Source organism: Micromonospora siamensis (genome assembly GCF_900090305.1).
GTDB lineage: Bacteria > Actinomycetota > Actinomycetes > Mycobacteriales > Micromonosporaceae > Micromonospora > Micromonospora siamensis.
Window position 1 is genome coordinate 2,149,702 of the sequence record NZ_LT607751.1, and the last position, 56,607, is coordinate 2,206,308.

Below are 56,607 nucleotides of genomic sequence, written 5' to 3' on the forward strand. Positions count from 1 at the left end.
ACCGGGGACAAGCAGCCCGAGGCGATCGCGCTCTACACCTCGGCCGGGTACGAGCCGATCCCGAACTTCGGCTACTACAAGGACGAACCGGGCTGTCTCTCCTACGGCCGCATCCTCTGACCACGCCACGCATCCCGGGGTGACGCCCCGGGATGCGGGCACGACGACAGCCGGCGGGCCCGAGGGACCCGCCGGCTGTGACGATGATCAGGCTGTGGCGCTACCGCGTCAGGCGCGGGTGACCTTGCCGGCCTTGATGCACGAGGTGCAGACCTGCATCTTCTTGGTGTTGCCGCCACCGGCCGGGGTACGCACCGACTGGATGTTCGGGTTCCAGCGGCGGTTGGTCCGCCGGTGCGAGTGGGACACGTTGTGGCCGAAGCCCGGTCCCTTGCCACAGACGTCGCACACGCTAGCCACGGGATACTCCTGGGATTGATACGTTCATGAGGTCGCCGGCAGGCGCTGCCCGGGCAACCTGGTCAGGTTACCCGATGACCCCCGCGCCCGGCCAACCGGCCTGGTGGAGGCCGGTGCTGTGGGCGCGGTCACGCGCCCGTCCGGTCACCTTGGCGACCGGTGTCCCGTCCCTGCACAGAGGTCGTACGAAGGGACGCAGACCATGAGGATAGTGCTCGCCGGAGCCTCCGGCACGATCGGGACCCCGCTGGTCCGCCGGCTCGTCGCCGCCGGCCACCAGGTGGTCGGCATCACCCGTACCGAGAGCAACGCCGCCCGGCTGGCGGGTGCCGGCGTGCGGCCGGTGGTCGCCGACGTGCTCGACCGGGACCGGCTGCTCGCCGCGGTCGACGGCCTCGGCGCCGACGCTGTGGTGCACGAGCTGACGGCGCTGCGCCGACCGCCGGTCCGACACGCCGACATGACCGCCACGAACACCCTGCGCACCACCGGCACGGCGAACCTGCTCGCGGTGGCCCGGGCGGTCGGCGCGCGGCGGTTCGTCGTCCAGTCGATGGTCTTCGGCTACGGCTACCGCGACCACGGGGACCGGACGCTGACCGAGGACGACCCGTTCGGGGCGCCGGAACCGGGCGCCGCCGGGCGGCACATGGCCGCCATGCGCTCCGCCGAGGAGCAGGTGCGCGGCGCCACCGACCTGGCCGGGATCGCACTGCGCTACGGCCTGTTCTACGGCGCCGACCCGAGCACCCGGGCGACGGCCGGCATGCTGCGCCGGCGCCGCTTCCCGGTGCCCCGCTCGGGTGGCGGACTGGTCAACCTGGTCCTGGTCGACGACGCGGCGGCGGCCACCGTGGCGGCGCTGGAACGGGGGCGGCCCGGCGCGGCGTACAACGTGGTGGACGGGGCGCCGGTGCGCTGGGGCGACTGGCTGGACGAGATGGCCGCCGTCCTCGGCGCGCCCCGGCCGCCCCGGGTGCCGGGCGGGCTGCTGCGCGTCGTCCCGTACGCCCACCGGATCCTCACCACCTCGATGCGGGTCGACAACACCCGGGCCCGGGAGGAGCTGGGGTGGCGGCCGGCGGCGCCGGACCACCGGGCCGGCCTGCGCGGGTTGGCCGGGGCGCTGAGCTGAGCGGCGGTCGGGGTCGCCCGACGGGCCGGCGGCCAGCGACCGGTCGGTGACACGCCGGTGCCGTTCCGGGCGACCCCGGCGGCTGTCGGTGCGCGCCAGTAGGCTTCTCGCCGTGCTGGAGACCCTCGACGCCGCCGCGGTGCGCCGCTGGTGCGCGAGCGGGCTGGCCGCGTTGCGCCGCCACCAGGGCGAGATCGACGACCTGAACGTCTACCCGGTGCCCGACGGGGACACCGGCACCAACCTGGTGCTCACCCTGAACTCCGCCCAGCAGGCCCTGTCGATGGACCTGGAGACGCTGCCCGACGGCGCGGCCACCCCGCACGGGCACGCGCTGCGGCTGATGGCCCGGGGCGCGTTGCTCGGCGCCCGGGGCAACTCCGGGGTGATCCTGTCGCAGATCCTGCGCGGCTTCGCCGACGTGCTCGCCGTCGCCCCGGCCGTCCGGGGCCGGCAGCTGGCCGCCGCGCTGCGCGCCGCCACCACCGCGGCCTACGCGGCGGTCGCCCGGCCGGTCGAGGGCACCCTGCTCAGCGTGGTGGCGGCCGCGGCGGGGGCCGCCGAGCAGACCGACAGCGACGACCTGCGTGCGGTCGCCCGGGCGGCGGCCGGGGGCGCGGCGACCGCGTTGGCGCGTACCCCGGAGCAGCTGCCGGCGCTGGCCCGGGCCGGGGTGGTCGACGCCGGTGGGCGGGGCCTGTGCCTGCTGCTGGACGCGCTGGTCGAGGTGGTCACGGGTGAGCTCCCCGAGCGGCCGGAGCCCGCGCCGCGCCGGGTCCGTCCGCCCGCCACGGCCGTCCGGGAGACCGGCTCTGACGCGTACGCCTACGAGGTGCAGTTCCTGCTCGACGCGGAGGCGGCGGCGGTGGACCGGCTGCGGGCCGAGCTGGCCGAGCTGGGCGACTCGCTGGTGGTGGTCGGCGACGGCGCGACCGACGCCGGCACCAACACCTGGAACGTGCACGTGCACGTCAACGACGTGGGCGCGGCGGTCGAGGCCGGGGTGGTCGCCGGCCGGCCGTACCGGATCTCGGTGACCCGGTTCGCCGACCAGGTGGCGGCCCGGCCCGCGCCCGGTGCCCGGCCGGACGGCCGGGGTGCGGTGGTGGTCGCGCCCGGCACCGGCATCGCCGAGATCTTCGCCGGCGAGGGCGCGACCGTCGTCCCGGCGAACCCGTCCACCGGTGAGCTGCTGGACGCGATCCGGGCCACCGGGGCGGCCCGGGTGGTGGTGCTGCCCAACGACCCGAACACCCAGGCCGTGGCGAACGCCGCCGCTCGCGAGGCGCACGCGCTCGGGGTCAAGGTGAGCGTGGTGCCCACCCGCTCCCCGGTGCAGGCCCTGGCGGCCCTCGCCGTCCGTGACCCGGAGCGCCGCTTCGAGGACGACGTGATCGCGATGGCCGAGGCCGCCGGTGCCTGCCGGTACGCGGAGGTCTGCCAGGCCTCGAAGGAGGCGCTGACGGTGGCCGGCCCGTGCCGGCCCGGGGACGTGCTGGCCCTGGTCGAGGGGGAGGTGCACCTGATCGGCGCCGATCTCGTCGACACCTGCGCCGCCCTGCTGGACCGGATGCTCGGTGGTGGCGGCGAGCTGGTCACCCTGCTCTGCGGCGCCGACGCCCCGCAGGGGCTGGCCGACGCGGTACGCGGGCACGTGCAGCGGCGCTGGCCGTTCGTCGAGGTGCAGGCGTACGAGGGTGGGCAGCCGCACTACCCGTTGCTGGTGGGGGTGGAATGACGTCCAAGCCGTCCACGGTGGACACGCCGCTGAAGAAGCTGGTGGGGGAGAAGACCGCCAAGGCACTGGCGAGTCATCTCGACCTGCACACTGCCGGTGACCTGATCTACCACTTCCCCCGCCGGTACGACGAGCGCGGCGAGCACACCGACATCCGTTCGCTGGACGTCGGCGAGCAGGTGACGGTGCTGGCCCAGGTGCAGCGCACCGCGGTCCGACCGATGCGCCAGCGGCGCGGCAACCTGCTGGAGGTGACGGTCGGCGACGGGTCCGGCGGGATGCTGACGCTGACCTTCTTCGGCAACCAGGCGTGGCGGGAGCGGGAGCTGCGGCCGGGCCGGTGGGGCCTGTTCGCCGGCAAGGTCACCGAGTTCCGTGGCAAGCGCCAGCTCAACGGCCCGGAGTACGTCCTGCTCGGCGAGGGCGGCGAGGGCGGCGAGGGCGAGGCGGCGGCCAACGAGGAGGTCGAGGAGTTCGCCGGCGCGCTGATCCCGGTCTATCCGGCCGCCGCGGCCGTGCCGACCTGGGTGATCGCCCGCTGCGTACGGGTGGTGCTGGACACCTTCACCCCGCCGGAGGATCCGCTGCCGGCGACCGTGCGGGCCAGCCGGAACCTGGTCGGCATCGGTGCCGCGCTGCGCGAGATCCACCGGCCGTCCAGCAAGGAGGAGCTGTACCGGGCCCGCCGCCGGCTCAAGTGGGACGAGGCGTTCGCCGTCCAGCTGACCCTGGTGCAGCGCAAGCGCCGGGCCGCCTCCTGGCCGGCGAAGGCCCGCCCGCCCAAGCCCGGTGGCCTGCTCGACGCGTTCGACGCCCGGCTGCCGTACGAGCTGACCGCCGGCCAGCGGGACGTCGCCGTGGAGATCGCCGCCGACCTGGCCGAGCCGCACCCGATGCATCGGCTGCTCCAGGGCGAGGTGGGTAGCGGCAAGACGGTGGTGGCGTTGCGGGCCATGCTCCAGGTGGTCGACGCCGGCGGGCAGGCGGCGCTGCTCGCCCCGACCGAGGTGCTGGCCGGCCAGCACTACCGGGGCGTGCTGGAGCTGCTCGGTCCGCTCGGCCGCGCCGGCGAGCTGGGCGCGGCCGACGACGCGACCAGGGTGGAGCTGGTTACCGGTTCACTGGGCGCGGCGGCCCGCCGTCGGGCGCTCGCCGAGGTCGCCGAGGGGCGGGCCGGCATCGTGCTGGGCACCCACGCGCTGCTCTACGAGGGCGTGGACTTCGCCGACCTCGGGTTGGTGGTCGTCGACGAGCAGCACCGCTTCGGCGTGGAGCAGCGGGACGCGCTGCGCGCCAAGGCCGATCAGCCGCCGCACGTGCTGGTGATGACCGCGACGCCGATCCCGCGCACGGTGGCCATGACGGTCTACGGCGACCTGGAGACCTCCGTGCTGTCCCAGCTGCCGCAGGGGCGCTCACCGATCGCCTCGCACGTGGTCCCGGCCGCCGAGAAGCCGGCCTTTCTGGACCGGGCCTGGCGCCGGCTGCGCGAGGAGGTGGCCGCCGGGCACCAGGCGTACGTGGTCTGTCCGCGGATCGGGGAGGGCCCGCAGAGCGACGAGGAGCCGCCCCGGGAGGACGACAACGGCCGGCGTCCGCCGCTGGCGGTGACCGAGGTGGCGCCGCTGCTGGCCGAGGGGCCGCTGCACGGGCTGCGGATCGGGGTGCTGCACGGCCGGTTGCCGGCCGACGAGAAGGACGCGGTGATGCGCTCCTTCGCGGACGGCGAGATCGACGTGCTGGTGGCGACCACCGTGGTCGAGGTCGGGGTGAACGTGCCCAACGCCACCGTGATGATCGTGCTGGACGCCGACCGGTTCGGGGTCTCCCAGCTGCACCAGCTCCGCGGCCGGGTCGGCCGGGGCAGCGCGGCGGCCCTCTGCCTGCTGGTCAGCGAGGCGGCCGAGGGTTCGTCGGCGCGGGTACGACTGGACGCGGTGGCGTCCACCACGGACGGCTTCAAGCTGGCCGAGCTCGACCTGGAGCAGCGGCGCGAGGGTGACGTGCTGGGCGCGACCCAGTCCGGTCGCCGCTCCCACCTGCGGCTGCTGTCGCTGCTGCGGGACACCGACCTCATCCGGGACGCCCGAGCCGAGGCGGTCGTGCTGGTCGAGGAGGATCCCGACCTGTCCCGTCATCCGGCGCTGGCCGCCTCGGTGGCCGCCCTGGTCGACGAGGAACGCGCCGAATACCTGGAGAAGGGCTGACCGGCTCGGACCCGACGGCCACGGTCGTGGCACCCTGCGCCGGCAACCCCGCCGCCGGCCCCCCGCCGCCGGCCCCCCGCCACCGGCCGCCCGCCGCCCCGCCGCGTCCGGCCGCCCGCCGCCCCGCCGCGTCCGGCCGCGCGACGTCCCGGCCGTCTGACGACGCGTCTACCCGGCCGTCTGACGACGTGTCTACCAGGCCGTCCGACGATCCGGTCGCCTAGCGACCCAGCCGACGGGCACGGGCGCGTCGGGCATCCGTCCCCGCCCTCGACTCGCAGCCGGTGGGTCGGGCGGACAGGCGCCGTGGACCGGCGCGCTGGTGGGCATGACTTTTTCGAGCGTGATGACTCTGAGGAATATTTATACCTGAGAGTCATCACGCTCCTCACCGAATCACCGGTCCGCCGAGGACACACCCAGGCGAAACCCGGGCGCACGCCCGGGTTGAACGTCGGCGACTCTCATCCGCGCTGGCAGGCGCACGGGCAGCGGCGTCCTCGGTGCAAGGCGAGTGGGGCTGTCCGAGGGCGAGTAGGGGTGCCCTCCAGGGCGGGGGTGTCGGCGCGATCTGCCGTAGGTCGGGCTGGCCGCGTCATGGTGTCGGGCAGTGCGCAAACGGCGCGGGCACGGCCGGCGCGAGCATGGACGGCGAGGGCGCTGACGGCGCGGCCACGGACGGCGAGGGCGCTGACGGTGAGGGCGCGAACGGCGCGGCCACGGACGGCGAGGGCGCGAACGGCGAGGGCGCGAACGGCGAGGGCGCGAACGGCGAGGGCGCGCCGACCAGCCGGTCGGCGCGCCCTCGGGCGTCGTGCGGTGGATCAGGCGGTGAAGCGGACCTTGCGGCGGCGGGCCACCACGAAGAGCGCCACGCCGGCGGCGAGCAGCACCGCGGCGCCCGCCACGATGCCGCCGGTCGCGGCACCGGTCAGCGGCAGGGTCGGGCCGTCCCCCTTGCCGCCGCCCGCGCCGGGGGCGCAGTCGGCCGGCTTCTCCCACGCCACGGCGTCGGCCGGGTCCGGCTTCTCACCGGGGAAGCTCGGGGTGATGGTCAGGCCCTCGTACGCCTCGAAGACGACCTCGGTCTTCTTGCCCGGCACCAGCTTGAGCTCCTTGGTGGCGCCCTTGTCGGTGGTGAAGACGATGGTGGCGGTCACCCCGTCGGCCGGGTTGTCGGCGGTGACGGCCAGCGCGTCACAGGCGAAGATGATCTCGAAGACCGGGGCGTTCGGCTCCTCCGGCACCAGCGGGCCGGTCGGCTCGCTCGGCTGCGGGGTGGGGGCCGGCGAGGTCGGGACCGGGGTGGTCGGCGCCGGGGTGCTCGGGGCGGGGCTGCTGGGCTCCTCGCTCGGCGAGGTGCTCGGCTCCGGGCTGGTGGTCTCCTCCGGGGTGCTCGGGCTCGGGGTGGCCTCGGGGCTCTGCGACGGCTCCGGGCTCTCCGACGGCTCGGGGCTGGTCGGCTCCGGGGTGGGGGTGCTGGTCGGCGCGCAGTCTCCGGAGAGGACGGCGACGCCCCGGGCGGTGTTGGTGATGTGCCGCTCGCCGCGCCACCATTCCGCGCTGATCTTCAGCACGGGCTTCTTGCCGGCCTTGACGACCTGCTGGCCCTTCAGCTCACCATCGGTGGACTTCGGCAGCTCCGCGCCGGCGGCGATACCGACGATCTCGGTAGCGGACGGGGTCCAGACCTCGGTGATCTTGCCGGCGAGGTCGCTCTCGCTGTTCTTGACGGTCCACTCGACGGAGAGGTCGCCGGACTCCAGCTTGCAGGCGGTGCCCGAGACGATCGAGTGGTGCGCGCTGGCGGGGGCGGCGAAGGCGGTCGCGGCGGCCACGCCGACCAGGGTCGCGCCGATGAGGGCGAGCGGTCGCCGCGGCGACAGCTTCGGACGGATCACGGGTACTCCTGGGGTGAAGGGCTTCGAGTGGCGTGGGCTGAGGCCGACGGTCGCCTGCGGGGAGTGTTGCGGCCCGCGGCGGCGCCTCGCCGACGCCGTGTGCCGGCGGACCTCCCCACCGACACCCGGGAGACCCTAGCGAGAACGCCCCTCGCGTCACAGCGCTCAGTGGCCACTAAGGATGATGTTGTCAATTCGTGATCATTGATAGGCGTAGCGTCACCGAAACCTCGCCGCAGGCACACGCCCCGTGTTCGTCGACCCGGACGGAACGTCGCGTAGCGTCACGGGGGTGAGTGAGCACCTCGACCGGGCCGGCCGAACGGCCCAGACGGTCCCGGCCGGCGGGAGGAGCGCGTGACCCGCATCGTGGCCGGTACGCACGGCGGCCGACGGATCGCCGCGCCCCCGGGCGCCGGCACCCGTCCCACCTCCGATCGGGTCCGGGAGGCGTTGTTCAGCGCCGTGCAGACCGAGGTCGACCTGGTGGGCGCCCGCTTCGCCGACCTGTACGCCGGCTCCGGCGCGGTCGGCCTGGAGGCGCTCTCCCGGGGTGCCGAGCACGTCCTGCTGGTGGAGTCCGACGCGCGGGCGGCCCGGGTGATCCGGGAGAACGTGGCCGCCCTGCGGGCCGCGCCGGCCGCCCGGCTGGTCACCGGAAAGGTGGCCACCGTGCTGGCCGCCGGCCCGGGCGCCGAGCCGTACGACGTGGTCTTCGCCGACCCCCCGTACGCGGTCTCCGACGACGAGATCACCGCGGTGCTGACCGCGCTGGTCGAGCGGGACTGGCTGGCCCCGGACGCCCTGGTCGTGGTGGAGCGGTCCAGCCGGACCGGGCCGGTCGACTGGGTGCAGGGGCTCACTGCCGAGCGCAGCCGACGCTACGGCGAGACCACCCTTTGGTACGGTCGCCGATCATGAGACGTGCGGTGTGCCCCGGCTCCTTCGACCCGGTCACCAACGGACACCTCGACATCATCGGGCGGGCCAGCCGGCTGTTCGACGAGGTGATCGTGGGCGTGCTGGTCAACCAGTCGAAGAGCGGCCTGTTCACGGTCGAGGAGCGGATCGAGATGCTCCGCGAGGTGACCGCGTCGTACGACAACGTCCGGGTGGAGTCGTTCCGCGGGCTGCTGGTCGACTTCTGCCGGGCCCAGCACGCCAGCGTGCTGATCAAGGGCCTGCGCGCGGTCAGCGACTTCGACTACGAGTTGCAGATGGCCCAGATGAACATCGGCCTGGCCGGCGTGGAGACGCTCTTCATGCCGACCAACCCGCTCTACTCGTTCCTCTCCTCCAGCCTGGTCAAGGACGTGGCCAAGTGGGGTGGCGACATCTCGGCGCACGTGCCGGACGTGGTCCGGGAGGCGCTCCAGTCCCGCCTCGGCCCGCAGCCGCGCGGCTGACCTCGACCACCGTCGGCCAGCCCGACCCGGCCCGCCGCCGAGGAGACACGGCGCGCCGGGCCGGCCGCGTGGCCCTCCCGTCGCCCGTGCAGGACATGATTGACGCAAGCGGGAACCCGGCCGCAGCCCGCATCATGTAGGTCGGCCGACGAACGACAGGAGTGAGGTACCGGTGGACCCGCTCGATCGCATCGACGAACTGATCGCCATGGTGGAGCAGGCGCGCTCCGTCCCGATGTCCCGGAACAACTGCATGGTCGACCGGGGCGAGATGATCGCGGCCCTCGACGAGCTGCGCGCCGAGCTCCCCGCCGACCTGCGCCGCGCGGCCGCGCTCCTGGAGGAGCGGGACAAGATCATGGAGGCCGGCAAGCGCGAGGCCGACCGGATCATCAGCGAGGGTGAGGCGGAACACGCCCGGCTGGTCTCCGTGAACGAGATCACGGTCTCGGCGGAGCACGAGGGCGCCCGGATCGTGGCCGAGGCCCGCGCGGAGGCCCAACGCCTCCGCGAGGAGGTGGACGACTACGTCGATACCGCGCTGGCCAACTTCGAGCAGTTCCTCACCCGGGCGCTGGCCTCGATAGAGCGTGGCCGCGACAAGATGCACGCGCTGCGTGAGATCGGCACCTTCGGTGGGGACGAGGCGGAACGCCCGCTACCCTTCTGAAGCGACACCTCGGTGGCCGACGGCCGGGGTCGGATGTGCCCCCGGTTCGACGGTCCGGCCGTCTCCCAGGTAACCTTTTTCGTCGGCCTCTACCGGCCGGAGTCTAACTATGCCCAAGCACTCGCCTTCATCACTCGACCCCAGGGCGCCGCTGGTCCTCGACACGAGGGACCTGCCGCGTCGCCCTGGTGCGTTGCGTACCGTCAAGCGGGTCGTGCCGGCACCGGCGGACCTCGGCGTGGAGATGATCGGCGTGCCGGAGGGCGCGGACCTCGACCTCGACCTGAGGTTGGAGTCGGTGTCCGAGGGCGTACTCGTCTCCGGGACCGTCAGCGGTCCCGTCAAGGGCGAGTGCGGGCGTTGCCTGCGCGAGATCGACGACTCGTTGACCGTGAACGTCCAGGAGCTGTACGCGTACGAGAACAGCACCACGGACGAGACGACCGACGAGGACGAGGTGGGCCGGATGCAGGACGATCTGATCGACCTGGAACCGGCGCTGCGGGACGCGGTGGTGCTCACACTGCCGACGAACCCGCTCTGCCGGGAGGACTGCCCAGGTTTGTGCCCCGACTGCGGGGTGCACTGGGACGATCTGCCGGCCGATCACAGCCACCAGCAGATCGACCCGCGTTGGGCGGGCCTGTCGCAATTGAACCGTACAGAGGAGTAGGAACCGTGGCCGTCCCGAAGCGCAAGATGTCGCGCAGCAACACCCGGTCCCGCCGGGCGAACTGGAAGGCGGCCGTGGTGGCGACCGTGGCCTGCCCGCAGTGCAAGTCGCCGAAGCTGCCGCACGCGGCCTGCTCCGTCTGCGGCACGTACAACGGCCGCCAGGTTCTCGAGGTCTGACCTGGACGCCGAGTGACGCCCCCGACCCAGGGTCGGGTGGCGCGCACGACCGGGCGATCCCCCGGTGCCCCGGCTCCCTCCGACGCCGGCCGGCCTGATCCGGCCGGCGTTCCGGTGGAGCCGGGCACCGCGCGGATCGCCGTCGACCTCCTCGGCGGGGACGATGCTCCCGCCGTCGTGGTTGACGGCGCTCTGCGGGCCATCCGCGTCGACCCGCACCTGCACCTGCTGCTCGTCGGCCCCCCCGAGGTGGCCGGCGAGCTGATCGACGCCCTCGACCCGGCGCAACGCGCCCGGGTCACCGTCCGTTCGGTGCGGGTCGCGGTCGGCATGGCGGACCATCCCACCGCCGCCCGCGCGCACAGCACCGTCCGGGCCGCCGTCGCGGCGGTCCGCGAGGGTGCCGCCGACGGGCTGGTCTCCGCCGGCTCCACCGGTGCCACCGTCACCGCCGCCGCCCTCGGCCTCGGCCGCTGGCCGGGCATCCGCCGGCCGGCCCTGGCCGCGTCGCTGCCCACCGCCGCGGGCCGGGTGGTCCTGCTCGACGTGGGCGGTTCCCTGGAGCCCCGGGTCGCCACGCTGGCCCGGCACGCGGTGCTCGGCGCCGCCTACGCCACGGTGGCGCACGCCGTCGAGGCGCCCCGGGTGGGGCTGCTCTCGGTGGGCACCGAGGCCGGCAAGGGCGACCGGGTCCGGCGGCTCGCCGACACCGTCCTCGCCGCCCAGGCGCTGCCGTGCGGCGCGCGTTACGCCGGCCTCGTCGAGGGCTACGACGTCACCCTCGGCGCCCGCGCCGACGTCGTGGTCACCGACGGCTTCACCGGCAACGTGCTGCTCAAGGCCATCGAAGGCGCGTACGCCATGGCGGGCGGCACCCCGGGCGTCGACGGCACGCCCCGGGCCGCCGCCCTGCTCGGGGTGGGCGGGACGGTGGTCGTCTGTCACGGCGCCGCCCGGGCCGACGACGTGGCCTCCGGCATCGCCCTCGCCGCCCATCTTCGCCGCCGCGGCGCCGTCGACCGGGTCGCCGCCCTGCTGGCCGGCACGCCACCGGCCGACACCGACCTCCCCCTAGACACCATCGACACCGAGGTGACAGCACCATGAGCAACGACAAGCGCCGCCGCGCCCCCGTCGCGCACCTGGAGACCGCCTTCGGCGTCTCCCTGGACCCGGAGCTGCTCGAGCGCGCCCTGACCCACCGCTCGTACGCGTACGAGAACGGTGGGCTCCCGACCAACGAGCGGCTGGAGTTCCTCGGCGACTCGGTGCTCGGCGTGGTGATCACCACCGCCCTGTTCCGCAACCACCCGGACCTGCCCGAGGGGCAGCTGGCGAAGCTGCGGGCCAGCGTGGTCAACATGCGGGCGCTGGCCGACGTGGCGCGCGGCCTGGGCCCCGACGGGCTCGGCGCGTACCTGCTGCTCGGCAAGGGCGAGGAGGCCACCGGCGGACGGGACAAGGCGAGCATCCTGGCCGACACGCTGGAGGCGCTGCTCGGCGCGATCTACCTCCAGTACGGCCTGGACACCGCGGCCATCGTGATCCACCGGCTCTTCGACCCGCTGATGGCCGAGTCGGCCGGTCGGGGCGCCGCGCTGGACTGGAAGACCAGCCTCCAGGAGCTGACCGCCGCGCTCGGGCTGGGCGTGCCGGAGTACCGCATCGAGGGCACCGGCCCGGACCACCTGAAGACCTTCACCGCCTGGGTGGTCGTCGCCGGCAACCGGTACGGCGGCGCGGACGGCCGCAGCAAGAAGGAGGCCGAGCAGCGGGCCGCCGAGTCGGCCTGGCGGGTGCTCACCGAGCAGGCCGAGGCCGAGGCGGCGGCGGAGACCGCGGCCGAGCCGGCCGGCGTCCCGCCCGTGCCGGTGTCCGTGCCGGCCGACGGTGCGTCGGGCGACGAGGGCGACGCCGGCCGTGCCTGAGCTGCCCGAGGTGGAGACCGTCCGGCAGGGGCTTCACCGCTGGGTCACCGGCCGCCGGATCTCCTCGGTGGAGGTACGCCATCCCCGCGCCGTACGGCGGCACCTGCCCGGGGACGCGCACTTCGCCGACGTGCTCTCCGGCCGGACGGTGCAGGACGTCCGGCGCCGGGGGAAGTACCTCTGGCTGCCGCTGGACAGCGGTGACGCGCTGATCGGGCACCTCGGCATGTCCGGGCAGCTGCTGCTGCAACCCGCCGACGCGGCCGACGAGCTGCACCTGCGGGTCCGGTTCCGGTTCGCCGACGACGGGCCGGAACTGCGCTTCGTCGACCAGCGCACGTTCGGCGGGCTGTCGGTCAGCGAGGGTGGCGCGGAGCTGCCCGACGAGATCGCGCACATCGCCCGCGACCCGATGGACCCGGAGTTCTCCGACGCCGGTTTCGTCGCCGGGCTGCGCCGCCGGCGTACCGAGGTGAAGCGGGCGCTGCTGGACCAGACCCTGATCTCCGGGGTGGGCAACATCTACGCCGACGAGGCGCTGTGGCGGGCGAAGCTGCACGGCGCCCGGCCGACCGACGCGCTGACCGCGCCGGCCGCGTCCCGGCTGCTCGGGCACGTCCGGGACGTGCTCGGCGAGGCGATCGTCTCCGGCGGCACCAGCTTCGACGCGCTCTACGTCAACGTCAACGGGGAGAGCGGCTACTTCGACCGGTCGCTGAACGCGTACGGCCGGGAGGGCGAGCCGTGCCCGCGATGCGGCGCGCCCATCCGCCGGGAGGCGTTCATGAACCGGTCGTCGTTCAGCTGCCCCCGCTGCCAGCCCCGGCCCCGGGGCGCCCTGAGGGGGTGACCCCGAACCGGCTCGGGGTTGCGCGGCCGTGCTGCGTCCCCCGGTCGGGGGACACTCCCGTACCCTTCGCCGGTTCCGGCCCGATCCGCCCGGCCCGGTGGCGCGCGCGGCCCCGGTCGGCGTGGTCGCCGGATCTCCGGGCCGAGCGGGGGACGCACCCGGATGTCCGGGTCCGCCCAGCTCCCTAGCGTCGGCATGGTCGGCACGGTGCCGACTGTGGCGGAGGTGTGACGGGGCGATGGGCAGACGACCGGTGACGGTGCGGTTGGCGCGGTGGAGCGCGGAGCATCCCTGGCGGGCGATCGCGCTCTGGGTGGTGTTCGTGGCGGTGTGCTTCGTCGGCGGGAACGCCGCGGGGCTGAACGAGGCGACCGACGCCGACCAGGCGATCGGTGAGTCGGGCCGGGCGCAGCTGATCGTCGCCGACGGCGACTTCCACGACCCGGCAGTGGAGAACGTCCTGATCACGGCGCGCGCCGGGACGCTGGACCCGGCCGCCGCGAAGGCCGCGGCCGACGACGCGTCGACCCGGCTGCGCCAGGTCGACGGGGTGGCCTCGGTGGGTACGCCGGTCCCGTCCCGCGACGGCGCCGCGCTGCTGGTGCCGATCACCATGTCGGGCGACCCGGAGACCGCTTCCGATCGGGTCGGCCCGCTGCGGGACGCCACCGCCTCGGTGCAGGCCGCGCACCCGGCGCTGCGGGTCGAGCAGGTCGGCGGGCCGTCCATCGGCAAGGCCCTGGACGACACGCTGGGCAAGGACTTCAAGCGGGCCGAGCTGCTCAGCCTGCCGGTCACGCTGGCCATCCTGATCGTCGCGTTCGGCGCGCTGATCGCCGCCGGCGTGCCGGTGCTGCTGGCGCTGAGCTCGGTGGCCGCCGCGATGGGTCTGTCCACCCTCGCCTCGCACCTGGTGCCGGCGACCGACACCACCTCCAGCGTGATCCTGCTGATCGGGATGGCGGTCGGGGTCGACTACTCGCTGTTCTACGTACGCCGCGAGCGGGAGGAACGGGCGAAGGGCCGCGCCGGGCTGGACGCCGTGGAGATCGCGGCGGAGACCTCCGGGCACGCCGTGGTGGTCTCCGGCATCGCCGTGATGATCTCGATGGCCGGGCTGCTGCTCGCCAACGACGCGATCTTCTCCTCGCTGGCGGTCGGCTCGATCCTGGTGGTGGCGGTCGCGGTGACCGGTTCGCTGACCGTGCTGCCCGGCCTGCTGGCCAAGCTGGGCCGCTGGGTCGACCGGCCCCGGGTGCCGCTGCTGTGGCGGCTCACCGCGCCGCGTACCGGGCGCTCCGGGCCACGGTTCTGGCCGGCGGTGCTGCGGCCGGCGCTGCGCGCGCCGCTGGTCACCCTGGTCGTCTCGGTCGGTCTGCTGCTGGCGCTGGCCGCGCCCGCGCTGGGCATGAAGCTGAAGTTCCCCGGCATGGAGGACCTGCCGCGGACCACGCCGGCCATGCAGGCGTACGACCGGCTGACCGCCGCCTTCCCCAGCAACGGCACCAGTCACACCGTCGCCGTGCGGGCGCCGGCCGACCAGGCCGACCGGGTGCGGGTGGCGCTGACCGGGCTGGCCGCCCGGACCGCCGCCGACCCGCTCTTCGCGCCGGCCGAGGGGGACGGCCCGAAGATCCGGGTGTCGGCGGACCGGACGGTCTCGGTGCTGGAGGTCGCCACCCCGTACGCCACCCGCAGCGACGAGGCGACCCGGTCGATGCACGAGCTGCGTGACTCCTTCGTGCCCGCCGCCCTGGCTGGCCTGCCGGGCACCGAGTACGCGGTCGGTGGCGCGGTGGCCGGCAGTGAGGACTACGCCGCGCACATCCGGGAGAAGCTGCCGATCGTGATGGCGTTCGTGCTCGCGCTGACCTTCCTGGTGATGGCGCTGACGTTCCGCTCGGTGGTGGTGGCGCTCACCTCGATCCTGCTCAACCTGCTCTCCGCGGGTGCCGCGTACGGCCTGCTGGTGCTGGTCTTCCAGGGGGAGTGGGCCGAAGGGCTGCTCGGGTTCACCTCGATGGGCGCGATCGTGTCCTGGCTGCCGCTGTTCCTGTTCGTGGTGCTCTTCGGGCTCTCGATGGACTACCACGTCTTCGTGGTCAGCCGGATCCGGGAGGGGATTCGGGCCGGCATGTCGAACCGCGACGCGGTGGCGTACGGCATCAGCTCGTCGGCGGGCGTGGTGACCAGCGCGGCCATCGTGATGGTCGGGGTCTTCTCGATCTTCGCGACGCTGAGCACGATCGACTTCAAGCAGCTCGGGATCGGGCTGGCCGCGGCGATCCTGCTGGACGCCACGATCATCCGGGCGGTGGTGCTGCCGTCGCTGATGACCCTGCTCGGGGACGCCAACTGGTGGGCGCCGCGGTTCCTGCGGGCGAAGCCCGTCGCCGGGCCGGTCGACCCGCCGGCCCCGGCCCCGGAGCTGGTCGTCGCCCGCTGAGTCCTGCCCTGACGCGGGCCCCTGGTCGACGGACATTCGTCGACCAAGGGCCCGCAAACCTGTTCGTCGCTGAGAGCTTGCTGAAGGATTAGTTTCCGGGCCGGCTGGGCATCTCGCCCGCCATGGACGAAGAGCTGGAGCCGGGGGCACATCGGCGTGCCCCGGCCGCCCCCGTAGCCCCCCGGAGGACGTCATGAGCGCGGACGTGCAGACCGGAACGGTACGCACCAACGTTCCGGCCCGGCTGGACCGGCTGCCCTGGTCCCGCTGGCACTGGATGATCGTCATCGGGCTGGGCACCGTGTGGATCCTCGACGGCCTCGAGGTGACCATCGTCGGTAACCTCTCCGGCAAGCTGGCCGAGCCGGGCAGCGGGCTGAGCATCACCCAGAGCCAGGTCACCGGCCTGGCCGCCGCGCTCTACGTGGCCGGCGCCTGTGTCGGCGCGCTGTTCTTCGGCTGGCTGACCGACCGGTTCGGCCGCAAGAAGCTGTTCCTCCTCACCCTGGGCCTCTACCTGGTCGCCACCGCGTTGACCGCGCTCTCCTTCGACACCTGGTGGTTCTTCCTGTTCCGGTTCCTCACCGGCATGGGCATCGGCGGCGAGTACGCGGCGATCAACTCGGCGATCGACGAGCTGATCCCGGCCCGGCACCGCGGCCGGATCGACATCATCATCAACGGCACCTTCTGGCTCGGCGCGGCCATGGGCGCGCTGCTGACCGTGCCGCTGCTCAACGGCCTGCCGACCAACCTCGGCTGGCGGGTCGCGTTCGGCCTGGGCGCGGTGCTCGGCGTGGTGATCCTGCTGGTCCGCCGGCACGTGCCGGAGAGCCCACGCTGGCTGTTCATCCACGGCCGGGCCGACGAGGCCAACCAGCTCGTCGACTCGGTCGAGGCCGAGGTCAAGCGGGAGACCGGCAAGGAGCTGTCGGAGGCCGACAGCTGGATCGAGATCCGGCAGCGGAAGAGCACCAACTTCCTGGAGATCGCGAAGACGCTCTTCGCCCGCTACCCGAAGCGCGCCACGCTGGGCTTCTCGCTCTTCATCGGCCAGGCGTTCCTCTACAACGCGATCACCTTCGGGTTCGCCCAGATCCTGCAGACCTTCTTCGACGTCCCGCCGGGCAACAGCGGCTACTACTTCGCGGTGATCGCGGTCGGCAACCTGCTCGGTCCGCTGCTGCTGGGCCGGCTCTTCGACACCGTCGGCCGGGTGCCGATGATCGCCGGGTCGTACATCGTCTCCGGGCTGCTGCTGCTCGGCACGGCCTGGTTGTTCCACTCCGGGGTGCTGAACGCCACCACGATGACCGCCTGCTGGTGCGTGGTGCTCTTCTTCGCCTCGGCCGGCGCGAGCGCGGCGTACCTGACGGTGAGCGAGATCTTCCCGATGGAGACCCGCGCCATGGCGATCGCGTTCTTCTACGCGATCGGCACGGCGGCCGGCGGCATCACCGGCCCGCTGCTCTTCTCGAAGCTGGTCGGCACCGGCAAGGTCGGCGACACCGTGGTCGCCTTCGTGATCGGCGCCTCCGTGATGATCATCGGTGGTCTGGTCGAGCTGGCCCTCGGCGTCAAGGCCGAGGGGAAGTCGTTGGAGGAGCTGGCCACCCCGCTCAGCGCCGAGCACGCCGGTGTCCCGGGGCAGCGCTCCGGCGCGGACACCCCGGCACCGGTCACCGGCGCCACCACCGGCTGACCCCGCGGGTCCACGACACCGCCCCCGCCCGTCCAGGCGGGGGCGGTGTCGCTTCGCCGCCGAGTCTCCCTCGGCGTCCTGCCCGGCCCTCGCATGTCCGGACCGGCTGCGCGGGAGGCGGTGTCAGCCGAAGAGGGTCCGAGGGCGGGCGTCGTGCCTTCGCGGGTCGCCCTACGGCGGCGGGCAGGGTCGCCGCCAGGCGTCCAGCGTCCGGTTCTTCCGGATCGAGGAGAAGCCGTAGCCGACGCTGGTCACGCAGAAGATGCCGGTGGCGCCGGTGTACTCGACGTGGAAGACCGGCTTGCCGGCGTCGACGAACGGCAGCAGCTTGGCGCACTGGCGCAGCCGTACGCACTCCTGGTTGACGGCGAAGTCGAAGTCCGGCGCGAGCGCGGCCACCTGCGCCACGTCGTCGACCAGCCCGGGGGAGAGGCCCAGCGAGCGGGCCAGCTCGGCCGCCCGGCGGTTGAACACCAGCTGGTCGTCGAAGCCGAACGGGAAGCCGGGCCGGTGGGCGTACCCGTCGGCGTCGGCGAGCGCGACGGCGCCGAAGCCCTTGCCCCGGCAGAGCCGGAACCGGTCGGCCAGCACCGGGCGTAGCAGGTCCCAGCGGCGCACGTCGAGCCAGTGCCCGCCGGTCCGCCGGGCGGGGGCACCACGCACCGCCGCCGGGAACCGGGTGGCGTCCGGGTCGCTCCCGGCGTACGACCCGACGGGCACCTGGCAGACCAGCCGCCGCCCCTGGCGTCGCAGCGCGGCGGTCTCGGTCGAGGTGACCCGCACCGGGTCGAGCAGGAACACGTCCGCGTCGACGCTGGTGTCGACCGGCCCGCGCAGCTGCCACTGCCACCGCCACACTCCGCCGGGCGGGCTCGACCACGGCGTCGGGGCGCCCGGCGGGACCAGTTCGGCGCGGCAGCCGTACAGCGGGGTGAGCAGCGCCAGCACGACGGCGCCCACGGCGAGCCGGCGGTGCGCGGCGGCTGGAGTGATCCGGCGGAGCGCGGCGGCCAGCAGCGTCGCCGCGGCCCGCACGGCGGACGCTGGCAGCCGGATCCGCATCGGCAGCTCCCGGGTCGCGGGCGGCGCCGTGCCGCCCCGGCGGTCGCCCGCCCCGCCTTCACGGGGCGGGCGCACCTCACCCGGTCAAACGAACGCCGCCCGGTGGCGACGCGCCCGCTCAGCGCGGCGTGGCGAAGTCCTGGGTCCAGTACGGCCCGTTGCTGCGCGCCACGCCGACGCCGATCTCGGTGAAGCTGCAGTTGAGGATGTTCGCCCGGTGACCGGGGCTGTTCATCCAGGCGTCCATCACCGCGGCCGGGGTCTGCTGGTTCCAGGCGACGTTCTCGCCGTACGAGCGCCAGGCGTAGCCGGCCCGGTCCAGCCGGTCCCCGGCGTCGCTGCCGTCGCTGCCGTCGTGCGACATGTTCTGGTGGTCGGCCTGGTCCTGGCTGTGCCGCTGGGCGGCGAGGTTGAGCTTGCTGTCCACGCTCAGCGCCTTGCAGCCGGCCTTGGCCCGCTCCTGGTTGACCAGGTCGACGACCTGCTGGAGTTCGCCGCTGAGACCGGCCGTGGTCGTGGTCGCGGTGCTGGTGGGGGCGGCGCTGGTCGGCGCCTTGGTGGTGGGGGCGGCGGTGGCCTTGGTGGTGCTGCGGTCCACGTCGCGTCGCGACGGCGCGGTGGTCCGGGTAGGCGCCGGGGTGGTGGCTCGCGTCCGGGTCGGCGACGGGGCCGGGCGGCTGGTGGTCGGCGCGGCGCTCGGCGCGGCCGACGTCGGCGCCGGGGTCGGGGTCGGCGGCCCGGTCGGGGTGTCGGCGATCTCCGGCAGCGCGGGGGCGGTGGCCACGGTGTCGTCCGCAGCGCTCCGCTCGGCCGGCTGGTCGCCGCCGGGCAGCGCCAGTGCGGCGGCGCCCAGGCTGACCACCAGGGTGGCCGCGGCGGCCGCCCCGCCGACCAGCAACGGACGGCGCAGCCGCCGGCCCTGCCGGTGCCGGCCCTCGGTCTCGGTCGCACCGGCGCGGGCGTCGATCTCCACCGGGGCCGGCCAGCCGCCCGGCGCGGGCTCGCCCGGCGCACGGTGCGCGGCCGAGACCGGCGGAAGGAGGTGGGTCTCCGCGCCCGGCCCGGCCGACCACGGCTCAGCACGCTCGGCCCGCCACGGCTCGGCCTGCCGGGACCCGGGCTGCTCGGCCTGCTCGGCCGGCCATCGGTGTTCCTGGCCGGCGTCCCAGGCACCGGTCGGCTCCGGCTGCCGCCAGAGCTCGGTGCGTTCCGCCTGCCACGGCTCGGGGCGGTCGGCCCGCCACCGCTCGGCCTGCTCCGGCCCTCCGGCGGTCTCCGGCTGTCCGGCCGGCGCCGCCGGCTCGTCCCCGAACAGGTACGCCGATCGCGGCTCGGGTCGGTCGGTCAGCCAGTACGGCTCGTCCGTCGGCGGTTGCGGGCGCCGGGGAGATCCGTCGCTGTCGATCGGGTCGGTCCAGCCGTGCACGCTGTTCCTCCACGGGGGTCGGTTTCGCAGGCCGCAGTGACGCTACGGGTGCCCGCTGAACTGCGGCAACGTGGCTAAGAAAGAGTTAAGGCGAATCGGACTCACCGTGTCACCGTTACCGCAATACCGGGCGTACAGTAAAGGCGTCCGGACAGAGCGTGTCCGAGCCTTGCGGCGGCCCCCCGGCAAGTGGAGCAGGTTGGCGTGGAGATGATCTACGGCCTGCGAGAACTTGACGAAGGAGGGGGTGTCAGCTCAATATATAGGTGTCGCCACTCGCGCCCGGTCATGCCCGCAATTCGCTGGGATGACCCTCGCGAACCAAGTGGGCGCGCGTTGGCCGGCCTTTCCGGCAGCGCATATCAAGGAGTCAGCATGGCGAAGGCCCTCTACGGCCACGTAGGTGCAGCGCCCGACCGGCGTCTGCTCGACGAGGTCACCCGGCTGCGTGCCAGGGTTCAGGCACTGGAGTTCGAGATCACGCGTCTGCGTGCCGACAACGATCGGCTGGCGGCGGCCGCGGCGGAGGCCGACGACCTCCTCCGGCTGGCCGAGCCGGCGCTGACCTGATCTCCGGATGTCGGAAAACTGAATCGCACCACCAAGAAAACGCGCGCCGACACTTTTGTGCCGGCGCGCAGCTCTGTTCCCGGTGCAGTTCGGCCGGACACAATTCCTGATCTTGCCCGACGCCCGTTGATCACGGTCGGGCCGGATTCCGTGATCCGGAGCGGATGGTCCGCCTGATGTGATCCTGCCGACACTCCGATGATCCGAACGACGATTCGACGCACTTCGGGAAGTCGGTTCCGGCCTGGTGGCGGGCGCGGTGTCGCGGGGTTCGCGGCGAAGGGCGAGGCGCGGGGCGCGGCGTGTCGGGTGATCGCCGGGGTGTGACGGACCGGGTTGCCGCAGGTCGGTTCCGCCGGCGCCCGGCGGCCCCCGGGGCGGGACGGGCGGGTCGCGTGCCGAGGCGGTCCCGACCCCGGGTTAGTCTGCGGGTCAACCCAGGTCCGCGTCTCCGGCGACGGTACGGCGGCCACCGGACGAGGATCGAGAAGGTGCATCTCAAGAGCCTGACGGTGAAGGGCTTCAAGTCCTTCGCCTCCGCGACGACGCTGAAGCTGGAGCCCGGGATCACCTGCGTGGTGGGCCCGAACGGCTCCGGCAAGTCCAACGTCGTCGACGCGATCGCCTGGGTGCTCGGCGAGCAGGGGGCCAAGGCGCTGCGCGGCGGCAAGATGGAGGACGTCATCTTCGCCGGCACCGCCGGGCGGGCGCCCCTGGGCCGGGCCGAGGTCACCCTCACCATCGACAACACCGACGGCGCGCTGCCGATCGAGTACACCGAGGTCTCCATCACCCGCCGGATGTTCCGCTCCGGCGAGAGCGAGTACGAGATCAACGGCGACACCTGCCGGCTGCTGGACATCCAGGAGCTGCTCAGCGACTCCGGCATCGGCCGGGAGATGCACATCATCGTCGGCCAGGGACGCCTGGACGGCATGCTGCACGCCAAGCCGGAGGACCGGCGGTCGTTCATCGAGGAGGCGGCCGGCGTCCTCAAGCACCGCAAGCGCAAGGAGAAGGCGCTGCGGAAGCTCGACGCGATGCAGGTGAACCTCAACCGGCTGACCGACCTGACCGCCGAGCTGCGCCGCCAGCTCAAGCCGCTGGGCCGGCAGGCCGAGGTGGCCCGCCGCGCCGCCGCCATCCAGGCCAACCTGCGCGACGCGCGGCTCCGGCTGCTCGCCGACGACCTGCACACCCTGCGCACCACGCTCGACAAGGAGATCGCCGACGAGACCGCGCTGCGGGAGCGGCGTGAGCAGATCGAGGCGGAGCACGCCGAGGTCCAGGGTCGTCTCGGCGAGCTGGAGGCGGCGCTGGCCGAGGACGCTCCGCTGCTCGCCGCCGCCCAGGACACCTGGTACAAGCTCTCCGCCCTCGCCGAGCGGTTCCGCTCCATCGAGCAGTTGGCCCGCGAACGGTTGCGCCACCTCAGCAGCGGCACCGACGACGAGCGTCCGGGCCGGGACCCGGAGCAGTTGGAGGCCGAGTCGCGGCGGGTCCGCGAGCAGGAGGAGGAGCTGCGCGCGGCGCTCACCGACGACCAGATCCGGCTGGCCGAGGCGGTGGAGCACCGGCAGGAGCTGGAACGGCAGCTGGCCGCCGCCGAGCGGGAACTGGTCGCCGCCGCCAAGGCCATCGCCGACCGGCGCGAGGGCCTGGCCCGGCTCACCGGCCAGGTGAACTCGGCCCGGGCCCGGACCACCAGCGCCGGCGAGGAGATCGACCGGCTGGCCGCCGCGCACACCGACGCGATGGCCCGGGCCGAGCACGCCCAGGCCGACCTGGACGCGGTCGCCGAGCAGTCCACCGAGGCGGACCGGGACAACGCCGACCTGGACACCCGGCACGCCGAGGCGGTCGCCGGGCAGGAGCGGGCGCAGGCCGCCGTCCGGTCGCTCGCCGACGCCGAACGGGCCGCCGAGAAGGACGCCGCCACCTGGAAGGCCCGCGAGGAGGCGCTCGCCCTCGGCCTGCGCCGCAAGGACGGCGCCGGCGCGCTGCTGGCCCGCGCCGACGACGTACCCGGACTGCTGGGCAGCCTCGCCGGCCTGCTCACGGTGGCCCCCGGCCACGAGGCGGCCCTCGCCGCGGCGCTCGGCGGGCTGGCCGACGCGGTCGCCGTCACCGGCGTCGACGAGGCCGTCGAGGCGATGCGGTTGCTCAAGATCTCCGACGCCGGCCGGGCCGGCCTGCTGGTGGGCAGCGCGGCCGGTCCCGGGATGGACGGGTCGGCCGACGCGTTGCGCCCGAAGCTGCCCGACGGTGCCCGCTGGGCGCCCGACCTGGTGGAGTGTTCGGCCGAGATCCGTCCCGCCGTGCACCGGGCGCTGCGTGACGTGGCGCTCGTCGACGACCTGGCCGCCGCAGCGGAGCTGGCCGCCGCCAACCCGGAGCTGCGGGCGGTCACCCCCGAGGGGGACGTGGTCGGGGCGTACGCGGCGGCCGGCGGGTCGGCCAAGGCGCCCAGCTTCATCGAGGTCCAGGCTGCCGTGGAGGAGGCCCGGGCCAACCGGCTCGCCGCCGAACGCACCGGCGCGGAGCTGCGCGAGCAACTCGTCGACGCCCGCGCCGAGGTGGCCGCCGCGAAGGAGGCCGTGCAGCACGCGGCCGCCGCCAAGCGGGAGGCGGAGAGCCACCGCAACGCCGCCGCCCGGCGCCTGGCCGAGCTGGGTGCCGCCGCCCGGTCGGCGAAGGCGGAGACCGACCGGCTCGGCGAGTCCCGGGCCCGCGCGGAGGCCGCCCGCGAGCGCGACCTGCTGGCCCTGGCCGAGCTGGAGGAGCGGCTGCGGTTGGCCGAGGACACCCCGATCGACGCCGAGCCCTCCACCGAGGAACGCGACCAGCTCGCGGCGATGGTGCCGCAGGCCCGGCAGAACGAGATGGAGGTCCGGCTCGCGGTGCGTACCGCGGAGGAGCGGGTCTCCTCGATCGCCGGCCGGGCCGACTCCCTCGCGCGGCAGGCCACCGCCGAACGCGCGGCCCGCGAGCGCGCCGCGGCCCGGCGGGCGGCCCGGGCCCGCGGCGCCGGCATCGCCCGGGCCGTGGCCGGCGGCGCCCGTCAGGCGCTGACCCGGCTGGCCGTCTCCATCGCCCGCGCCGAGGAGCACCGCGACGCCGTGGCGCGCGAGCGGGCCGCGCGGGAGGCCGAGCTGTCCGAGGTACGCGGCGCGGCCAAGCGGCTCGGCGGCGAGCTGGACCGGCTCACCAGCCAGGTGCACCGCGACGAGGTGGCCCGCGCCGAGCAGCGGATGCGGATCGAGCAGTTGGAGGCGAAGGCGGCCGAGGACTTCGGCCTGGACGTGGAGTCGTTGGTGGCCGAGTACGGCCCGCAGCAGCCCGTCCCGCCGACCCAGGCCGACCTGGTGCTGGCCGAGAAGGAGGGCCGGCCGGTGCCCGAGCCGGTTCGCTACGAGCGGCCGGTGCAGGAGAAACGGGCCGCCAAGGCGGAACGGGAACTGGCCCTGCTCGGCAAGGTCAACCCGCTGGCGCTGGAGGAGTTCGCCGCGCTGGAGGAGCGCTACAAGTTCCTCTCCGAGCAGCTGGAGGACCTCAAGGCCACCCGCCGGGACCTGCTCACCGTGGTCAAGGACGTCGACGAGCGGATCCTGGAGGTGTTCGCCAGCGCGTTCGAGGACACCGCGCGGGAGTTCGAGCAGGTCTTCACGGTGCTCTTCCCCGGCGGTGAGGGGCGGTTGATCCTCACCGACCCCGACGACCTGCTCACCACCGGAGTCGAGGTGGAGGCCCGGCCGCCGGGCAAGAAGATCAAGCGGCTGTCCCTGCTCTCCGGCGGCGAACGCTCGCTGACCGCGGTGGCGATGCTGGTGGCGATCTTCCGGGCCCGGCCCAGCCCGTTCTACATCATGGACGAGGTCGAGGCGGCCCTCGACGACGTCAACCTGGGCAGGTTGATCACCTTGCTGGCACAGTTGCGGGAGAAGAGCCAGCTGATCGTCATCACCCACCAGAAGCGGACCATGGAGATCGCCGACGCGCTCTACGGCGTCACCATGCGCAGCGGTGTCACCCAGGTGATCAGCCAACGGCTCAACCGGGCCGACAACGACGACGACCAGCGGCAGGGCCGCGGCGAGGAGAACGAGTAGTGGCACGGGAACGCGCGACGGCGCTCCTGGTGGACTTCGACGGCGTGCTGCGCCGCTGGGACCCGGCGGTCGCCGCCGGCGTCGAGCGGGAGTACGGGCTCTCCGAGGGGGTCCTCGGCGAGATCGCCATGCAGTGGGGGCGGCTCCGGCCGGTGCTGACCGGCCGGGTCAGCCACGCCGAGTGGGTGGCCAGCGTCGCCGACGCGCTCACCGAGTCGGTGGGCAGCCCGGAGCGGGCCCGCGCGGCCGTCGAGCAGTGGCAGCGCTACCGGGGCGAGATCGACCCGGACGTGCTGGCGCTGATCCGCGAGGTGCGGGCGGCGGGCGTACGGGTGGGGCTGGGCACCAACGCCACCGACCTGCTCGACGCCGACCTGGCCGCCCTCGGGCTGGTCGGCGAGTTCGACGTGGTGGTCAACTCCTCGGTCATCGGGGTGCACAAGCCGGCCCCGGAGTACTTCCAGGCGGCCTGCGCGGCGTTGGAGACCCCGCCGGGTCGGGTGCTCTGCGTCGACGACCAGGACTGGGTGATCCGGGGCGCCCGGGCGGGTGGGCTGTCGGCGTACCGGTGGAGCGGGCCGGAGGGGCTGCGCTACGTGCGGGCGGCGCTGGCGTACTGACCGGCCCTGCTCCCCGGAGCGGGGTCAGTCCCCGGTGACGCCGTCGATGCGTTCCCGGAGCAGGTCGGCGTGGCCGTTGTGCCGGGCGTACTCCTCGATCATGTGCAGGTAGGCCCAGCGCAGGTTCCGGTGCTCGGGCGTGCCGTCGCGGCGCGGCGCGCGGAGGACGTCGTCCAGGGGAAGCCCGGCGACGGCCGCCCGGGCGGCGGCGACCTCGGCGGCGAAGATGGCGAAGTCGGCCTCGGGGTCGGCGTCAACGTAGTCGTTGAGGTCGGCGTCCGGGTCCTGCGAGTCGTCGTAGACGCCCGGCAGGTCCTGCCCGGCGGCGCGGATCCGGAACCACCAGCGCTCGACGTTGGCCATGTGCCGGACCAGGCCGAGCAGGGTCAGCGTGGACGGCTCGACGCTGGGGGTCTTCAACTGCTCGGCGGTCAGGCCGGCGCACTTGAGCAGCAGGGTTTCGCGGTGGTAGTCGAGCCAGCCCTCCAGCATGGGGCGTTCGTCGCCGCCGAACGGCTCGGTGGTCCGGTCGATCTTGGGTGCAGTCCAGGTCATGGCGGCCATCCTCGCCGCTCGACCCGCGACGGCGCGACCCGGTATCCGACCTGGATGCTGAGGAGGGCCCCTGCCGTACCGGATGCGGTGGCAGGGGCCCCTCCCGGCGGCTCAGGGGACGACGACGACGGGCCAGCGGCCGGTGCGGACCAGCCGGGTGGCGACCGAGCCGACCAGGCGGTGCCCGGCCTGCTCGGAGGAGCCGACCACGACCATGTCGGCCCGGGTCTCGTCGGCCGCCCGGCACAGCTCGGCGTACGCGTCGCCACGCCGGCACAGGAAGGTCACCGGCACGCCCAGCTCCTCGGCTCCGCGCCGGCACTCGGCCCGCAGCTCGGCGGCCAGCTCGTCGTGGGTCTGCTGGACCGCCCCGGCCACCACGCCGGACATGATCCCGGAGTACGGGGCGGGCGAGCTGACGAAGACCACGACCAGGCCGGCGCCCTGCCGGCGGGCGAGGCCGGCGGCGTACGCGGCGGCGCGCAGCGAGGTGCGGGTGCCGTCCGTGCCGACCAGCACCACCCGGGGCCCGTCCGTGCCGCGCTCGAACGGCGACGGACGGGCCTGCGGACCGTACTGCTCACGCTCGACGGGTGCGGTCATCGCTGATCAGTCCCGGATACCGGTCCGGACCACCGCGGCGCCTGCGCCGGCGGCGACGGTCGACTCCTGCTCGACCTCACCGGCGATCGGGTCGCTGTTGCGCTGCCGCAGCGGCACCTCCTTGATGAAGATGACCGCGATCAGGGCGATCAGCCCGAACGGGGCGGCGGCCAGGAAGATGTCCCCGGCGCCGTGCCCGTACGCGGACTCCACGACGGTCCGGATCGGGGCGGGCAGGGTGTGCACGTCGGGCAGGACCCCGCCGCTGCCGGAGCCGGAGGCCTTGATGCCCAGACCGGCCAGCCCTTCGGCGATGTAGTCCTTGACCTTGTGGCCGAGGATCGCGCCGAGCGCGCTGACGCCGATCGCGCCGCCGAGGCTACGGAAGAAGGCCACCACCGAGCTGGCCGCGCCGAGCTCGTGCGGGCCGACGGTGTTCTGCACGGCGAGCACCAGGTTCTGCATGCTCATGCCCAGCCCGAGGCCGATCAGCGCCATGTAGATGCTCATCAGCCAGTACGGGGTGTCGTAGCGCAGCGTGCCCATCAGCGCGAAGCCGACGGTGAGCAGGGCCGAGCCGAGGACCAGCCACCGCTTCCAGCGGCCGGTGTTGGTGATGATCCGGCCGACGACGGTGGAGGAGATCAGCAGGCCGAGGATCATCGGCAGGGTCATCAGGCCGGACATGGTCGGGCTCTCGCCCCGGCTGATCTGGAAGTACTGGCCGAGGAAGACCGAGGCGCCGAACATGCCCACGCCGACGGCGATGCTGGCGACCACGGCGAGGGTGATGGTGCGGTTGCGGAACAGCCGCGGCGGGATCATCGGTTCGTCGGCCCGGTTCTCGACCCGGATCGCCAGGGCGCCGAGGAGCACCGCGCCGGCCACCATGACGGCGGTCTGCCAGGAGAGCCAGTCGTACTTGTCGCCGGCCAGGGTGACCCAGATCAGCAGCAGCGAGACCGCGGCGGTGATCAGGGTGGCGCCCCACCAGTCGATCTTCACCTGGCGCTTGACCACCGGCAGGTGCAGGGTCTTCTGGAGCACGATCAGGGCGGCGATGGCGAACGGCACGCCGACGTAGAAGCACCAGCGCCAGCCGAGCCAGTCGGTGTCGACGATCACGCCGCCGATCAGCGGGCCGCCGATGGTGCCGACGGCCATCACGGCGCCGAGGTAGCCGCTGTATCGGCCGCGCTCCCGCGGCGAGATCATCGTCGCCATGATCACCTGGGCCAGCGCGGTGAGACCGCCGGCGCCGACGCCCTGGAGCACCCGGCAGGCGATCAGCTGCCCGGTGGACTGGGAGAGCCCGGCCAGCACCGAGCCGAGGACGAAGATCGTCAGGGAGAGCTGGACCAGGATCTTCTTGCTGGTCAGGTCGGCGAGCTTGCCCCAGATCGGGGTGGTCGCCGTGGTCGCCAGCAGCGTCGAGGTGACCACCCAGGTGTACGCGGACTGGCCGCCCTTGAGCTCGGTGATGATCCGCGGCAGCGCGTTGGAGACGACCGTGGAGGAGAGGATCGCGACGAACATGCCCAGCAGCAGGCCGGAGAGGGCCTCCAGGATCTGCCGGTGGGTCATGTCGACGGCGGTCGCCCTGGTGGGCGCTGACGCCTGCGTCATCGTGGGGTGCCTCCGGTGGGAGTCGGGAAGAGTTGCTTGAGGCAACCGTATGGGTTCGTTGCCTGAAGCAACAACCGGACGTGGCGCAGATCTATTCCGCGCGGCGACCGTCCCACCCGTCCGGTTCCGCCCGGTCCGGGACTCAGAGGAAGGCGTCGTTGAACCGGCGCAGCAGCCGGGCGAAGTCGTCGATGTCCTCCGGCGACCAGCTCTCCAGCGTGTGCCGGATCTGCCCCAGCCGGGAGGCCCGGGCCGCGTCGAACCGCCGGGTGCCCTCGTCGGTGAGGCTGATCTGCGCGGCCCGCCGGTCCGTCGGATCCGGGTCGCGCCGGACCAGGCCCAGCGCCTCCAGCGAGTGGATCTGGCGGCTCAAGGTGCCCTTGCCGATGCCCAGCCGGACCGCCAGGTCGGTCAGCCGGGTCGAGCCGGACCGGCGCAGCCAGAGCAGCAGGCCGTACGCGTTCGGCTCCAGGTTGGGGTGCACCTCCCGGGCGATCTCCCAGGAGATCGCCCGACCCCGGCGCAGCAGCGCCCCCAGCTCGTGCTCCACCGCCCGCAACGGCTCCGGCAGCTGCTCCTCCACGGCACAGAGCGTACGGGGCGACGATCAGTCGGTGGCGGTCAGTCGCTGCCGGGCCACCTCCCGCAGGTGACCGTCGCTGGTGGTGCCCTCGATCACCACCTCGGCCCCCCGGCCGGTGTGCGCCAGGGTGCCGATCGCGTTGCCGAAGTACGGTCCGGCGAGCTTCCTCCAGCGCACGAGGGGGCGGCGCACCCCGGCCGAGCGGGCCAGCGCCCGGGTGGCCGAGGCCGGCCCCGGGTTCCAGCCCAGCTTCATCAGCGGGCGCATCGCCGCGGGCACCTGGTTGTGGATCGGGGAGCAGGTCAGCTGGTGCACCGGGGTGTGCACCGACGGGTCGGCGAACCGGGCCCGGGCCACGTACGAGTGGTGCACGTCCCCGCCCAGGACACTGATCGAGGCCGGCGCGGGGTACGCCGGACCGGCGCCGACCCGGTCCCCGGTCCGGGCCGCGCGTCCGCTGCCGAGCCGGGCGAAGAGCTCGCCCAGGGCGTCGAAGGAGCGCCGGAACGACGCCCAGTGCTCCAGGTCCCAGGCCCGGCGCATCTGCTCGGCCAGCTTCGCCACCCACGGCCGGCCGGAGTCGGCCAGCTTCTCGTTCCACGCCTCGACGTGGTGGATGCCCGGCGGCAGGAGCCAGGGCAGCGACGCGCCGACCACCAGGTGGTCGTAGACGCCGTGCGCCTGGTCCAGGAACCACGACCATTCGCCCGACGGCAGCATCGCCCGCTGGCCGGGCTCCAGCACCCGGCTGGAGCGGTTGTCCAGCATCACCAGCCGGGTTCGGCCCAGGTCCAGCGCGTAGCTCCACTGATATTGCACGGCCCGCCAGCGCTCGGTGTCGTGCGCCACGTCGGCCTCGGTGTCGACCCGCTCGCCGAACTCGTGCAGCACCCCGCTGGCGTCCTCGGCGGCGGTGACCTTCGCGTACACCGGGTCGGCGGCGATCTCGTCCGGGGAGAGGTTGCCCAGGTGCTGGTAGACCCAGTACGAGGCCAGGCCGCTGCGGATCCGCTCCGGCCACCAGGCCTGCTCGCGCATGTCCGCCCGCCACGACTTCGAGGTGTTCCAGTCGTCGATCACCTCGTGGTCGTCGAAGATCATCACGCTCGGCACGGTGGAGAGCAGCCAACGGATCTCCGGATCCCGCCAGGACTCCAGATAGAGCTTGGTGTACTCGTCGAAGCTCACCACCTGCGTGGCCGGGGCGTCCTTCGGCCGGCGCCGGCGCCGCTTGAGCAGCCGGCGCACCGTGGGCGAGGTCTCGTCGGCGTAGACCTGGTCGCCGAGCAGCACCAGCAGGTCGGGCAGGGCGGCCGGGTCGGGGGCGGCGATCAGCCGCCGGGCGTACGCGTCGAGCGCGTCCGGGGGCAGCTTGCGGGCGGTGGCGTGCTGGGTGGTCTCCCGGCAGGAGCCGAAGAGCAGCCGGACCGGCTGGTCGGCGTCGTCGGCGGCCCGGGTCCGGATCACGCTGGGCGGGAAGCCGCTCTCGGGCACCGGCCAGGCCACCTCGTCGTCGACGCGCACCTCGTATTCCGTGGCGCTGTCCGGGGTGAGCCCCTCCACCACCACGATCGCGTAGTGGTGGTCGTACGCGGTGAAGGTCGGCGCGGAGCCGGTGGCCCCGTCGGCGGTGCGGACGGTGATCACCGCGGGTCCGCTGGTCTCCACCCAGACGGTCGCCCGCGTGCCCACCACCCGACGCAGCAGGGGCCCGATGAGCAGGCGGGGACTGGGCAAAACGCACCTCCGACGAAGATCCTCTAGATCGTCTTCTACCCGGCCGGCGGTTGCGGCACGCCTACCGAACGCGAGCGTACCCGCAGGTTGTTCGCATGCCGAGGCGGTGAGTGGGACGCGGTCGCCGGCATCTGACAGGATTTCGGCATGAAGGAATACCTCCTCGTCGCACTCGCCCTGCTCGGCGTGCTGATCCTCGGCGGCCTCAGCCTCGTGGTGCCGAAGCTGCGCCGGCGCCCCCAGCCGCCGCTGCCGGAGACGGAGGTCGACACCCGGGCCGAGGAGGACCTCGCCGGTCCGCCGGTCGAGGCGGCGGAGTCCGACCTGTCCACCGGCGTGCTGGTCGAGCCGCCGGTCGTCGAGGCCCCGGCCCCCACCATCGAGGTTCCCGAGCCCACCGCCGGCCGGCTGGTCCGGCTGCGCTCCCGGCTGTCCCGCTCGCAGAACGTCTTCGGCAAGGGCCTGCTCGGCCTGCTCAGCCGCGACCACCTCGACGAGGACACCTGGGAGGAGATCGAGGACAGCCTGATCACCGCCGACGTCGGCATCGACTCCACCCGGGAGATCGTCGACCGGCTCCGCGAGCGGACCCGGGTGCTCGGCACCCGCTCCGCCACCGAGCTGCGCGCGCTGCTCGCCGCCGAGCTGGTCAACGCCCTCGACCCGGAACTCGACCGGTCGCTGAAGACCACCGGCACCCAGGGCGTGCCCGCCGTGCTGCTGGTCGTCGGGGTCAACGGCGCCGGCAAGACCACCACCTGCGGCAAGATCGCCCGGGTGCTGATCGCCGACGGCCGTACCGTGCTGCTCGGCGCCGCCGACACCTTCCGCGCCGCCGCCGCCGACCAGCTGGAGACCTGGGGCGGCCGGGTGGGTGCCGAGACCGTTCGGGGCCCCGAGCGCGCCGACCCGGCCAGCGTCGCCTTCGACGCCGTCAAGCGCGGCATCGACACCGGCGTCGACACGGTCTTGATCGACACCGCCGGCCGGCTCCAGAACAAGATCGGCCTGATGGACGAGCTGGGCAAGGTCAAGCGGGTCGTCGAGAAGCACGGCCCGATCGACGAGACGCTGCTGATCCTGGACGCCACCACCGGCCAGAACGGCCTGGAGCAGGCCCGGGTCTTCACCGAGGTGGTCAACGTGACCGGCGTGGTGCTGACCAAGCTCGACGGCACCGCCAAGGGCGGCATCGTGATCGCCGTGCAGCGCAAGCTCGGCATCCCGGTCAAGCTGGTCGGCCTCGGCGAGGGCCCCGACGACCTGGCCCCGTTCGACCCGGCGCAGTTCGTCGACGCGCTGCTCGGCACCGAAGCCGCCTGACCACGTGACCACCGACGATCGCGCCTACCGCGGCTGGCGCGACCCCAACGAGCCGACCCAGCGCCTCGGCAGACCGTACGTGACGGCGCAGGAGATCCCGCTGCACGGCGGGAACGTGAGCACCGTGGTCCGGGTCGGGGACACGGTCCGGCGCAACGCCGGGCCGTGGACCCCCTCGGTGCACGCCCTGCTGCGCCACCTGGAATACGTCGGCTTCACCGGCGCGCCGCGCGCCCTCGGCATGGACGAGCGCAACCGCGAGGTCCTGTCGTACCTGGAGGGGGAGTGCGGGGAATATCCGCTCGCCCGGCACTGGGTCACCGACGAGGCGCTGGTCACCGTGGCCACCATGCTGCGGATGTTCCACGACGCGCAGTACGGCTTCGTGCCGCCGCCCGGCGCGGTCTGGCGCTCGTTCGGGCCACCGCCGCCGGACACCGAGGTGATCTGCCACCACGACGCCGCCCCGCACAACGTGATCTGGCGCCCCGACGGCACCCTCGGCCTGATCGACTTCGACCTCGCCTCGCCCGGCGCCCGGATCTACGACGTGGCGTACGCGGCCTGGACCTGGGTGCCGATCTTCTCCGACCGGGACTCGATCACCCTGGGCTGGAAGCACCCGGACCGGCCGCGCCGGCTGCGCCTCTTCGCCGACGCGTACGGGCTGATCCCGCGCGACCGGCACCGGCTGATCCGGACCATCCGCAAGCGGATCGTCGACCACGTTGAGGGCATCCGCCGGATGGCCGCCGCCGGTGAGCCGGCGTTCGTCCGGATCGTGCACAAGGGTCACCTTCGTCGCCCGATGCGTGACCTGCGCCTGCTCGACTACGAGCGGCACGCCCTGGAGCACGCCCTGCGCTGACGGGCAACGCTGAGGCAGGGGCCGTTCCGTACCCGGAACGGCCCCTGCGTCGTCTTCCCGACCCAAGATCGGCGTTCTTCACACGTCGGAAACAACGTGTCACGCGCCGGAAATCGAGGGGTGTCGGTGAAGGAAACAGCCGCCGACCAAGCTTCGGCCCAACCGGCGTACGGGCGACGCTGCCCCGGAAGCCGCGAAGGAGGACTTCACCTTTAGGAGGCCAGCGTGCCTGAAGCACCGACGATCGACGGCGGCAACACCGTGTGGCTGCTGGTTTCGACCGCTCTCGTGCTGCTCATGACCCCGGGGCTGGCGCTGTTCTACGGCGGCCTGAACCGGTCCAAGGGCGTACTCAACATGATGATGATGAGCTTCTCCGCCATCGGGCTCATCTCTGTTCTGTGGTGGTTCTACGGCTTCAGCGTCGCCTTCGGGACCGACGTCAACGGGTTCTGGGGCGACCCCGGCGCCTACCTGGGCACCAAGACCTTCCTCGCCGAGACCGACCTGTGGGGCGCCACGGCGGAGAACCCCAGCGGCATCGGCGTCCCGCTCTACGTCTTCATGGCGTTCCAGATGGTCTTCGCGGTGATCACCGTCGCGCTGATCAGCGGCGCCATCTCCGACCGGGCCAAGTTCTCCGGCTGGCTGCTCTTCGCCTTCGGCTGGGCCACCCTGGTCTACTTCCCGGTCGCCCACTGGGTGTGGGGCGGCGGCATCATCGGCGCCAAGCTGCACGCCCTGGACTTCGCCGGCGGCACCGCCGTGCACATCAACGCCGGTGCGGCGGCGCTCGGCGTGGCCCTGGTGCTCGGCAAGCGGATCGGCTGGCCCCGCGAGGGCATGAAGCCGCACAACATCCCGCTGGTCGCGCTCGGCGCCGGCCTGCTCTGGTTCGGCTGGTTCGGCTTCAACGCCGGCTCCGAGCTGACCGTCGACTCGGTCGCCGGCCTGGCCTTCCTCAACACCCAGCTGGCCACCGCCGCCGCCGTGCTCGGCTGGCTCGCCGTCGAGTGGGTCAAGGACCGCCGGCCCACCATGGTCGGCGCCTCCTCCGGCGCCGTCGCCGGCCTGGTCGCCATCACCCCGGCCTGTGGCTTCATCGCCCCCTGGGCCGCGGTCCTGCTCGGCATCGTCGCCGGTGCGGTCTGCGCGCTCGCCATCAGCCTGAAGTACAAGCTCGGCTACGACGACTCCCTCGACGTGGTCGGCGTGCACTTCGTCGGCGGCTGGATCGGCTCGCTCTGGCTCGGCCTGTTCGCCACCAACTCGGTCAACGCCGCGATCAGCGACGTGGTCGGCGGCTCCGACGGCCTGTTCTACGGCGGCGGGCTGACCCAGCTCGGCCGGCAGGCCCTCGCCGGCCTGATCGTGACCGTCTGGTCCGGCGGGGTGGCCTGGTTGCTCGCCTTCGCGATCCAGAAGACCATCGGCTTCCGGGTCAGCCCCGAGGCCGAGGTCGAGGGGATCGACTACGCCGAGCACGCGGAGAGCGCGTACGACCTGTCGCCGACCACCGGCAGCGGTGGTGGGGCGTTCGCGATGGCCGGGATCAGCCCGGGCGCCGCGAAGCAGCCGGCCTCGGAGGAGGCCCCCGCACCGGCCACCGCGCCGGTGGACGAGAAGGTCGCCGGTTAACGTTCCTGGGATGGAGGGGTTGGACATGAAGCTGGTGACCGCGGTCATCAAGCCGTACCAGCTGGACGCGGTGAAGGAGGCCCTGCACGCCCTCGGCGTGGCCGGCCTGACCGTCAGCGAGGTCCAGGGGTACGGCCGGCAGAAGGGGCACACCGAGGTCTACCGGGGTGCCGAGTACACGGTCGAGTTCCTGCCCAAGATCCGGGTCGAGGTGCTCACCGACGAGATGGACGTGGACAAGATCGTGGACGCGATCGTGGCCGCCGCCCGGACCGGCAAGATCGGTGACGGCAAGGTCTGGGTGACCGCCGTGGAAGAGGTGGTCCGGGTCCGTACCAACGAACGCGGCCTCGACGCCCTGTAGGAGCCACCATGACCTCGTTGATCAAGAGGAATGTGTCAGGAAACGCCGGTGACGGTGACGCAAACCTCTTGATCAACGAGGTCGGTGGCATCGGGGAGGGAGCGCGGAGGGGGCGGGCGGAGGCGTTCGACAGGTGGTTGCGGGGGGTGGTTCCGCTGCCTCCGGGGGTGGCGCTGGTCGCGGTCGGTGGATTGGGGCGGCGGCAGTGCGCGCCGTACGGGGACCTCGATCTCGTGCTGGTGCACGCGGGGGTCGCCGGGATGGACGAGCTGGCCCCGCGACTGTGGTACCCGATCTGGGACGCCGGACTGCGGCTGGACCACTCGGTACGCACCGTGGCCGAGGCGCTGTCGGTGGCCCAGGACGACGTCAAGGTGGCCCTGGGGCTGCTCGACGCCCGCTGGGTCGCCGGGGACCGGGCGCTGGCCGACTCGCTGACCCGCACCGCCACCGACCACTGGCGGCGTACCGCCCTGCGGCAGCTGCCCCGGCTGCGGGAACTCACCACCGCCCGCTGGCAGGCCCACGGCGAGCTGGCCTTCCTCCTCGAGGGGGACCTGAAGGAGGCTGCCGGCGGGCTGCGCGACGTGGGCATCCTGCGGGCCATCGCCACCGCCGGGATCACCGACGCGCTGCGCCCGGCCGTGCACGCCGCCCACCGGCGCCTGCTCGACGCCCGGGACGCCCTGCACCAGCAGGTCGGCCGCCGGGTGGACCGGCTGGTCGCCCAGGAACGTGACGGGGTGGCCGCCCTGCTAGGCCTGCGCCACCTCCCGTCCGGGCCGCCGGACGGCTCGCCCGAGGCTGAGTCGCGGCCCGACGGCCCGCCGGCCGCCGGGGGCGGCGCCACCCGCACCGGTCGGGCCGCCGCCGGGACCGAGGCCACCCGCGGCGACGGGGACGCGCTGCTGCGCCGGGTCGCCGGGGACGCCCGTACCGTCAGTCACGCCCTGGACGACGCCTGGCGGGCCGCCGACCGGCTCCGCTCCGGGCGCGGCCGGCGGGGCGCCGACGGCCGGCCGCTGCGCCGACCGGTGGCCCGCGACGTGGTCGAGCAGGACGGCGAGCTGGTGCTGGCCCGCACCGCCATCGGCGCGCGCCCCGACCCGAGCATCTCGCTGCGGGTCGCCGCCGCGGCCGCCACCACCGGGCTGCCGATCGCCCGGGCCACCTGCGAGTGGCTGGCCGCGTACTGCCCACCGCTGCCCACCCCGTGGCCACCGGCCGCCCGGGCCGCGCTGGTCACCCTGCTCGGCGCCGGTCCCGGCCTGGTGCCCGCCTGGGAGACCTGCGACCGGTACGGCCTGGTCGACGGCTGGCTGCCCGAGTGGACCCGACTGCGCAGCCTGCCGCAGCACAACCCGGTGCACCGGTTCACCCTGGACCGGCACCTGGTGCAGACCGCGTACGAGGCGAGCCGGCACACCCGCGAGGTGGACCGCCCCGACCTGCTGCTGCTCGGCGCCCTGCTGCACGACATCGGCAAGGGGCTGCCCGGCGACGGGACCTCCGGCGCGGTCGCCGACCACAGCGTCGCCGGCGTGCCGCTGGCCGAGGCGGTGGCCACCCGGATCGGCCTGCCCGAGCCCGAGGTGGCACTGATCGGCACGCTGGTCCGGCTGCACCTGCTGCTGCCCGACGTGGCCACCCGACGGGACCTCACCGACCCGGTGACCATCGCCGGCGTCGCCGAGCGGGTCGGGGACACCGGCACCCTCGACCTGTTGCACGCGCTGGTCCGGGCCGACGCCGCGGCCACCGGCCCGGCCGCCTGGTCGGACTGGAAGGGCCGGCTGATCGGCGAGCTGGTCGCCCGGGTGCGTACCGCGCTGGACACCGGCGTGCTGCCCGCCCCACCCGCTCCGGACCCGGCGCTGCTGGTCGGGCCGCTGCCGGTCGTACACCTGACCGAGGACCGGGTGGCGGTGGCCGCGGCGGACCGGCGCGGTCTGCTCGCGACGGTGGCCGGTTGCCTCGCCCTGCACCGGCTGGAGGTGATCTCCGCCGACGCCTCGGCGGTCGACGGCCGGGCCCTGGTCGAGTGCCGCGTCCAACCGCGCTACGGCCTGGCGCCGGACCCCATCGCGCTCGGCGCCGACCTGCGCCGGGCGCTCGGCGGCGACGTTTCGGTCAACCAGCGGCTGCGGGGCCGGGCGCTGGCCGCCCGTGGGGCCGGCGCCGCGCCCCGGGTGGTCTGGCACCGGGCGGCGGCCACCGACGCGGTGGTGCTGGAGTTGCGGGCGGCCGACGCCGCCGGGCTGCTCTACCGGGTGACCTGTGCCCTGGACGAGGCGGGCGCCCAGGTGCGGGCGGCCCGGATCTCCACCCTCGGCGGGGACGTCGTGGACACCTTCTACCTCGTCGGCGGGTGGCCCGCGGAGGCCGACCGGGCCCGGCTGGAAGCGGCCGTGCTGGCCGCCGCCGGCTGACCGCCGCTGCTGTACGCCCGGCTGCCCCGGATGTCCGCCGGCTGACCGGCGCGGACGTACGCCCGGTGGCGTACCCGGACCGTCGCCCGTGGCGGTACGGCTACCGGCGCCGAGGGCGGCACAATGACGGCGTGCGGCCGGCGGTGTCATCCCGGGACCGGCGCCGGCGGGAGTCGGCGGCGGACCTGGCGTTCGCCCTGGTCCTGCTGCCGCTGGTGCTGCTCGCCACCCGGCTCGCCGGCCACGTCCGGCCGGATGCGACCCGGGTGGACGGGACGGCCCTGGCGCTGGTGACGGTCGCCGTGCTGGCGCTGGCCGCCCGCCGGCTCGTCCCGCGGGCCACGCTCGCCGTGGTGACCGCGGCCGTCTCGGCGTACCTGGTGCTCGGTTACCCGTACGGGCCGGTGCTGCTGGCGGTGCTGGTGGCCGTCGGCACGGTGGCCGTCCGGCTCCCGCTGCGGCCGGCCGCGCTGGCCGCCGCGGCGGCCCTGGTCGTGCTCCTGGCCCACCTGGTCTGGTCGCGGGGGGAGCGGCCCGGCTGGTTCGGGGTGCTGCCCGGCTCGGCCTGGGTGGTGGTGCCGTTCGCGCTCGGCGTGGCCGTGCGGGCCAACCGGGAGAGCGTGGAGCGGACCCGGACCGAGCAGGCCCGGCGGCAGGCCGACGAGGAGCGGCTGCGGATCGCCCAGGAGGTGCACGACGTGGTGGGGCACGGTCTCGCGGCGATCAGCATGCAGGCCGACATCGCGCTGCACCTGATGCCACGCCAGCCCGAGCAGGCGGTGACCGCGCTGACCGCGATCAGCCGGACCAGCCGGGAGGCGCTGGATGAGCTGCGGGTCACCCTGGGGGCGGTGCGCCGGGGTGCCGAGCGGGAGCCGGTGCCGGGGCTGGCCCGGCTGGACGCCCTGGTCGGCCGGCTGGCGGGCGCGGGACTCCGGGTGGAGCTGCGGGTGACCGGTGAGCCGGCGGACCTGCCGCCACCGGTGGACCTGGCCGCGTACCGGGTGGCGCAGGAGGCGTTGACCAACGTGCTGCGGCACGCCGGGGTGGATCGCGCCGCAGTGACCGTCCGGCACGCGCCGGGGGAGGTGAGCGTCGAGGTGACCGACGCCGGGACCGGCGGGGAGGGCGGCGCGGGCCACGGCCTGGCCGGCATGCGGGAGCGGGTCGCGGCCCTGGGCGGGGAGCTGGCCGCCGGGCCGCTCCCGGGCGGCGGGTTCCGGGTGTACGCCCGGCTGCCGGTGGAGCCGGCCCGGTGATCCGGGTGCTGATCGCCGACGACCAGGACCTGGTCCGGATCGGGCTGCGCGCGCTGGTGTCGAGCGAGGAGGACCTGACCGTGGTCGGCGAGGCGGCGGACGGGCTGCGGGCGGTGGAGCTGGCTCGCCGGGAACGCCCGGACGTGGTGCTGATGGACGTCCGGATGCCCGGCGTCGACGGCATCGAGGCGACCCGGCGGATCGTGGCGGACCCGGAGCTGGCCGGCTGCCGGGTGGTGGTGCTGACCACCTTCGAGCTCGACGAGTACGTCTTCGACGCGCTGCGGCACGGCGCCAGCGGCTTCCTGACCAAGGACACCCGCCCGGCCGAGCTGCTCCGCGCGATCCGGCTGGTGGCCGCCGGGGAGGCGCTGCTGTCGCCCTCGGTGACCCGCCGGGTGGTCCGGGAGTTCGCGACCCGGCCGGCCCGGGTGCCCCGCCCGCATCCCCGGCTCGGCGCGCTGACCGAGCGGGAACGCGAGGTGGTCGGGCTGGTCGGCGAGGGGCTGAGCAACGAGGAGATCGCCGGGCGGCTGGTGGTGAGCCCGGCGACCGCGCGTACCCACGTGAGCCGGGCGATGGTCAAGCTGGGCGCCCGGGACCGGGCGCAGCTCGTGGTCTTCGCCTACCAGTCGGGACTGGTCGACGGTTGACCGCGCCGCCGCCCGCGGCGGGGGTCGGGCCGGCCCGGAGCGCGGGTACGGGCGGCGGGCTACCCTAGCGATGGGCTGGACACCTGCCCGGCCGCCCTGCGCCCGCCGACCACGACAAACGGGATGTTCGCGTGTTTGACACCTTGAGTGACCGCCTGTCCGGGATCTTCACCAAGCTCCGCGGCAAGGGTCGGCTCACCGACGCCGACATCGACGCCACCGCGCGCGAGATCCGGATGGCACTGCTGGAGGCGGACGTCGCCCTGCCGGTGGTCAAGGGCTTCATCGCCAACGTCAAGGAGCGGGCGCGCGGCTCCGAGGTCTCCGAGGCGCTGAACCCGGCGCAGCAGATCATCAAGATCGTCAACGAGGAGCTGATCAACGTCCTCGGTGGCGAGGGGCGGCGGCTCCAGTTTGCCAAGCAGCCGCCGACGGTGATCATGCTGGCCGGCCTCCAGGGTTCCGGCAAGACCACCCTCGCCGGCAAGCTGGCCCGCTGGCTCAAGGCCCAGGGCCACCAGCCGCTGCTCGTCGCCGCCGACCTCCAGCGCCCCAACGCCGTCGGGCAGCTCCAGGTCCTCGGTGGCCGTGCCGGCGTCGAGGTGTACGCCCCGGAGCCCGGCAACGGCACCGGCGACCCGGTGCAGGTCGCCCGCGCGTCGATCGAGCACGCGAGGCGGGCCGCCCGCGACATCGTCATCGTCGACACCGCCGGCCGGCTCGGCATCGACGCCGAGATGATGCAGCAGGCCGCCGACATCCGCGACGCGGTCGACCCGGACGAGGTCATCTTCGTCATCGACGCGATGGTCGGCCAGGACGCCGTGCGTACGGCCGAGGCGTTCCGCGACGGCGTCGGCATCACCGGTGTGGTCCTGTCGAAGCTCGACGGCGACGCCCGCGGTGGCGCCGCGCTGAGCGTCCGGGAGGTCACCGGGCAGCCGATCCTCTTCGCCTCCACCGGCGAGAAGCTGGAGGACTTCGACGTCTTCCACCCCGACCGGATGGCCAGCCGGATCCTCGGCATGGGCGACGTCCTCACTCTGATCGAGCAGGCCGAGGCGGCCTTCGACACCGATCAGAAGGAGAAGATGACTGCCAAGCTGATGGGCGGCGAGCAGTTCACCCTGGAGGACTTCCTCGACCAGCTCATCGCGGTCCGGCGGATGGGCCCGATCGCCAACGTGCTGGCCATGATGCCCGGCATGGGGCAGATGAAGGACCAGCTCGCCGAGCTGGACGACAAGCACTTCGACCGGGTCACCGCGATCATCCGGTCGATGACCCCGGGCGAGCGCACCAACCCGAAGATCATCAACGGTTCCCGCCGGGCCCGGATCGCCAGCGGTTCCGGGGTGACCGTGATGGACGTCAACCAGCTGCTCAACCGCTTCGCCGACGCGCAGAAGATGATGAAGCAGATGGGCGGCATGATGGGCCTGCCCGGTGGCGGCCGGCGCAAGGCCACCAAGTCGCCGAAGAACAAGCGCAAGGGCACCAAGGGCGGCAACCGGCCGCGTACCGGGGCGGGCGCCGGGATGCCGGGCGGCTTCCCGGGCGGCATGCCGCAGCTCCCGCCGGGGATGGACCCGGGCGACCTGGCCGGTGGGCAGGGCCTGCCGCCGGGCTTCAAGCTTCCGAAGATCGACTTCAACAAGCTCGGCAAGGGGGACCAGCGCCCCCGCTGAGCGCGTGTCGGTGTCGGTGGGTGACATCATCATCTCCTAGGGTGATGTCGCCCCCTGGAAGGAGATGTCATGACCGCGGCCCCGATCCTGCCGGAGCGGCACGAGTGGACGGTCGACGACCTGGGTGACCTGCCCAGGGACCTTCCGTACGAGTTGATCAACGGAAGGTTGATCGTGCCGTCGCCGACTGCCGTGCACCAAGAGCTGTGTGTCGAGCTGCTGCTCGCACTCCGCGTCAACTGCCCACCCGACTATCTGGTCAGCATCGACCTGTCGATGCGGGTGGACCGGCGCAACGAGCCACGCCCCGACGTGGTGGTCATCCGCCGCAAGCACGCCGGCCGGTCGCCGGTGCCGGTCGAGGACGCGTTGCTCGCCGTCGAGGTGGTCTCGCCCACCTCCACCTTCCGGGACATGTACGACAAGGCCAAGGTCTACGCGCACGCCAAGGTCCGCTCCTACTGGGTGGTGGACCCGCTCCAGGACCGGATCGCCCTCACCGAGTACGTCCTCGGCGCGAACCGCGAGTACGAGCAGGTCTCCAACACCGAGGACCTGTTCGTCACCGAGACGCCGTGGAAGGTCTCGGTCGACGTGCCGGCGCTGACCGCCCGCCGGGACGCCCTGCTCGCCGACGGGGACGACTGATCGGGTAGGACTGTGCACATGGCTCTGCATGTGCGCGGTGTGCTCCTGCCCGACGACGAGGTCCGGGACCTGTGGCTGGTCGGCGACCGGGTCACCTTCGAACCGGTGCCCGGCGCGGAGACGATCGTCGACGGCGGTTTCGTCCTGCCCGGCCTGACCGACGCGCACTGCCACATCGGCATCGCCCGCGGTGGCGCCCCGATCACCTCCCTCGACCAGGCCCGTGAGCTGGCCCGGACCGACCGGGACGCGGGCGTCCTCGCCATCCGCGACGCCGGCTCGCCGTACCCGTATCCGGAACTCGACGACGAGCCGGAACTGCCGCGCCTGGCCCGGGCCGGGCGGCACGTCGCGCCGCCGAAGCGCTACCTGCGCGACATCGGCGTGGAGGTCGGCGCCGCCGAGGTGGCCGCCACGGTGGCGGCGCAGGCCGCCGCCGGCAACGGCTGGGTCAAGCTGGTCGGGGACTGGATCGACCGGGGGGTGGGCGACCTGGCCCCGGCCTGGGACGCGGACACGATGACCGCGGCGGTCGCCGCCGCGCACGCCGCCGGGGTACGCGCCGCGGTGCACACCTTCTCCGAGTCGGCCGTGGAGATCATGGTCCGGGCCGGGGTGGACTCGGTGGAGCACGGCACCGGCCTGAGCCTGGACCTGGTCGACCTGATGGCCCGGCAGGGGACCGCCCTGGTCCCCACAATGATCAACATCGCGACCTTCGGCCACATCGCCGACCAGGCCCGCGCCAAGTTCCCCGGGTACGCCGACCACATGATCGCCCTGCGCGACCGGTTCCCCGAGGTGGTCCGGGCCGCGTACGAGGCTGGGGTGCCGATCTACGTCGGCACCGACGCCGGCGGGGGCATCGACCACGGGCTGGCCGCCGAGGAGATGCTGCTGCTGCACGAGCGGGCCGGCATGCCCGCCGAGGAGGTGCTCGCCGCCGCTTCCTGGCGGGCCCGGGAGTGGCTCGGCTTCCCCGGCCTGGTCGAGGGGGGCCTGGCCGACCTGACCGTCTATCCCGAGGACCCGCGCCGTGACCTGAGGGTGGTCCGCACCCCGTCCCGCATCGTCCTGCGCGGCCGCGTCCTCCGCTGACCCGCCCGCCTGGGCCCCGCCCCCCGGCCCCCCAGCCCCCGCCGCGCGCCCGCTCCGCGCCGTCTCCGCGCCGTCCCGAGGCGGCAACTTCGCGGAAATTGCGGCCTGCGCGCGTCGGGAGCCAGCACCTTCCCCGAAGTTGAGCGGACCCTTCGGCCGGACCTCCCCGTTCGTGGCGCGGAGGGGTGTCGTCCGGTCAAGTTCGTGCTCGATCGTGGATGTAGTGGCATCGCGTTCGCGAAGAGGCCACTACATCCAGGAAGTAGCGTGATCTTGGCACGGGGCGCGGGGCGCGGGGCGCGGGGCGCGGGGCGCGGGGCGCGGGGCGCGGGGCGCGGGGCGCGGGGCGCGGGGCGCGGGGCGCGGGGCGCGGGGCGCGGGGCGCGGGGCGCGGGGCGCGGGGCGGGGCGCGGGGCTCGGGTCAGCGCGGTGCGGTGGTCGCGGTGAGGAAGAGGTGCACGGCCAGGTCGGTCAGCTTGTCGGCGGTCTCGTCCACCGGGGCGCCGGGCAGCACGATGTGGCTCACCACCAGGCGGACGACGCTGTCCGCCGCGAACGCCAGCGCCGCCGGATCGGCGTCGGGCAGGTGGCGCCCCGCCCACTCCCGCAGCGCGGCGGTCGACTCGGTGAGGACCAGATCCGCCCGGGTGGTCAGGTAGGGCAGCAGCTCGTCCGAGCCGCCCCGGGCGCTGGTCAGGATCGCCTTGACCAGCGGATTGTCGGCGGCCGAGGCGAGCGTACGACGGATCGCCGCGTACGCGGCCGCGCGCACGTCGACGCCGTGCTCGGCCAGCGCGGCCCGGACCTCGCCGACGAACCGGTCCACCTCGTGGCGGGCGAGCGCCTCGGCCAGGCCCGCCTTGGTGCCGAACTCGTTGTAGAGCGTCTGCCGGCTCACTCCGGCGGCCGCGGCCACCGCGCCCATCCGGACGCCGTCCCAGCCGCTCGCGACGGTCAGCGACCGGGCGGCGTCGACGATGGCGTCGCGCACCGGTGTGGTGTTCCTCGACCCGGTCATGGTGTCCGGAAGTCTACGGGCGGCGACGCCGTGTCCATCGCCGTCACCGGCAACCGCCGGGCGGGTCAGTGGACGACGAGGCGGTACTCGGCCCGCACCCAGAAGCCGTCGCCGTCGGTGCCGCCGAAGGTCAGCTCGTGCGCCCCGGACGCCAACGGCGGCAGGCTGGCCCAGAGGCCCCAGCAGGTGACGGGCGTCGGGCGGGAACTCGACGTCACCCCGTTGCCGAGCGCGCCGCGTACCTCGAAGGGCGTCGGCGTGCCGATCGTCGCCAGCGGCAGCGGAACCCCGGCGAGCTGGGCGTGCCCGGTCGCGCGGGACGCCATCGGGACCTCGCCGGCGCGGGCCGGGTACCGCCACATGTTGAAGGCCGGGAAGAAGAGCGGTCGCCCGGCCGGCAGGGCGCAGCGCCGGGTCACCGAACCTCCGTAGCTGCCGGCGAGGAACCAGACGTCGTCCGGCTGGTGGTGGCCGGCGTGCTCGCCGGTGGCGTCACGGACCGGGTTCTTCGCCGACCCGTGCGTGGCCACCCAACGCACCCAGCGGGCGACCAGCCCCTCCGGCGAGGTGGGCGCGAAGGGCAGCGGCGCCGGCCCGGAGACGCGACCGAACAGGGAGCGCAGCGGGGACATGAGCGCAGATGCTAGCCAGCGTCCGGTAGGTCCCGCTGCCCCTCGCCCGTACGCCCGCCGGAGCCGCCCCCGTCTGGTCCGCGCGGTACGGGCGCGCCCGATCGCGGCGGCCCTCCGGGCGGCGCATAGGATGTGCGGTCATGGCACGCGTGCTCACTCCCCGTGCGGAGGACTTCCCCCGCTGGTACCAGGACCTGATCGCCAAGGCGAAGCTGGCCGACAACGGCCCGGTCCGCGGCACCATGGTCATCCGACCGGCCGGCTACGCCATCTGGGAACGGATGCAGGCCGAGATGGACGCCCGGATCAAGGCGGCGGGCGCGGAGAACGCGTACTTCCCGCTCTTCATCCCGGAGAGCTACCTCAAGCGCGAGGCGGAGCACGTCGAGGGCTTCTCGCCGGAGCTGGCCGTCGTCACCCACGGTGGCGGCAAGCAGCTCGCCGAGCCGGTGGTGGTGCGCCCCACCAGCGAGACGGTGATCGGCGAGTTCATGGCCAAGTGGATCGACTCGTACCGGGACCTGCCGCTGCTGCTCAACCAGTGGGCCAACGTGGTCCGCTGGGAGCTGCGCCCGCGCATCTTCCTGCGTACCAGCGAGTTCCTCTGGCAGGAGGGGCACACCGCGCACGCCACCCGCGATGACGCCCGGGCCTACGCCCGGCGGATCCTGCACGAGGCGTACGAGGACCTGATGGTCAACGTGCTCGCCATCCCGGTGGTGGTCGGCCTGAAGACCGCCCGGGAGCGCTTCGCCGGGGCGACCGCCACCTACACCTGCGAAGGCATGATGGGTGACGGCAAGGCGCTTCAGCTGGGCACCAGCCACGAGCTGGGGCAGAACTTCGCCAAGGCGTTCGACATCTCCTACTCGGCCAAGGAGGGCGGCCGGGAGCACGCCTGGACGACCTCCTGGGGCACCTCGACGCGGATGCTGGGCGGCCTGATCATGGCCCACGGCGACGACAACGGTCTGCGGGTGCCGCCGAAGCTGGCGCCGGTCCAGGCGTACGTGATGATCGTCAAGGACGGCGAGGGCGTCGGTGAGGCGGCGCGAAAGATCTCCGACGCGCTGCGCGACGCCGGCGTCCGGGTCGCGCTCGACGACCGGACCGACACCGCGTTCGGCCGCCGGGCCGTCGACGCCGAGCTGCGCGGCTATCCGGTACGCGTCGAGGTCGGCCCCCGCGACCTGGCCGCCGGCAACGCGGTGGTGGTCCGGCGTACGGACGGCTCGAAGTCCCCGACGCCGGTCGCCGACGTGGTCGGCGCGGTCCTCGCGGCGCTGGACGCGGACCAGAAGGCGCTGCACGACCAGGCCCTGGCCCACCGCCGGTCCCGCACGGTCGAGGTCGCCACGCTCGCCGAGGCGATCGAGGCGGCGGCCACCGGCTGGGCCAAGGTGCCGTGGTCGGCGGTCGGCGTCAAGGGTGAGGCCGAGGCGAACGGCCAGGGCGTGACGGTCCGCTGCCTGCTGCGGGCCGACGGTTCGGTGCCGGACTCCGAGGACGAGCCCGACCTGGTGGCCATCCTCGCCCGCGCCTACTGAGACTCGAGTGAGGGCCCCTTCTCGACGCATTCGGTCGAGGAGGGGCCCCTTCTCATCAACCTGGGGGGATCGGTGCGGTTCGAACCGGGGCGGTTGATCGTGCATCGGAACGTCCGGCACGGCCGGATCGGCTGGGCGCGGACGGCGCGGGTGGTGCTCGACGACGACCGCGGGCTGCTGCTCTGGATCGCCCGGGACTCGCCGGTGGCGCACGAGGTCGCGGCCGACGGCCGGGGCATGCGGGCGATGCCGTTCACCGAGTGGATCACCTCGGGGTACCGGCTGGACCAGGCCCGCTGGAACGGCCCGCCGGTGCTGAAGTTCCTGCCCACCGGGGCCGCCCACTCGGTCTGGTGGTTCCGGGACGCGCACGGCCGGTTCACCAACTGGTACGTCAACCTGGAGGAGCCGGGCGTCCGCTGGGACGACGGCACGCTGGCCGGTGTCGACATGGTCGACCAGGACCTCGACGTGGTGGTCCGGCCGGACCTGAGCTGGGAGTGGAAGGACGAGGACGAGTTCGCCGAGCGGCTCGCCCACCCCGAGCACTACTGGGTGCCCGACGAGAAGGCGGTACGCGCCGAGGGGGAGCGGGTGATCCGGCTCGCCGAGGCGGGCGCGTTCCCGTTCGACGGCACCTGGTGCGACTTCACTCCGCCGCCGGAATGGGACGTACCGGACGAGCTGCCGCCCGGATGGGACCGGCCGCCGGTCCCGTGACGGTGTCCTCCGTCACCCGTCGGCCCGGTCCGGGCGTCTCGTCCGGGTCCGGTGCGGGAGATCGCCCCCCGATCTGGCAGAATGGGTCGCTGGTATCCGGCACGCGTCAGGCGCCCTCTAACCCGGGCGCGTCGCCAGTCCACCGAGCAGTCTCCGGCCCAAACCCCACTGTGCCGGTCGGCGCTCACCCGCACACCGCCCGTACCGGGCCGGTGAGATCGCAACAGGAGCGAAACAACTGTGGCCGTAAAGATCCGGCTCCTGCGGATGGGCAAGATCCGCAACCCGCAGTACCGCATCGTCATCGCCGACTCGCGCACCAAGCGTGACGGTCGCGCGATCGAGTTCGTCGGTGTGTACCAGCCGAAGGAAGACCCTTCGGTGATCGAGGTCAAGTCGGAGCGGGTCCAGTACTGGCTCTCGGTCGGCGCGCAGCCGAGCGAGGCCGTGCAGCGCCTGCTGGAGCTGACCGGTGACTGGCAGAAGTTCAAGGGCCTGCCGGCCCCGCCGCCGCTGAAGGTGGCCGCCGAGCGCGCCGACCGCAAGGCGGCGTACGAGGCCGAGGCGAAGGCCGCCGCCGGGCTGGCCCCGGAGACCCCGGCCAAGCCGGCCAAGAAGGCCGCCAAGGCCGAGGCCCCCGCCAAGGCCGAGGCCCCCGCCAAGGCCGAGGCCCCCGCCGAGACCGAGGCGCCGAAGACCGAGGCTCCGGCCGAGGCCCCGGCCGCTGCTGCCGACGCCGGTGAGCAGGCCTGACGTGGCACTGCGTCCCGCGCTGGAGCACCTGGTCAAGGGCATCGTCGACCACCCGGACGACGTCCGGGTGCGGATGGTCGATTCCCGTCGGGGCAAGCGGCTGGAAGTCCGCGTGCACCCCGAGGACCTCGGTACGGTGATCGGGCGGTCCGGCCGGACCGCCAAGGCGCTGCGCCAGGTGATCGGCTCCATCGGTGGACGCGGGGTACGCGTCGACATCGTCGACTCGTACTGATGGACCTCGTCGTCGGCAGGATCGGCAAGCCGCACGGGATCCGCGGTGAGGTCACCGTGGAGGTGCGGACCGATGAGCCCGAAGCTCGTTTCGCCCCGGGGACGGTGCTGCGCACCGAACCCGGGGCGGGCGCGCCCCCGGCGGCCGGGGCCTACCGGGTTCCGGCGGAGCTGACCGTCGAGGCGGCCCGGTGGCACCAGGGCCACCTGCTGGTCGCCTTCGACGGGGTGCTGGACCGCAACGTCGCCGAGGCGCTGCGCGGCACCCTGCTCGTGGTGGACAGCGGCGACGTGCCGCCCCCGGAGGACCCGGAGGAGTTCCACGACCACCAGCTGGTCGGCCTGGCCGTGGTCACCCCGGCCGGTGAGCGGCTCGGCGAGGTGGCCCGGATCGACCACGCGCCCGCCTCCGACATGCTGGTGCTGCGTCGCCCCGAGGGGCGTACCGCGCTCATCCCGTTCGTCAAGGCGATCGTGCCCGAGGTGGACCTCGCCGGCGGTCGTGTCGTCGTCGACCCGCCGGGCGGACTGCTCGACCTGTAGAGCTGGAGCCCACCCCCCATGCGCGTCGACATCGTGTCGATCTTCCCCGAGTACTTCGCCCCGCTCGACCTGTCGCTGATCGGCAAGGCCCGCGCGAACGGGACGCTGCGGCTGGCCGTACACGATCTGCGGAGCTGGACCCACGACGTGCACCGCACGGTCGACGACACGCCCTACGGCGGCGGTCCGGGCATGGTGATGCGGCCCGAGCCGTGGGGTGAGGCGCTGGACGCCCTCGCCCCCGACGAGCTCAGCCCGGACGGGCACACCCTGCCCCGGCTGCTGGTCCCCTCCCCGGCGGGCGTCCCGTTCACCCAGGCCATGGCGCACGAGCTGGCCGCCGAGTCGCACCTGCTCTTCGCCTGCGGCCGGTACGAGGGCATCGACCAGCGGGTGCTCGACCACGCGGCGACCCGGATGCGGGTGACCGAGGTCTCCCTCGGTGACTACGTGCTCTTCGGCGGCGAGGTCGCGGTGCTGGTGATCCTGGAGGCGGTCACCCGACTGCTGCCCGGGGTGCTGGGCAACGCCGGCTCGCTGGACGAGGAGTCGCACGCCCACGGCCTGCTGGAGGCCCCGATGTACACCAAGCCGGCGACCTGGCGCGGGCTGGAGGTGCCGGAGGTGCTCCGCTCCGGTGACCACGGGCGGATCGCCCGCTGGCGGCGCGACGAGGCGCTGACCCGTACGACCACCCGACGCCCCGACATGATCGCCGCCCTGCCGCCGCAGAACCTGGACAAGCGGGACGCCGCGGCGCTGGACCGGGCCGGATTTCAGCTGCCGCCGGGGGATGTGGCAAAGTAGGGGGGTTGCCGCATCCGACCACGCCGTGGACGGCTGCGAGGACCCCCGGGTTTCGGGGGTCAGAATCACCCATCCGCGCACCGAGTGACGGTGCGCCGTGAGCCTCACGAGGACACAGCGATGAACATCCTGGACGCCCTTGACGCCCAGTCGAAGCGGGTCGACCTCCCTGACTTCCGTGCCGGTGACACCGTGAAGGTGCACGCGCGGGTCGTCGAGGGCAACCGGTCCCGTGTCCAGATCTTCCAGGGCGTGGTCATCCGCCGCCAGGGTGACGGCCTGCGCGAGACCTTCACCGTCCGCAAGGTCAGCTTCGGCGTGGGTGTTGAGCGGACCTATCCGCTCAACGGCCCGGGCATCGACCGGATCGAGGTCGTGACCCGCGGTGACGTCCGTCGGGCCAAGCTCTACTACCTGCGCGAGCTGCGCGGCAAGAAGGCCAAGATCAAGGAGCTTCGCGAGAAGCAGCCGGCCAACTGACCCACCGCTCGCCACGCCGCCCGAACTGCGCGGATGTCGTACGCGTCGGAGCACACTACTCTGGTCGTACGGGCGCAGGAGGGCGGCACGTCGCGGTGACCGCGACGACGCGGAAGTCCACCACCGCCCGCGGGGTCTCGACGAGACTCCCGGGCGGTGGTGTTTTTCTGCGGACCGGAGAGTGGCATGGTGCAGATGCTTGACGAGGACGGCACCGTCGATCCCTGGCGCCGGCGGGCCCGCAGCGGCCGCCGGCAGATGCCGCTCTGGCAGGAGCTGCCGCTGCTGCTGGTCGTCGCGTTCTGTCTCGCGGTGCTGATCCGCACCTTCCTGCTCCAGGCGTTCTTCATCCCCTCCGGCTCCATGGAGGACACCCTCCTGATCGGCGACCGAGTGCTGGTCAACAAGGTCGTCTACGACGTCCGGGAGCCGGTCCGCGGCGAGATCGTGGTCTTCCGGGGCACCGACAAGTGGGTCGCCCAGGAGGTGCAGGAGCCCGAGCCGGGCCTCGCCGGCAAGGTCGGCCGCACCCTCGGCGACCTGGTCGGGGTGAGCCGCCCCGGCGAGAAGGACTTCATCAAGCGGGTGATCGGCGTCCCCGGCGACAAGGTCCGCTGCTGCGACAAGCAGGGCCGGGTGATCGTCAACGGGGTGTCGCTGAACGAGCCGTACGTGATCCGCGACTCGCCGCTGGACGTGCCGCCCAATCCGCGCGAGTGCCGGTCGCGCTTCTTCAACGAGGTGGTCGTGCCACCCGGGCAGATCTGGGTGATGGGTGACCACCGGCTGGTCTCCCAGGACGCCCGCTGTCAGGGTCCGGTGCCGATCGAGAACGTGATCGGGCGGGCCTTCATGGTGGTGTGGCCTTCGTCGCGGTGGGCCTCGCTGCCGGTGCCGGACACCTTCGACGGTCTGGACCGGCCGGTGGCGGCGCCGGCGGGTACGCCCGCGCCGGTGGAGCCGGTGCCGCAGGGCGGTGTCGGGCTCGTCCTGCCCGTCCTGGCCGCCGTGTCCGTTGTCGCGCGTTCCGGTCGGTGCCGTCGCGCCCGGCAACGTAGGCTCCTTCCGTGATTGACGAGCAGACCGACAAGTCGCGCAGCTCCTTCTGGAAGGAGCTGCCCATCCTCCTGGGTGTGGCGATCCTGGTCGCGGTGCTGGTGCGGGCCTTCGTACTGCAGACCTTCTTCATCCCCTCCCCGTCCATGGAGAACACCCTCAAGATCGACGATCGGGTGCTGGTCAACAAGCTGGTGTACGACTTCCGGTCGCCGCACCGCGGCGAGGTGGTGGTCTTCAAGGCACCGACCGAGTGGAGCGGCAACCCGGACGGCGAGGACTTCATCAAGCGGGTGATCGGTGTCGGCGGCGACCACGTGGTCTGCTGCGACGCCGACCGACTGGTGATCAACGGCAAGCCGCTGACGGAGCCGTACGTCTACTCCGCCGACGGCGTGCAGGACAAGCCCGCCGACCAGGACTTCGACATCACCGTCCCGAAGGGGCGGCTGTGGGTGATGGGCGACCACCGGTCGGCCTCCGGCGACTCGCTGGAGCACTGGCAGCAGTCGGGTCAGAACATCGACAGCGCCACCATCCCCGAGGACCAGGTGGTCGGTCGCGCGTTCACCGTCTTCTGGCCGCTGAACCGGGCCACCTGGTTGACCGTGCCGAAGCAGTTCGACGGCGTCCCCAACCCGTAGCCGGCCGGCGGCCGGGCCGGACGGGCGTGGTCGTTCGTCGGTGTCGTCTGGCAGTCTGGTGCGGTGACCGTCTACACCCCTCGTCGCGCCGCGCGTGTGCTGCTGGTCGACGGGGCCGGTCGGGTGCTGCTCTTCGTGGGCGTCGACCCGGCCCGCCCCGAGCACCGGTACTGGTTCACCCCCGGCGGTGGCCTGGAGCCCGGCGAGACCTACCCGGTCGCCGCGGCGCGTGAGCTGGCCGAGGAGACCGGGCTGCGGCTCCCACCGACCGCGTTCGGAGCGCCGGTGCACCGCGACGTGACCGAGTTCCCCTTCGACGGGGTCTGGTACCGGCAGGATCAGGAGTTCTTCCTGGTCCGGGTCGACTCGCACGACGTCGACACAATGGGGTTCAACGAGATCGAGCGGGCCAGCATGCTCGACCACCGCTGGTGGTCCGAGCCGGAGCTGGCCGCCACCGGCGAGCGGTACTACCCGCCCGACCTGCCGGCGATCCTGCGCCGGGCGCTGGCCGGGCCCCCCGCCGCGCCGAGGCGGGCCGTCCCCGCCCCGCCCGGGCCGCCGGTCGGCAGCATCGGCCCGACCTGCCGCGGCGGTGGCGAATGCTGACGCCCCCGCGCACCGTGGTGCGCCGCGACGGCGGCCTGTACGCCTTGGAGCGGGCGTTGCAGCGGCGCGGCTTCCGGCACGTCGCCGGCGCCGACGAGGCCGGCCGGGGCGCCTGCGCCGGGCCGCTGGTCGCCGCCGCGGTGGTGCTGCCCGAGGGGCGGCGCGGTGAGATCGACGGACTGGCGGACTCCAAACTGCTCACCCCGGCCAGCCGGGAGCGGATCCACGACGAGGTGGTGGCCCGGGCGCTGGCGTACGCGGTGGTGGTGATCCCCGCGGAGGAGGTCGACGCCCGCGGCCTGCACGTGTGCAACCTGGCCGCGATGCGCCGGGCGCTGGCCTCCCTCACCACCCGCCCGGAGTACGTGCTGACCGACGGGTTCGGCGTCGACGGGCTGGACGTGCCGGGCCTCGCGGTCTGGAAGGGTGACCGGGTGGCGGCCTGCGTGGCGGCGGCCAGCGTGCTGGCCAAGGTCACCCGGGACCGGATCATGGTGGAGCTGGACGCCAACTTCCCCGGGTACGGCTTCGCCGAGCACAAGGGCTACATCACCGCCGAGCACACGGCGGCCCTGCGGGAGCACGGTCCCTGCGTCGAGCACCGGTTCTCGTACGTCAACGTCGCCGCGATCTCCGGCCGGGAGGGACGACCTCCCCGGTCCCGCCGACCGGCCCCCGACGGCCGGCACGAGCCGATGGCGCGTTCGGCGGCGGCAGGGGGTACCGTCGGCGTGGCGTTGGACGAGCAGCCTCGGCCCCCGGCGCCGGTGGGGGAAGATGTGGTCATGGAAGGCGGAGAGCGATGAGCGCGGAAGATCTCGAGAAGTACGAGACCGAGATGGAGCTGCAGCTCTACCGGGAGTACCGCGACATTGTCCGCCAGTTCTCCTACGTCGTGGAGACCGAGCGCCGCTTCTACCTCGCCAACCAGGTCGACCTGCACGTGCGCAACTCCGACGGCGAGGTCTACTTCGAGGTCGAGATGCACGACGCCTGGGTGTGGGACATGTACCGTCCCGCGCGCTTCGTCAAGAACGTCCGGGTGATGACGTTCAAGGACGTCAACGTCGAGGAGCTGGAGAAGCCCGACATCTCGCTCCCCGCCGACTCCGGCTTCGGCGGCTGACCGCCCGCTGACCCCGGGCCCGCCGGCGGCTCACTCCGGCAGGACCACGACCTCCACCCGCTGGACCAGGTTGTTGGCGAAGCCGCCCCGGTTCCACGGCTGCGCGACCGGCTGGCTGCGCCCCGAGGCGTCGGTCGCCCGCGCGCCCAGCACGTACCGGCCCGGCTCCGGCGTCCACGCGTACCGCCACCGCCGCCACGCCCACTCCCCGGCGGTGGGTGGGTCGAGCTCCGCCGGCGCCCAGCTCGCCCCGCCGTCGACGGTCACCTCCACCGCGTCGACCGGCGCGTGCCCCGACCAGGCCCGGCCGTCCAGCAGGCACGCCCCCGGACGCAGCACCCGGGTCCGGGACATGAAGTCCGGGAAGCCCGGCGGCCGGACCAGCGCCCTCGGCTCGATCCGGGTCACCGGCACGCCGGGATCGTCCGCGTCCCGCCGCAGCCGGTAGGCGACCGCGTTCTGGTAGCCCTCGAACGGCGCGGTGGTCACCGTGACGCCCCGCAGCCACTTCACGTGGGCCATGCCATACCAGCCGGGCACGATCAGCCGCAGCGGCGCGCCGTGCTGCGGCAGCAGGGGAGCACCGTTCATCTCGTACGCCAGCAGCACCTCGTCGCGGAGCGCGTCCGCCACCGGCAGCGCCCGCTGGTAGTCCTGCTCGACGCCGCGCTCGACCCCGTGGTCAGCGCCGGTGAAGACGACGTCGACGGCGTCCGGCGACAGTCCCGCCTCACGCAGCAGCGGCGCCAGCGGGGTGCCGGTCCACTCGGCGTTGCCGACGGCCTCCACCAGCCACGGCTGGCTCACCGGGCGTGGGTGCAGCAGCGCCCGCCCGTTGCCGGCGCACTCCAGGGTGACCTTGTGGCTGACCCGGGGACGCTCCCGCAGCGCGGCCAGGTCGAGGTCGAGCGGCCGGTCCACGGCGCCGTCGACGGCCAGCGTGTGCGCCGCCGGGTCCAGCTCCGGGATGTCGTAGTGGATCAGCAGGTAGTGCAGGCCGGCCGGGGTCACGTCGTAGCGCAGCGCCTCCAGCGGGATGCCGTGGTTGCGGGCGGCCAGTTGCAGCTCCTCGGCGCTGATCGCCTCGTCCGCAGCGGCCACCCGGGAGGGGCGGCTGACGTCGTCCATGGTGGTCATGCGGGGCTCCCGGGGGTCGGTCGGGGATCGCTGGCCGGGCGACACCGGCGGTACGAGTATGCCGAGGGGTGGCGGTCGACGCGAGTGCCGTCCCCGCGCACCGTGGGTCGCCGGCACCCGGCCTGGCCGGTGACCTAGCAGATCGTCCGCTCCGGTGGTGGTCGTCCACAGCGTCGGGTCCGTCCACAGGCGGGCGTCCAGCGGGTGGCGGGTGGACCGGCGGGTGGAGCAGGCTGCCGGACGTGCGAACGACTCCGCGGCGCTGCGCCGCCACCCTGCTGGTCGGCGTCCTGCTCCTGGTCCTGGCGCCGGCCCCGGTGGTCGGAGCGGCGTCCCCGCCGCCGACGGGAGCGACACGGTGGCCGGCGGCTCCGGCCCCGCCGTCCCGGTCGGTGTCGCCGTCTCGATGGGTGTCGCCGTCCCGGCTGGTGTTCGGGTGGCCGCTGCCCGGGACACCCGTGCCGGTCCGCCGCTTCGCGCCGCCCCCGCGACCCTGGCTCCCCGGCCACCGGGGCGTCGACCTGGCCGGCGGGCCCGGGGTCGTGGTCCGGGCGCCCGGGCCCGGGGTGGTGCTCTTCGCCGGGCGGGTCGCCGGCCGCCCGGTGGTCACCGTCGGGCACACCGACGGACTGCGCACCACGTACGAGCCGGTCCGGCCGGCCGTGCACGTGGGTGAGGTGCTGGCGGCCGGCGCGACGCTGGGCGCACTGCTGCCCGGGCACTCCGGCTGCCCGGTCCCGGCCTGCCTGCACTGGGGACTGCTCCGGGGCACGGAGTACCTCGATCCGCTGGCGCTGCTGGCCGCCGGGCCGGTCCGGCTGCTCCCGGTCGGAGACGACGGTCAGGCGGCGGCGAGGAAGGGAGGCAGCCGCACGGCCAGGCGGTCGTACTCGTCGGGCGAGTTGTAGATCTGGCCGCAGAGCCGCAACCAGCCGCGCCCACCCCAGCTGGTCACCGCCACCTCGGTGGCGAGCCGGTCGGCGATCCGCCTCTGCAGCTCCCGCGCCGCGTCGATGGTGGTGGCGACTCCCGGCGGGAGCGGCACGATCCGCATCGCCACCGCCGGCCCGCCGGGGTGCGGCAGGTCGGCCGGCGCCACGCCCAGGGCGTCCCCCACCACCCGCTGCCCGTACGCGGCCAGTGCGGCGTTGTGCGCGCGTAGCCGGTCGACGCCGAGGCTGCGCAGTGTGTAGAGCCCGACCGGCGCGGCCAGCCACGGCGTGTAGTCCAGGGTGGCCTGCCACTCCACGTTCCCGGGGAACCCGGCCGGCTGCTCCCAGGAGACCACCAGTGGCTCGATCCGCTCCCGCCACGGCGGCGCCACCGCCAGGACCGCCGTGCCGCGCGGGGCGTACGCCCACTTGTGCAGGTTGCCCACCCAGAAGTCGGCGCCGACGCTGGCCACCGGCGTGGGCAGCATGCCCGGTGCGTGCGCGGCGTCGACCAGCACCGGCACCTGGCGTTCCCGGGCCACGCCCACGATCGCGGCGGTCGGCAGCAGCTTGGCGGTGGGCGAGGTGAGCTGGTCGACCACCAGCAGCTTCGTCCGGCCGGGGCGCAGACCGGACCGGACGATCTCGACGACCTCCTCGTCGGTGGCGGTCAGCGGCACCCGCAGCACCCGATGGGTGGCGCCGGTGCGCCGGCACTCCCGTTCGACTGCGAACGCGACCGCGCCGTACCCGTGGTCGGTGGTCAGCACCTCGTCCCCGGGGCGCAGGCCGAGCGACCCGAGGACGACCGCCACCCCGGTGGTGGCGTTGCCGACCAGCGCGGTGCCCGCCGGGTCGGCGCCGAGGAAGGTGGCCAGGTGCCGCCGGGCGTGCGTGATCCGGTCGATCAACCCCTGGGTGAAGAAGCGCAGCGGGTTGCTCTCCATCTCGTCGCGGAGCCGCTGCTGCGCCCGTTGCACGCCGATCGGCACCGCGCCGAAGGAGCCGTGGTTGAGGTGGCTCACCGCCGCATCGAGCGAGAAGAGCAGCCGGGCGCCGGGGACCGGCTCGGGCGGCTGCGGAACGCTCACCGCGTGATCGTAGCCCGCCGACGATCACCCGAGCGCCCTTCGGCTCAGGCCCGGGGATGCGCCTGCCGGTACGCGGCGCGCAGCCGCTCGACCGAGACGTGGGTGTAGATCTGGGTGCTGGCCAGCGAGGAGTGGCCCAGCAGCTCCTGCACCGACCGCAGGTCCGCGCCGCCCTCCAGCAGGTGCGTCGCGGCCGAGTGGCGCAGCCCGTGCGGGCTGACCGGCGGCAGGCCGGCGGCGTCGGCGTAGCCGCGGACGATCCGTCGCGCCGTGGTCGGGTTGAGCCGGGCACCGCGCGCGCCGAGCAGCAACGCGCCACCCGACGCCGTGCCGGCCAGCGCGGGACGCCCCCGGTCCAGCCACTCCCGCAGGGCCCGTTCGGCCGGCAGGCCGTACGGCACCGACCGTTCCCGGCCGCCCTTGCCGAGGACCCGGACCACCCGGCGCCCCCGGTCGACGTCGGTGACGTCCAGGCCGCACGCCTCGCTGACCCGTACGCCCGTGCCGTAGAGCAGCTCCAGCAGCACCCGGTCCCGCAGCAGCACCGACTCCCCGGGATCCGTCCCGTCGGGCGTGGTGGCACCGGACGGCGCGACGCCGGGCGGGTGGCCGGGGGCCTCGACCAGCGCGGCGGCCTGCTCGGTGCGGAGCACCACGGGGAGTTCCCGGTGGGCACGGGGGCTGGCCAGCGGGGCCGCCACGTCGCAGGGGAGCAGACCGGCCCGGTGCGCCCAGGCGCTGAACGTGCGCGCCGACGCGGCCCGGCGGGCCAGCGACGTACGGGCGGCGCCGGTGGTCCGTTGCCGGGCCAGCCAGCTGCGCAGCACGGTCAGGTCCAGCTCGGCGGGCTCGGCGCAGCCCATCCGGACGGCATGGTCCAGCAGCGAGACGAGGTCGGTGACGTACGCCCGGACGGTGTGCGGGGACCGGTTGCGGACCCCGGAGAGGTGGCCGGCGAAATCGTCCACCGCTTCCCGCATCGCCGGCGGCAGCGCCTCGTGGGTGGCCCGGGTGCCCCGGCCGACGGGCGCCGCTCCGCCGTCGGGGCGGCCGGCCTGGTCACTGCGCACGTCCTCAGCCTAGGGGTGGGCCGGCCCGGTCGCTCCCGGCGCGCCAACGGGGCTGGTGGGCGGCGCTCCGGCAGGCGAAACTGGACCGACGGGC

The 56,607-nt window shown here is 73.9% G+C and carries 53 protein-coding genes and 1 pseudogene (1 of these 54 only partly in view); 40 read left to right on the plus strand and 14 right to left on the minus strand.

Annotation, left to right across the window (positions count from 1 at the left end):
- Positions 1-120, plus strand: partial view of a GNAT family N-acetyltransferase gene (locus tag GA0074704_RS09915; protein WP_088970231.1) — the 3' end only. It extends 348 nt beyond the left edge of the window; the window shows 120 of its 468 coding nt (coding positions 349-468); its start codon lies off the left edge, out of view; its stop codon occupies positions 118-120.
- 108 nt (positions 121-228) lie between these two features.
- Here GA0074704_RS09915 and rpmB read toward each other — a convergent pair whose 3' ends face one another.
- A complete protein-coding gene (rpmB, locus tag GA0074704_RS09920) occupies positions 229-420 on the minus strand; it encodes a 50S ribosomal protein L28 (RefSeq protein WP_088963534.1) in 192 nt (63 codons plus the stop codon).
- Between the two features lie 211 nt (positions 421-631).
- On the opposite strand from rpmB, the gene GA0074704_RS09925 reads away from it, so the two are divergent.
- The 3 genes from GA0074704_RS09925 to recG all read left to right on the plus strand — a co-directional run bounded on the left by GA0074704_RS09925 (position 632) and on the right by recG (position 5,500).
- Entirely contained in the window at positions 632-1,555 is a 924-nt protein-coding gene (locus tag GA0074704_RS09925) for an NAD-dependent epimerase/dehydratase family protein (RefSeq protein ID WP_231926804.1), read from the plus strand.
- A gap of 112 nt (positions 1,556-1,667) precedes the next feature.
- Complete coding sequence (locus GA0074704_RS09930; RefSeq protein WP_088970233.1) at positions 1,668-3,293, plus strand: DAK2 domain-containing protein; 1,626 nt, start codon at positions 1,668-1,670, stop codon at positions 3,291-3,293.
- Positions 3,290-5,500: an ATP-dependent DNA helicase RecG gene (gene recG, locus GA0074704_RS09935; protein WP_088970234.1), complete on the plus strand. Its 2,211-nt coding sequence runs from the start codon at positions 3,290-3,292 to the stop codon at positions 5,498-5,500. The genes GA0074704_RS09930 and recG overlap by 4 nt, the downstream gene beginning before the upstream one ends.
- Positions 5,501-6,324: 824 nt before the next feature.
- On the opposite strand, the gene GA0074704_RS09940 is transcribed toward recG, so the two are convergent.
- Positions 6,325-7,401 (minus strand): LPXTG cell wall anchor domain-containing protein, encoded by a 1,077-nt coding sequence (locus tag GA0074704_RS09940; RefSeq protein WP_088970235.1) that lies wholly within the window; start codon positions 7,399-7,401, stop codon positions 6,325-6,327.
- A gap of 357 nt (positions 7,402-7,758) precedes the next feature.
- Here GA0074704_RS09940 and rsmD point away from each other — a divergent pair, with 357 nt between their 5' ends.
- The 10 genes from rsmD (at position 7,759) to GA0074704_RS09990 (ending at position 17,255) form a co-directional block, all read left to right on the plus strand.
- A complete protein-coding gene (gene rsmD, locus GA0074704_RS09945; protein ID WP_088970236.1) occupies positions 7,759-8,322 on the plus strand; it encodes a 16S rRNA (guanine(966)-N(2))-methyltransferase RsmD in 564 nt (187 codons plus the stop codon).
- Positions 8,319-8,807: a pantetheine-phosphate adenylyltransferase gene (coaD, locus tag GA0074704_RS09950; protein ID WP_088970237.1), complete on the plus strand. Its 489-nt coding sequence runs from the start codon at positions 8,319-8,321 to the stop codon at positions 8,805-8,807. Before rsmD ends, coaD begins: the two co-directional genes overlap by 4 nt.
- Before the next feature lie 172 nt (positions 8,808-8,979).
- Positions 8,980-9,477, plus strand: a complete 498-nt coding sequence (locus tag GA0074704_RS09955) for an SPFH domain-containing protein (protein WP_088970238.1) — start codon at positions 8,980-8,982, stop codon at positions 9,475-9,477.
- 109 nt (positions 9,478-9,586) lie between these two features.
- A complete protein-coding gene (locus tag GA0074704_RS09960; protein WP_088970239.1) occupies positions 9,587-10,150 on the plus strand; it encodes a YceD family protein in 564 nt (187 codons plus the stop codon).
- Between the two features lie 5 nt (positions 10,151-10,155).
- A complete protein-coding gene (gene rpmF / locus GA0074704_RS09965) occupies positions 10,156-10,329 on the plus strand; it encodes a 50S ribosomal protein L32 (protein ID WP_088646032.1) in 174 nt (57 codons plus the stop codon).
- Positions 10,330-10,443: 114 nt separating this feature from the next.
- The gene (locus GA0074704_RS09970; protein WP_088970240.1) at positions 10,444-11,436 is read left to right on the plus strand and encodes a phosphate acyltransferase PlsX; all 993 of its coding nucleotides are present in this window, start codon (positions 10,444-10,446) and stop codon (positions 11,434-11,436) included.
- Positions 11,433-12,257 carry a ribonuclease III gene (gene rnc / locus GA0074704_RS09975; RefSeq protein WP_231926805.1) on the plus strand — a complete coding sequence of 275 codons (825 nt, stop codon included), beginning with the start codon at positions 11,433-11,435 and terminating at the stop codon, positions 12,255-12,257. Before GA0074704_RS09970 ends, rnc begins: the two co-directional genes overlap by 4 nt.
- Positions 12,250-13,107 (plus strand): bifunctional DNA-formamidopyrimidine glycosylase/DNA-(apurinic or apyrimidinic site) lyase, encoded by an 858-nt coding sequence (gene mutM / locus GA0074704_RS09980; protein ID WP_088970241.1) that lies wholly within the window; start codon positions 12,250-12,252, stop codon positions 13,105-13,107. Before rnc ends, mutM begins: the two co-directional genes overlap by 8 nt.
- Positions 13,108-13,345: 238 nt before the next feature.
- Positions 13,346-15,553, plus strand: a complete 2,208-nt coding sequence (locus GA0074704_RS09985; RefSeq protein WP_088970242.1) for an MMPL family transporter — start codon at positions 13,346-13,348, stop codon at positions 15,551-15,553.
- Positions 15,554-15,746: 193 nt separating this feature from the next.
- Positions 15,747-17,255, plus strand: a complete 1,509-nt coding sequence (locus GA0074704_RS09990) for an MFS transporter (protein ID WP_088970243.1) — start codon at positions 15,747-15,749, stop codon at positions 17,253-17,255.
- Between the two features lie 171 nt (positions 17,256-17,426).
- On the opposite strand, the gene GA0074704_RS09995 is transcribed toward GA0074704_RS09990, so the two are convergent.
- Together GA0074704_RS09995 and GA0074704_RS10000 are read right to left on the minus strand one after the other, a co-directional pair.
- Entirely contained in the window at positions 17,427-18,317 is an 891-nt protein-coding gene (locus tag GA0074704_RS09995; protein ID WP_088973574.1) for an endo alpha-1,4 polygalactosaminidase, read from the minus strand.
- Between the two features lie 118 nt (positions 18,318-18,435).
- A complete protein-coding gene (locus GA0074704_RS10000) occupies positions 18,436-19,743 on the minus strand; it encodes a CAP domain-containing protein (RefSeq protein WP_088970244.1) in 1,308 nt (435 codons plus the stop codon).
- Between the two features lie 375 nt (positions 19,744-20,118).
- Here GA0074704_RS10000 and GA0074704_RS10005 point away from each other — a divergent pair, with 375 nt between their 5' ends.
- From GA0074704_RS10005 to GA0074704_RS10015, 3 genes are all read left to right on the plus strand, one after another.
- On the plus strand, positions 20,119-20,313 hold the full coding sequence (locus tag GA0074704_RS10005; protein ID WP_007456482.1) for a hypothetical protein: 195 nt from the start codon (positions 20,119-20,121) through the stop codon (positions 20,311-20,313).
- Between the two features lie 491 nt (positions 20,314-20,804).
- Complete coding sequence (smc, locus tag GA0074704_RS10010) at positions 20,805-24,422, plus strand: chromosome segregation protein SMC (RefSeq protein ID WP_088970245.1); 3,618 nt, start codon at positions 20,805-20,807, stop codon at positions 24,420-24,422.
- Positions 24,422-25,042: an HAD family hydrolase gene (locus tag GA0074704_RS10015; RefSeq protein ID WP_088970246.1), complete on the plus strand. Its 621-nt coding sequence runs from the start codon at positions 24,422-24,424 to the stop codon at positions 25,040-25,042. Before smc ends, GA0074704_RS10015 begins: the two co-directional genes overlap by 1 nt.
- A gap of 24 nt (positions 25,043-25,066) precedes the next feature.
- Here GA0074704_RS10015 and GA0074704_RS10020 read toward each other — a convergent pair whose 3' ends face one another.
- The 5 genes from GA0074704_RS10020 to GA0074704_RS10040 all read right to left on the minus strand — a co-directional run bounded on the left by GA0074704_RS10020 (position 25,067) and on the right by GA0074704_RS10040 (position 30,146).
- Positions 25,067-25,597, minus strand: coding sequence for a DinB family protein (locus tag GA0074704_RS10020; protein WP_088973575.1), 531 nt, complete (start codon positions 25,595-25,597; stop codon positions 25,067-25,069).
- Between the two features lie 111 nt (positions 25,598-25,708).
- Entirely contained in the window at positions 25,709-26,200 is a 492-nt protein-coding gene (locus GA0074704_RS10025) for a universal stress protein (RefSeq protein ID WP_088970247.1), read from the minus strand.
- A 6-nt stretch (positions 26,201-26,206) separates the two neighbouring features.
- Positions 26,207-27,826, minus strand: a complete 1,620-nt coding sequence (locus GA0074704_RS10030) for an MDR family MFS transporter (RefSeq protein ID WP_088970248.1) — start codon at positions 27,824-27,826, stop codon at positions 26,207-26,209.
- A 142-nt stretch (positions 27,827-27,968) separates the two neighbouring features.
- Positions 27,969-28,409 carry a MarR family winged helix-turn-helix transcriptional regulator gene (locus tag GA0074704_RS10035; protein WP_269458916.1) on the minus strand — a complete coding sequence of 147 codons (441 nt, stop codon included), beginning with the start codon at positions 28,407-28,409 and terminating at the stop codon, positions 27,969-27,971.
- A gap of 24 nt (positions 28,410-28,433) precedes the next feature.
- The gene (locus GA0074704_RS10040) at positions 28,434-30,146 is read right to left on the minus strand and encodes an alkaline phosphatase D family protein (protein WP_088970249.1); all 1,713 of its coding nucleotides are present in this window, start codon (positions 30,144-30,146) and stop codon (positions 28,434-28,436) included.
- Between the two features lie 147 nt (positions 30,147-30,293).
- On the opposite strand from GA0074704_RS10040, the gene ftsY reads away from it, so the two are divergent.
- The 10 genes from ftsY to GA0074704_RS10090 all read left to right on the plus strand — a co-directional run bounded on the left by ftsY (position 30,294) and on the right by GA0074704_RS10090 (position 42,114).
- On the plus strand, positions 30,294-31,469 hold the full coding sequence (gene ftsY, locus GA0074704_RS10045) for a signal recognition particle-docking protein FtsY (protein ID WP_088970250.1): 1,176 nt from the start codon (positions 30,294-30,296) through the stop codon (positions 31,467-31,469).
- A 4-nt stretch (positions 31,470-31,473) separates the two neighbouring features.
- Complete coding sequence (locus GA0074704_RS10050) at positions 31,474-32,337, plus strand: phosphotransferase (RefSeq protein WP_172880496.1); 864 nt, start codon at positions 31,474-31,476, stop codon at positions 32,335-32,337.
- A gap of 225 nt (positions 32,338-32,562) precedes the next feature.
- Complete coding sequence (locus GA0074704_RS10055) at positions 32,563-33,975, plus strand: ammonium transporter (RefSeq protein WP_088970251.1); 1,413 nt, start codon at positions 32,563-32,565, stop codon at positions 33,973-33,975.
- Between the two features lie 25 nt (positions 33,976-34,000).
- Positions 34,001-34,339, plus strand: a complete 339-nt coding sequence (locus tag GA0074704_RS10060) for a P-II family nitrogen regulator (RefSeq protein WP_172880885.1) — start codon at positions 34,001-34,003, stop codon at positions 34,337-34,339.
- An 8-nt stretch (positions 34,340-34,347) separates the two neighbouring features.
- Positions 34,348-36,768 (plus strand): [protein-PII] uridylyltransferase, encoded by a 2,421-nt coding sequence (locus GA0074704_RS10065; protein WP_088970253.1) that lies wholly within the window; start codon positions 34,348-34,350, stop codon positions 36,766-36,768.
- A 131-nt stretch (positions 36,769-36,899) separates the two neighbouring features.
- Positions 36,900-38,027 carry a sensor histidine kinase gene (locus GA0074704_RS10070; protein WP_088973578.1) on the plus strand — a complete coding sequence of 376 codons (1,128 nt, stop codon included), beginning with the start codon at positions 36,900-36,902 and terminating at the stop codon, positions 38,025-38,027.
- A complete protein-coding gene (locus GA0074704_RS10075; protein WP_088970254.1) occupies positions 38,024-38,680 on the plus strand; it encodes a response regulator transcription factor in 657 nt (218 codons plus the stop codon). Before GA0074704_RS10070 ends, GA0074704_RS10075 begins: the two co-directional genes overlap by 4 nt.
- 131 nt (positions 38,681-38,811) lie before the next feature.
- Positions 38,812-40,368, plus strand: coding sequence for a signal recognition particle protein (ffh, locus tag GA0074704_RS10080; RefSeq protein ID WP_088970255.1), 1,557 nt, complete (start codon positions 38,812-38,814; stop codon positions 40,366-40,368).
- Positions 40,369-40,437: 69 nt separating this feature from the next.
- Complete coding sequence (locus GA0074704_RS10085) at positions 40,438-41,016, plus strand: Uma2 family endonuclease (RefSeq protein ID WP_088970256.1); 579 nt, start codon at positions 40,438-40,440, stop codon at positions 41,014-41,016.
- 18 nt (positions 41,017-41,034) lie between these two features.
- Complete coding sequence (locus GA0074704_RS10090) at positions 41,035-42,114, plus strand: amidohydrolase family protein (RefSeq protein WP_088970257.1); 1,080 nt, start codon at positions 41,035-41,037, stop codon at positions 42,112-42,114.
- A 421-nt stretch (positions 42,115-42,535) separates the two neighbouring features.
- On the opposite strand, the gene GA0074704_RS10095 is transcribed toward GA0074704_RS10090, so the two are convergent.
- Entirely contained in the window at positions 42,536-43,132 is a 597-nt protein-coding gene (locus tag GA0074704_RS10095) for a TetR/AcrR family transcriptional regulator (protein WP_088970258.1), read from the minus strand.
- A gap of 65 nt (positions 43,133-43,197) precedes the next feature.
- Positions 43,198-43,764, minus strand: a complete 567-nt coding sequence (locus GA0074704_RS10100) for a hypothetical protein (RefSeq protein ID WP_088970259.1) — start codon at positions 43,762-43,764, stop codon at positions 43,198-43,200.
- Positions 43,765-43,904: 140 nt separating this feature from the next.
- On the opposite strand from GA0074704_RS10100, the gene proS reads away from it, so the two are divergent.
- From proS to GA0074704_RS10160, 12 genes and pseudogenes are all read left to right on the plus strand, one after another.
- Positions 43,905-45,311 (plus strand): proline--tRNA ligase, encoded by a 1,407-nt coding sequence (gene proS, locus GA0074704_RS10105; RefSeq protein ID WP_088970260.1) that lies wholly within the window; start codon positions 43,905-43,907, stop codon positions 45,309-45,311.
- 72 nt (positions 45,312-45,383) lie between these two features.
- Entirely contained in the window at positions 45,384-46,031 is a 648-nt protein-coding gene (locus GA0074704_RS10110; RefSeq protein WP_088970261.1) for a DUF402 domain-containing protein, read from the plus strand.
- A 240-nt stretch (positions 46,032-46,271) separates the two neighbouring features.
- Positions 46,272-46,784, plus strand: a complete 513-nt coding sequence (gene rpsP, locus GA0074704_RS10115) for a 30S ribosomal protein S16 (RefSeq protein WP_088970262.1) — start codon at positions 46,272-46,274, stop codon at positions 46,782-46,784.
- The gene (locus tag GA0074704_RS10120; protein WP_088970263.1) at positions 46,759-47,019 is read left to right on the plus strand and encodes an RNA-binding protein; all 261 of its coding nucleotides are present in this window, start codon (positions 46,759-46,761) and stop codon (positions 47,017-47,019) included. Before rpsP ends, GA0074704_RS10120 begins: the two co-directional genes overlap by 26 nt.
- A complete protein-coding gene (gene rimM / locus GA0074704_RS10125) occupies positions 47,019-47,561 on the plus strand; it encodes a ribosome maturation factor RimM (protein ID WP_088970264.1) in 543 nt (180 codons plus the stop codon). Before GA0074704_RS10120 ends, rimM begins: the two co-directional genes overlap by 1 nt.
- An 18-nt stretch (positions 47,562-47,579) precedes the next feature.
- Complete coding sequence (gene trmD, locus GA0074704_RS10130) at positions 47,580-48,368, plus strand: tRNA (guanosine(37)-N1)-methyltransferase TrmD (RefSeq protein WP_088970265.1); 789 nt, start codon at positions 47,580-47,582, stop codon at positions 48,366-48,368.
- A gap of 120 nt (positions 48,369-48,488) precedes the next feature.
- Positions 48,489-48,848 (plus strand): 50S ribosomal protein L19, encoded by a 360-nt coding sequence (rplS, locus tag GA0074704_RS10135; RefSeq protein ID WP_088970266.1) that lies wholly within the window; start codon positions 48,489-48,491, stop codon positions 48,846-48,848.
- A gap of 186 nt (positions 48,849-49,034) precedes the next feature.
- Positions 49,035-49,906, plus strand: a pseudogene (gene lepB, locus GA0074704_RS10140) (signal peptidase I).
- A gap of 9 nt (positions 49,907-49,915) precedes the next feature.
- A complete protein-coding gene (lepB, locus tag GA0074704_RS10145; RefSeq protein ID WP_088970267.1) occupies positions 49,916-50,548 on the plus strand; it encodes a signal peptidase I in 633 nt (210 codons plus the stop codon).
- Between the two features lie 63 nt (positions 50,549-50,611).
- Positions 50,612-51,157, plus strand: coding sequence for an NUDIX hydrolase (locus GA0074704_RS10150; protein ID WP_088970268.1), 546 nt, complete (start codon positions 50,612-50,614; stop codon positions 51,155-51,157).
- Positions 51,151-51,963 (plus strand): ribonuclease HII, encoded by an 813-nt coding sequence (locus tag GA0074704_RS10155; protein ID WP_088970269.1) that lies wholly within the window; start codon positions 51,151-51,153, stop codon positions 51,961-51,963. Before GA0074704_RS10150 ends, GA0074704_RS10155 begins: the two co-directional genes overlap by 7 nt.
- Positions 51,960-52,283, plus strand: a complete 324-nt coding sequence (locus GA0074704_RS10160) for a DUF2469 domain-containing protein (RefSeq protein ID WP_007075222.1) — start codon at positions 51,960-51,962, stop codon at positions 52,281-52,283. The genes GA0074704_RS10155 and GA0074704_RS10160 overlap by 4 nt, the downstream gene beginning before the upstream one ends.
- Positions 52,284-52,313: 30 nt before the next feature.
- Here GA0074704_RS10160 and GA0074704_RS10165 read toward each other — a convergent pair whose 3' ends face one another.
- Positions 52,314-53,420 carry a sulfite oxidase gene (locus GA0074704_RS10165; RefSeq protein WP_088970270.1) on the minus strand — a complete coding sequence of 369 codons (1,107 nt, stop codon included), beginning with the start codon at positions 53,418-53,420 and terminating at the stop codon, positions 52,314-52,316.
- Between the two features lie 242 nt (positions 53,421-53,662).
- On the opposite strand from GA0074704_RS10165, the gene GA0074704_RS10170 reads away from it, so the two are divergent.
- Positions 53,663-54,328 carry a M23 family metallopeptidase gene (locus tag GA0074704_RS10170; protein ID WP_088970271.1) on the plus strand — a complete coding sequence of 222 codons (666 nt, stop codon included), beginning with the start codon at positions 53,663-53,665 and terminating at the stop codon, positions 54,326-54,328.
- Here the strand turns inward: GA0074704_RS10170 and GA0074704_RS10175 are convergent.
- The gene (locus tag GA0074704_RS10175) at positions 54,262-55,443 is read right to left on the minus strand and encodes an aminotransferase class V-fold PLP-dependent enzyme (RefSeq protein ID WP_088970272.1); all 1,182 of its coding nucleotides are present in this window, start codon (positions 55,441-55,443) and stop codon (positions 54,262-54,264) included. The genes GA0074704_RS10170 and GA0074704_RS10175 overlap by 67 nt on opposite strands.
- A 44-nt stretch (positions 55,444-55,487) precedes the next feature.
- The gene (locus GA0074704_RS10180) at positions 55,488-56,423 is read right to left on the minus strand and encodes a tyrosine recombinase XerC (protein ID WP_088973579.1); all 936 of its coding nucleotides are present in this window, start codon (positions 56,421-56,423) and stop codon (positions 55,488-55,490) included.
- Positions 56,424-56,607 lie beyond the last annotated feature (184 nt).

What these genes read in the sequence shown, in the direction of transcription:
- recG (WP_088970234.1), top strand. Translation starts at nt 3,290, where the DNA reads ATGACGTCCAAGCCGTCCACGGTGGACACGCCGCTGAAGAAGCTGGTG.
- coaD (WP_088970237.1), top strand. Translation starts at nt 8,319, where the DNA reads ATGAGACGTGCGGTGTGCCCCGGCTCCTTCGACCCGGTCACCAACGGA.
- GA0074704_RS09960 (WP_088970239.1), top strand. Translation starts at nt 9,587, where the DNA reads ATGCCCAAGCACTCGCCTTCATCACTCGACCCCAGGGCGCCGCTGGTC.
- rnc (WP_231926805.1), top strand. Translation starts at nt 11,433, where the DNA reads ATGAGCAACGACAAGCGCCGCCGCGCCCCCGTCGCGCACCTGGAGACC.
- GA0074704_RS09985 (WP_088970242.1), top strand. Translation starts at nt 13,346, where the DNA reads ATGGGCAGACGACCGGTGACGGTGCGGTTGGCGCGGTGGAGCGCGGAG.
- GA0074704_RS09990 (WP_088970243.1), top strand. Translation starts at nt 15,747, where the DNA reads ATGAGCGCGGACGTGCAGACCGGAACGGTACGCACCAACGTTCCGGCC.
- GA0074704_RS09995 (WP_088973574.1), bottom strand. Translation starts at nt 18,317, where the DNA reads ATGCGGATCCGGCTGCCAGCGTCCGCCGTGCGGGCCGCGGCGACGCTG.
- GA0074704_RS10005 (WP_007456482.1), top strand. Translation starts at nt 20,119, where the DNA reads ATGGCGAAGGCCCTCTACGGCCACGTAGGTGCAGCGCCCGACCGGCGT.
- GA0074704_RS10020 (WP_088973575.1), bottom strand. Translation starts at nt 25,597, where the DNA reads ATGACCTGGACTGCACCCAAGATCGACCGGACCACCGAGCCGTTCGGC.
- GA0074704_RS10025 (WP_088970247.1), bottom strand. Translation starts at nt 26,200, where the DNA reads ATGACCGCACCCGTCGAGCGTGAGCAGTACGGTCCGCAGGCCCGTCCG.
- GA0074704_RS10030 (WP_088970248.1), bottom strand. Translation starts at nt 27,826, where the DNA reads ATGACGCAGGCGTCAGCGCCCACCAGGGCGACCGCCGTCGACATGACC.
- ftsY (WP_088970250.1), top strand. Translation starts at nt 30,294, where the DNA reads ATGAAGGAATACCTCCTCGTCGCACTCGCCCTGCTCGGCGTGCTGATC.
- GA0074704_RS10060 (WP_172880885.1), top strand. Translation starts at nt 34,001, where the DNA reads ATGAAGCTGGTGACCGCGGTCATCAAGCCGTACCAGCTGGACGCGGTG.
- GA0074704_RS10065 (WP_088970253.1), top strand. Translation starts at nt 34,348, where the DNA reads ATGACCTCGTTGATCAAGAGGAATGTGTCAGGAAACGCCGGTGACGGT.
- GA0074704_RS10085 (WP_088970256.1), top strand. Translation starts at nt 40,438, where the DNA reads ATGACCGCGGCCCCGATCCTGCCGGAGCGGCACGAGTGGACGGTCGAC.
- GA0074704_RS10090 (WP_088970257.1), top strand. Translation starts at nt 41,035, where the DNA reads ATGGCTCTGCATGTGCGCGGTGTGCTCCTGCCCGACGACGAGGTCCGG.
- GA0074704_RS10095 (WP_088970258.1), bottom strand. Translation starts at nt 43,132, where the DNA reads ATGACCGGGTCGAGGAACACCACACCGGTGCGCGACGCCATCGTCGAC.
- GA0074704_RS10100 (WP_088970259.1), bottom strand. Translation starts at nt 43,764, where the DNA reads ATGTCCCCGCTGCGCTCCCTGTTCGGTCGCGTCTCCGGGCCGGCGCCG.
- proS (WP_088970260.1), top strand. Translation starts at nt 43,905, where the DNA reads ATGGCACGCGTGCTCACTCCCCGTGCGGAGGACTTCCCCCGCTGGTAC.
- rimM (WP_088970264.1), top strand. Translation starts at nt 47,019, where the DNA reads ATGGACCTCGTCGTCGGCAGGATCGGCAAGCCGCACGGGATCCGCGGT.
- trmD (WP_088970265.1), top strand. Translation starts at nt 47,580, where the DNA reads ATGCGCGTCGACATCGTGTCGATCTTCCCCGAGTACTTCGCCCCGCTC.
- rplS (WP_088970266.1), top strand. Translation starts at nt 48,489, where the DNA reads ATGAACATCCTGGACGCCCTTGACGCCCAGTCGAAGCGGGTCGACCTC.
- GA0074704_RS10155 (WP_088970269.1), top strand. Translation starts at nt 51,151, where the DNA reads ATGCTGACGCCCCCGCGCACCGTGGTGCGCCGCGACGGCGGCCTGTAC.
- GA0074704_RS10160 (WP_007075222.1), top strand. Translation starts at nt 51,960, where the DNA reads ATGAGCGCGGAAGATCTCGAGAAGTACGAGACCGAGATGGAGCTGCAG.
- GA0074704_RS10165 (WP_088970270.1), bottom strand. Translation starts at nt 53,420, where the DNA reads ATGACCACCATGGACGACGTCAGCCGCCCCTCCCGGGTGGCCGCTGCG.
- GA0074704_RS10180 (WP_088973579.1), bottom strand. Translation starts at nt 56,423, where the DNA reads ATGCGGGAAGCGGTGGACGATTTCGCCGGCCACCTCTCCGGGGTCCGC.